Source organism: Mesorhizobium sp. M2E.F.Ca.ET.219.01.1.1, from assembly GCF_004016445.2.
Lineage (GTDB): Bacteria > Pseudomonadota > Alphaproteobacteria > Rhizobiales > Rhizobiaceae > Mesorhizobium.
This window is the reverse complement of sequence record NZ_SADT02000006.1, coordinates 398,731-455,820: the sequence shown is the minus strand read 5'-3', so window position 1 is coordinate 455,820 and position 57,090 is coordinate 398,731. Positions and strand designations below refer to the sequence as shown.

The window sequence follows — 57,090 nt, the reverse complement described above, 5'->3', positions numbered from 1 at the left end:
GCGACCAGCACCTGACCGCCATGCGCGTCGATCTGATGCGCAAATTCCGCGAGGAATTGAAACCGATCCCGGGCGTCAAGGAGGTGCTGCCGAAGCTCGGCTTGCCTTGCTGCGTCGCCTCGTCCGGCACGCTGGAGCGCATCCGCTACGCGCTTGACGTCACCGGCCTGTTGCCGCTGCTGGAGCCGCATATCTTCAGCGCCACCATGGTCAAGCGCGGCAAGCCGGCGCCCGACCTTTTCCTCCATGCCGCTGCCTCCCTGCGGGCGCATCCGCGCAATTGCCTGGTCGTCGAGGACAGCCCGGCCGGTGTTGCCGCGGCGCGCGCGGCGGGCATGCGGGTCTTCGCCTTCACCGGCGGCTCGCATGCCGGAAATCCCGGCTTGAAAGCCCGGCTTGCGTCGACCGAACCGGACTCTATATTCGCTGACATGCTGCAATTGCCCGATCTGATTGCAGGCCTGGGAGCGAGAGAAAAAGCATCTTGACGAAGAGTTTCGTTTGCGCGGTCGATGTCGGCACCGGGAGCGCTCGCGCGGGCATTCTCGACGCGCGCGGCAACCTGCTCGCCCGCGCCGATCATCCGATCGCCATGCACCAGCCCAAGCCCGATCATGCCGAGCATGATTCGGAAGACATCTGGTCGGCGGTCTGCAAATCCGTGCGGTCCGCCCTTGAGAAATCCGGCGTTGCAGCCGCGGATATCGCCGGCATCTCTTTCGACGCGACCTGCTCGCTGGTGGCGCGCGACAGGCAGGGCGGCCAGATCAGCGTCTCGGTCACCGGCGAGAAGCGCTGGGACACGATGGTCTGGCTCGATCATCGCGCCATCGCCGAGGCCGATGAATGCACGGCGAGCGGCCACGCCGTGCTCGGTTACATAGGCGGTGTGATGTCGCCGGAAATGGAAACGCCGAAGCTGATGTGGCTGAAGCGTCATCTGCCGAAGACATGGAATGAAGCCGGCTATCTGTTCGACCTTGCCGATTTCCTGACCTGGAAGGCGTCAGGCTCGCTCGCCCGCTCGCAATGCACGCTGACGGCCAAATGGACCTATCTCGCGCATGAGGAAGAAAGCTGGCGGCGCGACTTCTTCGAGCTCGTCGGCCTCGGCGACCTGTTCGAGCACGGCAATCTGCCGGAAAAGGCGAGCCCAGTCGGCACGGATATCGGTCCGCTGACGGCGAAGGCCGCCGCCGAGCTCGGCCTGACTGAAAAATGCCGGGTTGGCGCCGGCGTCATCGACGCCTATGCCGGCGCGCTGGGTGTCCTGGGCGGCTTTGCCGGCGACGAGGAGAACATCAGCCGGCACCTGGCGCTGATTGCCGGCACATCGTCCTGCGTCATGGCGATGTCGCATGACCCGCAGCCTTTCGCCGGCGTCTGGGGTCCCTATTTCGGCGCGGCCCTGCCGACGCTGTGGCTGTCGGAAGGCGGCCAGTCGGCCACCGGCGCGCTGCTCGACCACATCATCCGCTGGCATGGCGCCGGCGGCGAGCCGGACGCGGCCATGCACATGAAGATCGCCCGGCGCGTCGCCGAGCTGCGCGCCGAGGACGGCTACGCGCTGGCCGCAAGGCTGCATGTGCTGCCGGATTTCCACGGCAACCGTTCGCCGCTCGCCGACCCGCACGCGGTCGGCGTCATCAGCGGCCTGACGCTCGATTCCTCTTTCGACAGCCTGTGCAAGCTCTACTGGCGCACCGCCGTCGGCATCGCGCTCGGCGTGCGCCATGTGCTCGAGGCGCTGAACGAGAACGGCTACCTGATCGACACGCTGCACGTCACCGGCGGCCACACCAAGAACCCGCTCTTGATGGAACTCTATGCCGACGCCACCGGCTGCACGGTGGTCGAGCCGCTGGCCGACGAGGCGGTGCTGCTCGGCACCGGCATGGTGGCGGCGACCGCCGCCGGGCTCTACCCCGACCTCAACGCGGCCTGCGTCGCCATGCAGCAGGGCGGCAGGACGCGCGCGCCCAACAAGGAAGCCGGCGCCCGCTTCGACCGCGACTACCGCATCTTCCTCGAAATGCACCGCCAGCGGCAGATGCTCGACGCGATCAGCTGATCTACTGCTTGCGCAGCGACTTGCCGGTCTCCGCGTCGAACAGATGGATGCTCTCTTCATCAAAGCTGTAGCGCACGGGCGCTCGCAACTCCGGGCATTCGCGGGCCGGCACCAGCGCGCTGATCTCCTTGCCGCCCGAGCCGAACGTCACCAGCGCGTCATTGCCATGGAATTCGATGAGGTCGGCGGTGCCTTGCAGGATGTTGCCTGCGCCTCCGTTCGCGGTCTTGAGATCCGGGGGCCGGATGCCGAGTACTACCCGATCGCCGTGCTGCAGATGGAAGCCGCCGCCTTCAAGCGATAGCACCGTCCCCGCGCCGGTCAGCGTCCAGCTATCGCCGTTGCGGCCGACCATCGCCTCGATGAAATTCATGTTCGGCGTGCCGATGAAGCCGGCTACGAACTGGTTGCCGGGACGGCGATAGATCTCCGCCGGCGAGCCGATCTGCTCGATCACGCCGTCCTTCAGAAGCACGATGCGGTCGGCCAGCGTCATCGCCTCGAGCTGGTCATGCGTGACATAGACTGTGGTGGTCTTCAGCGACTGGTGCAGCCTGGCGATCTCGACGCGCATATGGTTGCGCAGCTTGGCGTCGAGATTGGAGAGCGGCTCGTCGAACAGGAACACTTTCGGCGTCTTGATCATGGCGCGCGCGATCGCCACGCGCTGCTGCTGGCCGCCGGAAAGCTCGGTCGGCTTTCGGCCGAGATAGGGCTCCAGCCCGAGCGTCTTCGAGACCGCCTCGACCCGCTTCTTGATCTCGGCCGCTGGCACCTTCTGCCGCTTGAGCCCGAAGGCGATGTTGTCGAAGATCGTCATATGCGGATAGAGCGCATAATTCTGGAAGACCATGGCGATGCCGCGGTCGCCCGGCTCGAGATCGTTGACCACCTTGCCGCCGATCGACACCTCGCCGCCGCTGATGTCTTCCAGCCCGGCCAGCATCCTGAGAAGCGTGGACTTGCCGCAGCCGGAAGGCCCCAGGAACACGACGAATTCATGCTCCTCGATCGCGAGGTTGAGATCGCGGATGACGGTCGTGGCGCCATAGGCCTTGTCGACATGGGAGCAAACGATGGCGGACATGCCTTATCCCTTCTCGCCGGTCAGCAGGATCTGCAGCTTGACGTCCTGAGGCCTGCCTTGCGCCGCGCGCTCGAACGCCTTGATGCTCTCGGAGAAATCATAGGTGCCGGTGATCAGCGGCTTGAGGTCGACCTTGCCGGAGGCGATCAGCTGCAAGGCGCGGTCGAAGATGTTGGCATAGCGGAACACGGTCTCGATGCGCACTTCCTTGGAGATCGCCGCCGGCACATTGAGCTCGACCGTCTCCACCGGCAGCCCGACCAGCACCACCGCGCCGCCCGGCCGCACGATGTCGAACAAATTGGCGAAGGCCTTCGGGCTGCCGCTCGCCTCGAATACGATATCGGCGCCCCAATTGTCCGTCGCGCTCCGCACCGCGTCGACCAGCGACTGCTCGCCGACATTGACCGGCACGATGCCCGGATACTGGCCGGCGATCTCCAGCTTCGGCGCGGAGAAGTCCGAGATCAGCACCTTGGAACAGCCGCCCGCCAGCGCGGCGAGCGCGATCATGATGCCGATCGGGCCGCAGCCGACGACCACGGCGACGTCGCCCGGCACGATGCGGGCGCGGGCCGCCGCCTGCATGCCGATGGCGAAGGGCTCGACCATCGCGCCCTCGGCGAAGGAGACATTGTCCGGCAGCTTGTAGGTGAAGGCCGCCGGATGAACGGCGTATGGCGCGAGCACCCCGTGCACCGGCGGCGTCGCCCAGAAGCGGACATCCGGATCGACATTATAGATGCCGAGCTTCGTCGCGCGCGATGAAAGGTTGGGCAGGCCCGGCTCCATGCAGACGCGGTCGCCGACCTTCAGGCTCGTGACATTGGCGCCGACTTCGACGATCGTTCCCGAGGCCTCATGGCCGAGCACCATCGGCTGGCGCACGATATAGCTGCCGATGGCGCCATGCGTGTAGTAATGCACGTCGCTGCCGCAGACGCCGACCGTGTGGATAGCGATCCGAACATCGTCCGGTCCGACATCCAGCGGAAGCGCGATCTCGCGCAGCGACAGTTCGCCTTTTTTCTCAAGCACCAGTGCCCGCATCGGGTATCCTCACTTCAACTTTTCTTTTGCCGGAAAACGGAATTCAGGAAGCCGCTGAGCACGCCCAGGAAGAGCAACGGCGGCAGCGACAGGAGCACGACCGAGGCGTTGAGGATGCCCCACGGCACGTTCATGCCTTGCTGCGACAGCTCGGACGCCACGATAGGCAGCGTCTTGGCGTTGGAACTCGACAGCATCAGCGCGATCAGGAACTCGTTCCAGACCAGCACGAAGCTAAAGGCGATGGCGCCGATCAGCGAGCGCGCCGCCACGGGAAGCGCGATCCGCCAGAACACCGAATAGGCACCGTAGCCGTCGACGAAAGCCGCCTCCTCGATCTCCTTCGGCACACCCTGGAAGGCGGGGATGGCGAGCCACATGATGACCGAGATGGTGAGCAGCGAATAGGTGACGATCAGCGCCGGCAAAGTGTCGTAGAGGCCGATCTGCAGCCAGATCACCATCAGCGGGATGGCCACCGCCACCGGCGGCAGGAAGCGCAGCGAGAGCACGAAGAACTGGATGTCGCCGGCAAAACGGTTGGGATAGCGCGCCACCGCATAGGCTGCCGGCAGGCCGAGCACGATGCCGATCAGCACCGCCGCGCCGCAGGCGACCGCGGAGTTGTAGAGCCCGGTCAGCACGCTGTCGCGGCCGAGGATGTAGCTGATGTTGGCGAGCGTCGGCGTGAAGACCACCTTCGGCACGCGCGTGATGATGTCGACATTGTTCTTCAGCGCATTGAGCGCCGTCCAGACCAATGGGAACACGGCGAGGAACCCGGCCAGCGCCAGGACGGCCTTGGCGATCAGGCGGCCCGGTCTTATCGGCTTCATGCCTGCACCCGCTTCCACAGCATGGTGAAGGTAATGACGGTCGCGATCATCATCAGCACCGCCATGGCCGAAGCATAGGAGACCTTGCCGGACTCGATGAAGCCCTGCGAGAAGGCGTACATGTCGAGCGTCTCGGTCGCGACGCCCGGCCCACCGCGCGTCATCACATAGATCAGGTCGAAAGAGCGCAGCGACTCGATCATCTTGACGAACATCAGGCTGATCAGCGGCGCCTTCAGCATCGGCAAGGTCACATAGGCATGGATCTGCCAGCGCTTGGCGTGGTCGAGCCTTGCCGCCTCGATCGGCTGCGGCGGCAAGGTTTCGAGCAGCTTCAGCACGATGACGGCGAAGAACAGCCCCCATTGCCAGACATCGACCAATGCGACGGCGAAGAGCGCGGTGCCCGGCTTGGACAGCGGATCGAAGATCAGCCCGCCGGTGACGAGCCGATAGGGGTATGTGGCAATGCCGTAGAGCGGGTGATAGGCGAACTTCCAGACGAAGGCGGCCGAGACGCGCGGCAAAAGCACCGGGATGATGAACAGCAGGCAGTAGAAATTGCGCAGGCGCGGGCCGGCGACCTCGAACATCAGCACGCCAAGCCCGATCGCCACCACCATCGTCGCCACCACGGTGACGATCTCCCATTTCACCGACACCCAGACCGCGTTGAGGAAACGTCGGTCGCTGAAGAGATCGGCGAAGTTCGAAAACCACACCCAGGAATAGCCCGGCGCGCTCAGCTCACGGTTCTGCAGCGCGATGACGATGGCATAGAGCGTCGGCACCATCGACAGCACCAGCAGGATGGCGAGCGTCGGCATGAGAAAGGTGACGGGCAGGGAAGAGCGGCGGCGCATTGCCTATCCTCTGGGTGTATCGGGATGCCAGGGCAGGAAACCCGCGGCGCCGGTCCCGGCATTCCTTCGAATGCCGTGGACCGTACGCCGCGGGCGGGAGGATTACTTCTTCTTCACCAGCTCGTTGGCATAGGCCTCGAGCTCGTTGAGGCCGCCCTTGATATCGGTGCGCGTGCCGGTGACCAGCTCCTCCAGGATGATGCCCCAGCGGTCGCCGAGGTCGGGCCAGCGCGGATCCTGCCAGAAGTTCACCGCCGTCACCTTGCCGGTTTCGGCCAGCGCCTGGCCGAGATCGGCGCCGTAGATGTCTGCGAATTCCTTGCTGGAGAGCACGCTGGTGCGGTTCAGCTCGCCGAACTGATGCGCGTCGAGACGGCGCTTCTCATTCTCCTTCGACGTCGCCCAGGCAATGAACAGGCCGGCGCATTTCTTAGCCGCGTCATCCGCATTGGCCTTGGTGCCGATGGCAAGCCCATGGCCGTAGCCGCCGCCCGGCAGCGGCGAGGGCGGCGGCAGGAAGCCGACCTTGCCGACGACCTGCGAGGTCTTCGGGTCCACCGCCATGCCCGACAGCGGCGTCGATTCGACGAGGATAGCGACCTGGCCGGACAGGAAGGCGCCGGTCGATTCATCCCAGCTGCCGGTCTGCGTGCCGGGTGCCGAGTCCTTGAACAGCTTCAGATAGGTCTCGGTCGCCTTCACAGCCGCGTCCGAATTGAAAGCCGGCTTGTCGCCGTCGAACCACTTGCCGCCATAGGCCTTGAAGAACGGCATCCAGCGCCAGACATTGGCGCCCGAGCCGCGCGCGCCGCGCAGCGCGATGCCGTATATGCCCTTGTCGGGATCGTTCAACTTCGCCACGTCGGCGATCAACTCGTCCAGCGTCTTCGGCGGCTGGACGCCGGCGGCCTCCAGCACGTCCTTGCGATAGACCATCAGGTCGCCGCCGCCGGTCAGCGGCGCGAACCAGACCTTGCCGTCATAGGTGGCGACCTTCTGGCGGCCCGGATCGAAATCGGCGAAGTCGTATTCAGCCGGGTAATAATCGGTCAGCGGCGCGATCCAGCCCGAGGAAGCGAACAGCGCCACATTGGCCTCGTCGACATAGTAGACGTTGTAATTGCCGACGGTGGAAGCATCGGCGCGCGACTTGGCGCGGCGGTCGTTCTCGTTGAGGTAGTCGATCTGGAAGGTAGCGCCGGAGAGTTTCTTGAACTCGTCCTTGGAGTCCTCCAGAAGCGTCAGGCCGTCGCGCGGCTGCGCCAGCACCTTGATCGGCGCCGAGCACACCGGCGCCTGGGCAAGTGCTGCGGTTGATACGGAAGCGGTAAGCACGAACGCTGCGCCGAGGCTGGCAGCGAGCCGATGTGAATTCATTGATTTTTCTCCTCCAGGAACACTCGCGGCAGCGGAGGTCATCTGACTAGGCGACCCTCGCCGTCGCCCGTCTGACCTGCCACCCATCGCCAAAATGAGCAATTGGAGGAGGCGAGACTAGAAGCCCCTTTGCAGCAGACCTGTACTTTTATGCATTGTGCGGCGCAAAAAAAGTCACGGACAGAGTCTGCTCGTCACACGAGTATCAGTGCAATCGGAAGTGGGCGGATATCGGCTGTGTCACGCCCTTAGCGTCAGCCGTTGCCGTGACAGCTTGCGATAGGAGGACGGCGTCATCTTGTGCTTGCGCAGGAAGGCGCGGTTGAAGTTGGAGATGTTCATGTAGCCGACCTGGAAGCAGATATCGGTGATCGGGATCTCGGTATCGGCGAGCAGCTTGCAGGCCTGCCAGAGCCTCAGCTTGGCGACATGGTCGCTGAAGGAGTTGCCGGTGTTTTTCTGGAAGAAGCGCGAAAACGTGCTCTCACTCATTCCCGCCAAGGCTGCCACGTCGGGCAGCTTCAGATCCTCGGCGAAATGCTGGAACAGATAGATCAGCGAGCGCTGGATGATGTCGAGCGATTCAGCGTCGAGCAGCGGCGAGAAATCCGGCGACGACAAGAGCTCGTATTCGTCGGTGGTGGCCAGAAGCTCGAGCAACTCGAGGAACATGCGGAACCTTGCCAGCCCATGCACCTCGCCCATCCGTTCCATAAGTTCGGCGCCGTCGAGCGCCGTCTGGCCGTGGAAAACCATGCCGCGCAGCGAGCGTTCCAGAAACGGCTCCAGTTCGCGCAGTTCCGGCAGCAGCCCGGACGAGCCGCGCAGCCGCTCGGCGTCGAACTGCAGCACGATATCGCGGCCCTCGATCAGCTCGCCCGGCTGCACCGCCGTCACCCAGTCATGCGGCAGCCCGCCGCCGACGATGGTCAGGTAGCCTGGCCCGAACTCGCCGATATGGTCGCCGACCAGCACCACGCCGGACGATTTCCTGAGCAGATGGATCTCGTATTCCGGGTGGAAATTCCAGACATTGCGCTCCCACGGATAATCGTCCAGCCGCCACAGGAAACTCTCGCTCGCCTCCGTCACGATGTGCTCGAAGGCGGGCGCCGTGCGCGGAATCGCGGCCGTGTTCTTTCTGCGCCTGAACGGCATCCATTCCTCCCGGCATGGCGCGCCGGCTGCGCATGCCCGGGGGCATCCGTAGCAGCCCAAGGCCGGCAAATGAAAGAGGCGTCGCGGAATCCGGGCTCCGCCTGGATCAATCGCTAACCCGGCCTCCTCCCTTGCCAACATGTCGCTTTTCATCCACAAGGCGACGCAAATGGCGCCATTTTGCGCCGTTGTGTACGGCTTCCGGCCTTTTTGCCGACGCGCCGTGTTCTGAAAGAGCGGAACAATGTCTGCGATCGAAACCGGCGCCCTCGCGCCGGAAAACCTTTGGCGTCAGGAAATCAGGGCGACGATCGCGCTCGCCTGGCCGATGGTGCTGACAAATCTCGGCCAGACCGCCATGACCGCGACCGATGTCATGATGATGGGCCGGCTGGGGCCGGATACGCTCGCCGCCGGCGCGCTCGGCTCCAACCTCTATTTCATGCCGCTGATCTTTGGCTTGGGACTGATGCTGGCGACCTCGCCGATGATGGCGACCGAGCTCGGCCGCCGCCGCCATTCGGTGCGCGACCTGCGCCGCACCGTGCGCCAGGGCCTATGGCTGGCGATCCTGATCTCTCTCCCGATCTGGATTTTTCTCTCGCATGGCGAAGAGGTGCTTCTGGCCATGGGCCAGAAGCCGCAGCTCGCGCATGAGGCCGGCATCTACCTGCATTGGCTGCAATGGGCGGTGCTGCCCTTCTATGGCTATATCGTGCTGCGCTCCTTCATCTCGGCGCTGGAGCGGCCGGGCTGGGCACTGGTCATCGTTTTCGTCGCGGTCGCCTGCAACGCCTTCTTCAACTGGGTGTTCATGTTCGGCAATCTCGGCGTCAAGTCGATGGGCATCGCCGGCTCCGGCCTCGCCACCACTTTGTCCAGCACGCTGATGTTCATCGGCCTGGCGGCGGTGGTGATGCTCGAGAAGAAATTCCGCCGCTACCGGCTGTTCGGCCGCTTCTGGCGCTCCGACTGGCCGCGCTTCCGCGGCCTGCTCAGGCTCGGCCTGCCGATCGCCGGCATCCTCGCCTTCGAGGTGACGATCTTCAATGCGGCGGCCCTGCTCATGGGCCTGATCGATGCGGATTCGCTGGCCGCCCACGCCATCGCCATCCAGATCGCCTCGATCTCCTTCATGGTGCCGCTTGGGCTCAACCAGGCGGTCACCGTGCGCGTCGGCCTGGCGCATGGCGCCGGCAATCCCGAAGGCGTGTCGCGCGCCGGCTGGACCGCCTTCGTCATCGGCGTCTCCTTCATGGCGCTGATGGGCCTGGTGATGATTCTGTGGCCGCATGCGCTGATCAGCGCCTTTATCGATCTCGCCGATCCGGCCAATGCTAGGGTGATCACGCTTGCCGTGTCGTTTCTGGTGTTTGCGGCGCTGTTCCAGATTTTCGACGGCGCCCAGGCGGTGGCTGCCGGCATGCTGCGCGGCCTGCACGACACCAAGGTGCCGATGATCTATGCCGCGATCGGCTACTGGGGCGTCGGCCTGCCCCTCGGCGTGCTGCTCGCCTTCCATTGCGGCCTGAACGGCGTCGGCATCTGGATCGGCCTGGCGTCAGGGTTGGCTGTGGTGGCGGCGCTGCTGCTGGCGCGCTGGCTCCGGCGCGATCGCATCGCGCCGGCGCTGTCGTTCGGGCATTGAGGCAAATGGCTATCGGTCTTGAGGTAGCAGTGTCTGCATAGGGTCGACGTTAACTTGGCCTACCACAGACACTCACTCGCCGTGTCGTGCAGCGCTCGGCTGCAGGCGACTGTATGCTTCCATCAAGCCCGGCGCCGAGGATTGAAGCAAACGGAGCACCGACGCCTGACGCTTGCAAGGGGTAGTTTGAGCATTAATCTCGGAAATTCGAGCCGTCAGGCCGTAGTATTCCAGTAGGATATCGAGTTCGTCTTTCGACAAGAAATTCACTGCCTTGTCCATTTCCCGAGCCATCCTGATGGACATCGCGATCAAGCTCGATATGTCTTTCAGTGTTGGATGACCGATCTCGAAATCATTCAGCAATCGATCGACGGAGAGCCCTGCAAAGCTTGAATCAATCTCGGCTGACGCTGATCGCAGATTTCTCATCTGTTGGGGTGTCAGCGATGCGCGAGAACGCGGATGAACCGCGCGATTTCGCCAGTGAACGAGCAGCGCGGCACCAGCTACCAAATGGTTCCCCGAGCCGAGCAATTCAGCGGCCACATCGGCGAGCTTGTCTGCACGAGTTGTGTTACTGTCCCACCTGCTTCGGACAGAGCTGAAGCGAGGTAGCTGCGCCGTTGCTGTCACAAATTCAGAGAGGGCTTCTGCAACGCGGACGAGGACGGCCTCGAGCACGAATCTTCTCGATTTGCGAGCTGCGGCCACGCGGTCTTGAGGGTTCCAGGAAATATTCAATGTCTCCGGCTTCTCGTGGCCCCTTTCAACGGCATCAAGCCCAACAACAGTGGTATTGAGGTTAGCCACTGCTTCGCCTACGGCGACGAGGAGCTCTCTTAGCGGCTGGATTGGGCGAGCGCCGGGACTGGTGGCGCCGTTGGGATTCGAACCCACACTACCTGCTTTCAAAACACATTCCTCTAATCGGCAGGTGTGCTACCATTACACTACGGCACCGTCTGGATTTGTAACTGCCGCAAATTCGAATGTCACGGGGCGTCGGTGCGCCGGGACTTCCTTAGCACGCAGTTCCATAATTCGCAGGCATCTTCGATTTTAGTCAACGTACATGAATCGGCTCAACGCGCAGCCGCGCCGCTCCAGCCGCCGCGCATATTGCGTCAGCGGAAAACACATGACGAAGAAGATCAGCGCCACCAGCCCGTAGACCTTGAACGGCTCGAAGGTGGCGTTGTTGATGGCGTTGGAGGTCCTGACCAGTTCCTCGAAGCCGATGATCGAGGTCAGCGCCGTCGATTTGATCAGCTGCACCAGGAAGCCGACGGTCGGCGCGCGGGTGATGGCGAAGGCCTGCGGCAGGATGATCAGCCTGAGCTCCTGCAGATAGTGCAGCCCGAGGCTGGCGCCGGCGTCCCATTGTCCGCGCGGCAGAGCGTCGACGCCGCCGCGCCAGATCTCGGCGAGGTAAGCGCTGGCGAAGAAGGTGAGCCCGAGCACCGCCGCCGTCCACGGTTCGATGCGCAACCCCAGCATCGGCAGGCCGAAAAACATCAGGAAGAGCTGCATCAAAAGCGGCGTGCCCTGGAACAGCGCGATATAGCCCGAGGCGATCCGCTTGACCCATTTGTTTTTGGCGATGCGGAAGAACAGCACCACAAGCCCGACCAGCGCGCCGCCGATAAAGGCGGCGAGCGACAACAGCACCGTCCAGCGGGCCGCGAGCAAAAGGTTGCGCACGATGTCCCAGAAGGTGAACTCGATCATGACACGCCTGCTCCGAGCGCCCGGCGTCCGCCGCTGACCAGCAGCCGGCGCAGCCCCATCGACAGGCCGAGATAGACCATCGTCACGACGAAATAGGTCTCGAAAGCGCGGAAGGTGCGGGCCTGCAGCATGTCGGCCTCGTAGGTCAGCTCGCGCACCGCGATCTGCGACACCACGGCCGATTCCAGCATCATGATGACGATCTGGCTGGTCAGCGCCGGGTAGATCACTTTCAGCGCCTGCGGCAACACGATCTTGACGAACACCTGGCGTGGCCTCAGCCCCAGCGCGAGCGCCGCCTCGGTCTGTCCGCGCGGCACGGCGTCGAGCCCGGCGCCGACGATCTCGATCGTATAGGCTGCCATGTTGAGCGTCATCGCCAGCATCGCGGCCAGGATCGGGTCGAGCCTGATGCCGAGGCTGGGCAGGCCGAAGAAGATGAAGAACAGCTGCACCAGGAACGGCGTGTTGCGCATCACCTCGACATAGATGCCGATCGCGAGTTGAAGCGGCTTGGGGCCGTTTCTCTTTCCTGCCGCGCCGAGGATGCTGAGGAAGGTGCCGGCGAGCGTGGTGACGGCGATCAGAAGCAGCGTCATCGCCGCGCCGCGTGCGATCACGCCCGCCGCACCCGCAAGCCAGCCGAAGTCGAGGCTGTAGCCCATGGCGATTGACCTTGTTGGAGCAGGCGGAACGGCTCAGCCCTCATTGCAGGCTGAACCGCGCCGGAGATCAATCCTTGAGGTTGGCGGGATTGAGCGGCGTCTTCAGCCAGGCCTTGGAGCTTTCGTCCAGCTTGCCGTCGGCGAGCATCTTGGCGACGGCGTCGTTCACCGTCTTCTTCAGCCGGTCCTCGTTCTTGTTGAGGCCGATATGCGAGGGCGAGGTCAAGAGCTGGAACTTCTGCTCCGGCTGCAGCGCGTCCTGTTTGGCCAGCACCTGGGCGCCGACATCGTTGCCGACCACCATCAGCTGCGTCTGGCCGGAGATGAAGGCCTGGATGACGGAATTGTAGTTGTCGAAGCGGCGGATATCGGCGGAAGCCGGCGCGGCTTCGGTCAGCGACGTATCCTCCAGCGTGCCGCGATTGACGGCGATCGACTTGTCGGCGAGGTCTTCCTTGCCTTTGACCGCGAGCGCTTTCGGCCCGATGACGGCGATGTAATAGGGCGCGTAGGCGGCGGCGAAATCGATCACCTGCTCGCGTTCCTTGGAGTAGCCGACGCTCATCAGGATATCGACGCGCTTGTCGGTGAGATACGGAATGCGGTTCTGGCCGGTGACGCTGACCAGGTTGAGCTTCACCTTGAGCGAGTCGGCGATCGCCTGCGCCACGTCGATATCATAGCCCTTGATGCTCATGTCGGCGCTGGCCGAGGAGAAGGGCGGGAAGTCCGAGAAGATGCCGACATTGATGGCGCCGGCCTTGGTGATGTCGTCGACGGCGTCGGCCTTGGCCTGCGTGGCCAGGCCTGCGGCGCCGAGCATCATGGCCGCCGCGATGGCGGATTTCAGTGCATTGCGAAGAGTCATGGTTATTCCCCTGCTGGAAGCTTGTTGTTGAAACCGGCCGCCGGCTCCAGCGCGGCGGCCGTATTGGTCAGTTGGTTTCAGCCTTTCTTGATCGCCGGGCTGAACACCATCAGGCTGAGAATCTCGAACAGGACCTGGGCGCCGACATGGGCGGTGTTGGTGGTCGAGTCATATTGCGGCGCCACCTCGACGACGTCGCCGCCGACGATGTTTAGGCCCTTCAGCCCGCGCAGCAGCTCCAGCACCTCGCGCGCCGTAAGCCCGCCGACTTCCGGCGTGCCGGTGCCCGGCGCGAAGGCCGGATCGATGCTGTCGACGTCGAAGGAGATGTAGGTCGGACCGTCGCCGACAATCTTGCGCGCCTTCTCGATGATCGCCGGGATGCCGAGGCCGGTCACTTCCTCGGCATGCACGACGGTCATGCCGGATTCGTAGGTGAACTCCCACAGATATTCGGCCGAGCCGCGGATGCCGATCTGGATCGTGCGCGACGGGTCGAGCACGCCGTCCAGCACCGCGTTGCGGAACGGCCCGCCATGGTGGAACTTGGTCATGTCGAACAGCCCGCTGGTGTCGCAATGGGCGTCGATATGGATCATGCCGACCGGCGCTTTTTTGCCGACCGCCTTCAGGATTGGATGGCTGATCGAATGGTCGCCGCCAACCGAGAGCGGCAGCAAGCCGGCATCGACGATCTGGTTGGTGCGCTTTTCGATGTCCTCGTGGCTGATCTCCAGCCGGTAGCGGCTGCGGAACGGCGTGTCGCCAATGTCAGCGACGCGAAGCTCATGCGTCGGCGCGCATTCCAGCACATGGTTGTAAGGGCCGATGCGTTCGATGGCGCGCAGCGCCCGCGGCCCGAAGCGCGAGCCGGGACGGTTGGTGACGCCGAGATCCATCGGCACGCCGATCATCGCCACCTGCAGGTCGCCGAAGTCCGGGTTCTCGGCGGCAATTTCCCGATAGGGCGCGGCGAGGAAGGTCGGGACGCCGGAATAGGGGGCGAGCCGCGTGCCCGACTTGTTGAAGATCTTGTCGGCCACCTTGCGGAATTTCGGGTCGAACATCTCGCCGCCATGGCTCTCGCCATATTTGCGGCGCAACGCTTCGAGCTTGCCGCGATCGTAACCCATGTCCGGTTCTCCTCTGCTTGCTGCCCGCACGGACGGTTTGCCAAGCCGGCCGGTTGCCCGGCTGGATCGTTGCCCGCCGGCTGTGCTGCGGATTTCCCGTCTCTTGAAGCTGTTCCGGGCAAAAGTGTCGAGCAGCCGCATTGAAAAATCAATTGATATTGTTAGGGTCTTTGTTGTGAGAAAATCTCACAAAGTAGGAGCTCCTATGGCCAAGCGCCTGCCGCCTCTGAACCCGCTGCGCGCCTTCGAGGCGACGGCGCGGCACGCCTCGCTGACCAAGGCGGCGGGTGAGCTTAACGTCACGCATGGCGCCGTCAGCCATCAGATCAAGGCGCTCGAGCAATCGCTCGGCGTGAAGCTCTTCGAACGCAGCGGCCAGCGCGTGAAGCTGACGCCGCACGGCGCCGAATTCCTGCCGGCGGTCTCAGCCGCCTTTGAAGGCATCGCCGCCGCCACGCAGCGCATGACGCGGCCGGCGAGTGCCGGCACGCTGTCGGTGTCCTGCGTGCCGGCGCTGCTCTTGCTTTGGATGACGCCACGGCTCGGCTCCTTCACCGCGCAATATCCCGACATACAGCTCACCCTGATCCCATCCAACGACGCCCGCGATATTCGCGCGCCGGAGATCGATGTCTGCGTGCACTATGGCGACGGTAGCTGGACCGATTGCTGGATGCGCAAATGGTCCGGGCTGGAACTCTTCCCCGTGGTCAGCCCGACGCTGATCAACAATCGGCCGATCCGCGGCGTGCGCGACCTTGCCGACCACGTCTTCCTGCATGGCGACGACGGCCGCGAATGGCACACCTGGCTCGCCGCAGCCGACGCGCTGGACCTCGCGCGCGGCCGCCGCCACCATCTGGGCGACGCGCGCATGGCGACGGAGGCCGCCGTGCATGGCCATGGCGTCGCGCTCGGCGATTCCGTAACGGCGCGCGCCCTGCTCGCCAGGGGCATGCTCGTCGCGCCCTTCACCCTGTCGGTGCCGGCGGTCGACGATTTCTACGTCGTCTGCCGCAACGAGATGCGCTCGGCGCCGATCGTCCAGCTCTTCATCGATTGGCTGTTCGCCGAGAAAGAGCAGGATGAGGGCCGCGCCGACGCGCCGGTGGCCGGCCGTGTGCCCAGCCGCAGGAAACGCCCGGCCCTCAAGGTCATAGGCGCCAGAGCAATTCCAGGAAAAGTGTGAAGCGTTTAGGCTCGGCGACTTCGCCGTAGCCTCCGTCTGGAATTGCGTCAAAACAAGAAAGCTGGAGCATTTCGCCGTTTGCGTGAAACGGCGAAATGCTCCAGGACCGCGTCCTGACGGCTGGACTTGCATAGCTGCTTTTTGTCGGGCCAGCTTGCAAAGCGGGGAGCGCGTTCGAAAATACAGTGCTAAGAGGCGAGTTGGCTGAGACAATTCCAGGAAAGCCGCGCGACGGTCTTCCATCTGGGATTGCTCGAACAAGGACTTGAAGCATGGCGCCTGCGTTTGAGTGCGTCGTGCTCCATGGGTGAGGAAGCATGGCAAAGACCGATATAGCGAGGCGCGTCTACAACCACACCTGGAAGCTGGACCCGATCGTCCGCAGCCTGCTGGACACCGATTTCTACAAGCTTCTGATGCTGCAGATGATCTGGGGCATGTATCCCAAGGTCGACGCCACCTTCACTTTGATCAACCGCACCACCTCGGTCCGCCTCGCCGACGAGATCGACGAAAGAGAATTGCGCGAGCAGCTCGACCATGCCCGCACCTTGCGTTTCTCCAAGAAGGAGATGATCTGGCTGGGCGGCAACACTTTTTACGGCCGCAAGCAGATTTTCGAACCGGAGTTCCTGGCATGGCTCGAGGATTTCCGCTTGCCGGACTACGAGCTTTCCAGGCGCGACGGCCAGTACGTGCTCTCCTTCCCCGGCCCCTGGATGTACACGACGCTCTGGGAAATCCCGGCTTTGGCCATCATCAACGAGCTGCGCTCGCGAGCCGCGATGCGCTCCTTCGGTCCTTTCGCGCTCGATGTGCTCTATGCTCGTGCCAAGGCCAAGATGTGGGCGAAGACCGAGCGGCTGAAGGCGCTGCCCGGCATCCGCATTTCCGACTTCGGCACAAGGCGCCGCCACTCTTTCCTCTGGCAGCGCTGGTGCGTCGAAGCGCTGAAGGAAGGCATCGGCGATGCCTTCACCGGCACCTCCAACGTGCTTCTGGCCATGGACAACGATCTCGAGGCTTTGGGCACCAACGCGCATGAATTGCCAATGGTCTTCGCGGCGCTCGCCAATTCCGAGGAGGAGCTGCGGCAGTCGCCCTATAAGGTGCTGCAGGACTGGCAGCGCTATTATGGCGGCAACCTCCTGATCGTGCTGCCCGACGCCTTCGGCACCGACTCCTTCCTGCGCGATGCGCCGGACTGGGTCGCCGACTGGACCGGCTTCCGCCCAGACAGCGCGCCACCGATCGAGGGCGGCGAGAAAATAATCGACTGGTGGCGCAAGAAGGGCAAGGACCCCAAGCAGAAGCTGCTGATCTTCTCCGACGGGCTGGAAGTCGATACCATCGAGGAGACCTACAGGCATTTCCGCGGCAAGGTGCGCATGTCCTTCGGCTGGGGCACCAACCTCACCAATGATTTCGAAGGCTGCGCCCCGACCGAAACCGACAGCCTCGATGCGATCTCGCTGGTCTGCAAGGTGACCGAAGCCAATGGGCGGCCGGCGGTGAAGCTGTCGGACAATCCCGCCAAGGCGACGGGGGATGAGAAGGAGATCAAGCGGTATCTGCGGATATTCGGCGAGAAGGGAAGGGTGGAGCAGCTGGTGAAGGTGTGAGGAATCTGACTCGCCCGAGCTAGCTTTAGATGGAATTCGGATAAGTTGAGTTCCCGCCCACCCCCCTCTGTCCTGCCGGACATCTCCCCCGCAAGGGGGGAGATTGGCAGCTTCGGGCACCCCGCATCTTTCTGCACCGTTGAAAATTGGCGAAAGCTGGGGCGACATCCGATCTCCCCCCTTGCGAGGGAGATGTCCGGCAGGACAGAGGGGGGTGTGAAGGATCGCGACGCTGGAGTTAATCTCCTTGGGGTAATCGCAGCTGCATTTGCCTCGCTTCTCCCCACCCCCGCCTTCGCCCACGCCTCCGACCGCGGCCACGTCCTGCTGCTGCCAACCGGCTACTACATCGCCGGCGGCGCGCTTGCCGTGGCCGCCAGCTTCCTCGTTCTGGCGCTGCTGCCACCCGCCGCGCTCGACAATTTCTGGCGCAAGCGCCTGTCGCTCTTCACCCTCGGTGACCGCCCACGCACCATCCTCAGCCTGATTTCCTTTGCCGGCTTCATACTTCTCGTCGCCGCCGGCTTTCTCGGCAGCCGCGACCCGCTCTCCAACCCGCTGCCGCTGGTGATCTGGACACTGCTCTGGGCCGGCTTCACTCTGCTGCAGGGCGTGCTCGGTGATATCTGGTCGTGGCTCAATCCGTGGTACGGACCGTGGCGTGTCGCCTCTCGCGTCTTCGGCCTCGATGCCGGTGCGGCAAAGCCACGCCTGCCCAACTGGCTCGGCTATTGGCCGGCCGTCATCCTGTTCCTCGCCTTCGCCTGGTTCGAGCTGATCGATCCCGCGCCTGACGATCCGGCCCGCCTCGCCCTTGCCGCCGGTCTCTACTGGCTGGCGAGCTTTGTCGCCATGCTTGTCGTCGGCTACGACGCCTGGAGCAAGCGCGGCGAATTCCTGACGGTTTTCTTCTCGATGGTCGCCCGCTTCGCGCCTGTCGAGCGCCTTGAAGGCCGGCTCTCGCTCTGCTGGCCCGGGGCAAAGCTGCTCGCCGCCGAGCCGCTGCCGCTGAGCGGCATGGCTTTCCTGTTGCTGGCGCTGTCGTCAGTGTCCTTCGACGGCCTGTCGAAAACCTTCTTCTGGCTTGGCCTGTTCGGCGTCAATCCGCTGGAATATCCCGGCCGCACCGCTCTGATCGGCATCGGCAGCTTCGGCCTCGTGCTCACCTTCGTCTTGCTGGCGGCGGTGTTCGCGCTGGCCGTCTTGCTCGGCCAGCGTCTCGCCGGCGATAAACATTCTTTCGGCGAGGCGGCCGGCCTGCTGGTCTGGTCGATCGTGCCGATCGCGCTTGCCTATCACATCGCGCATTACCTCACCGTGCTTCTGGTCGACGGCCAATACGCGCTGGTCGCTCTTTCCGATCCCTTCGCGCTCGGCTGGAACCTCTTCGGCACCGCCAATAGGATGGTCGAAGCGGGGGTAGTCGCCGGCGCACAGTCGGCCTGGTGGCTGTGGAACGTGCAGGCCGGCGTCATCATCGCCGGCCATGTGCTGGCGGTGCTTGTCGCCCATGGCCTTGCCTGGCGTCTCCACAAACAGCCGTCGCGCGCAACGCTCAGTCAGTTGCCGCTTACATTGCTTATGATCGCCTACACGATCTTCGGCCTTTGGTTGCTTGCCACGCCGACCGCCGGATGACACAAGAGGTGCCAATAATGCCGTCGGGTAAAGCTCGCTTGCCAGGCCAAAGCTTTGGTGATTTAGTTTGTACACATGCAATTTTTCCATCCTTCGGAACGGCATGGATTGGCCGCCTTATCGCTGGTCAAGACTGAAAAAACAGGGGAACGGACATGGCTGACAAGAACGGATTTTTCGACCTCTCCAAGACGACGCTTTCGCGCCGCACCGCGCTGAAGGGCATTGCCGCCGGGGCGGGCCTGGCGCTGGCGCCCGGCTTCGTCCGCTACAGCCAGGCGCAGAGCTCGGCGCCGATCAGAATAGGTTTCCAGTCCCACCGCACCGGCATCGGCGCCGCCTATGGCCGCTGGTACGAGAAGACGAGCGCCGCCGCCGTCAAGGCGATCAACGACGCTGGCGGCATCGGCGGCCGCAAGGTCGAATTGGTCATCGAGGACGACGGCACCGATCCGGCGCGCGGCGCCGAGGTTGTCAACAAATTCGCCAAGCAGCACAAGACCGACATCGTCTTCGGCACCTTGTTCTCGCATGTCGTGATCGGCTCGGCGCCGGCCGCCGGCGAGAACAAGATCCCTTATTTCGTGGTCAGCGAAGGCCATCACGTCGCCTCCACCAAACTCAACCGCTACGTCTTCCAGCCCGGCATCACCGACGTGAAGAGCCAGATCCAGTCGATGGCGCCGTGGATCGCGGCGAACGCCGGCAAGAAGGTGACGCAGATCTTCCCCGACTTCGCCTTCGGCTACGACCACCGCGACTACCTGCCGCCGGCGCTGAAGGCGCAGGGCGCCGACGTCATCGCCCAGATCGCCATCCCGCCGACGGAATCGTCCTTCACAAAATACTTCCCGCAGATCCCGGCCGAGACCGAGGTGATCTACCACGTCATGGTCGGCCCTGCCGTGCTCACCTTCGTCAAGGAGCTCGGCGAGTTCTACGGTTCGCAGCGGCCACAGCTCTTCGGCTTCATGGATTCGCTTGAGGCTACCGACATCAACAGCCCGGGCCTCGAATTCCTCGACGGCAGCCATTTCTGGGAGGGTTCGCCGCGCTACGCGCAGCCCGACGATTCCGCCGCGCAAAAAGCCTACCGCGCCGCCGTCGGCATCGATGACAACGGCGCCGCCGTCGGCGATCCCAAGGACGTCTCCACCGCCTCGCATATGTTCGGCTGCTGGGAAACGCTCTATGTCGTCAAGAAGGCGATGGAAGATGCCGGCTACAAGGGACCCGAAGACCGCGCCAAGCTGGTCGAGGCGACCGAGGCGCTGAAGGAATTCGCCGAAGGGCCGGAACATCCGCAGGGTCCGAAGACCTTCAACGGCAAGATCCACCAGTGTTTCGGCATCCAGAACATCTCCAAGGTCGAAGGCGGCAAGCTCAAGGTCGTCCACAAGACGAAGATCGAAGACGGCCTCTACGAGCCGGAAGGGGATTATACGAAGCAGGCGCTGTAGGCGCCTTACCCTCCCCCTTTGTGGGGAGGGTCGGCGAACTGGCTTCGCATTTCGCGAAGCCAGTGAGACGGGGAGGGCTGCGATGGCCCTTGCCCCACCCCCCCACCCGACCGCTACGCGGTCACCCTCCCCACGAAGGGGAGGGTAAGGGCGCCCTGATGCACTTCGGCCCGCACCTCCTCCTCGCCGCCCTCGAAGGCCTGGTCACCTCCGCCGTGCTGGCGCTGACGGCGCTCGGCCTGTCGCTGGTGTTCGGCGTCATGCGCATCGTCAATGTCGCCCATGGCGAATTCTTCATGCTGGGCGCGGTGCTCGCCTGGGCGATCTCGACGGCGATTTCCGGCCACCCGGCCATCGGCTTTGTGGCAGCACTTGTGATCGCGCCCTTGTTCGTCGGGCTGGTCGCGTTTCTCGCCGAATGGCTGGTGCTGCGGCGGCTGAACTACAACCCCGAAAGCACCATCGTCGCCACCATCGGCATGCTCTACATCATCCAGCAACTGGCGCTCACATTCTACGGGCCGGAGGCACGCCCGGTTGAGCCGCCCTTCAGCTACCGCATCCTTCTGCCGTGGTTCGGTTATTCCGGCTACAAGCTGTCGGTGGTCGCCGCTTCGGCCATTTTGCTGGTCATTACATGGCTTGTGCTGACCCGCACGAAGATCGGCCTGATCATGCGCGCCACGCAATATGATCGCGAGACGGCGCAGGCTTTCGGCATTCCGGTCGAGCGCGTCTATGCCGGCGTCTTCGCCGTCGGCGCCATGCTGGCGGCGATCGCCGCGGTGCTGATCGTGCCGATCAGCCAGGCGCATTATTTGATGGGGCAGGACCCGCTGCTGCTGTCCTTCATCGTCGTCATCATCGGCGGCTTGGGCTCGCTGCGCGGAACCGTGGTCGCGGCGGTCCTGATCGGCCTCTCCGACGGCATCATCTCGATGTTCTTCTCGCCGACGCTCGCCAAGATCATCGCCACGCTGGTGGTCGCCATGGTGCTGGTGTTCCGCCCGCAAGGCCTGTTCGGAACCGCGCCGCGATGAGGGATGCTTCGCCGGCAAAGACCTACGCCCTGCATATCGGCGTCATCGCGCTCCTGTTCGCGCTGAACTTCGTCCTGCCGGATTACCATCAGGGCTTGTTTGCCCGCATCATGGCGCTGGCGGTCTTCGCCATGGGCTACAACCTGCTCTTCGGCTATGTCGGCCTGCTCAGCCTCGGCCACGCCATGTTCTTCTCGGCCGGCCTTTATGGCGCGGGCCTGACCGTCTACCATCTCGGCTGGGGTGTGCCGGAAGCCTTCGTCGCCGGTGTCGCCTGCGGCGCGCTGCTCGCTTTGGTCATCGGCCTGCTGGCGCTGCGCACCTCGGGCGTGGCGTTCATGATCGTCACGATGATGTTCGCCCAGGTCTTCTATCTGCTCGTCCTCTATTTCGCCGCCTGGACCGGCGGCGACCAGGGCCTCGTCATCCAGCAGGCGTCGCGGGTGGTTTCGATCGGCGGCGCATCCTTCGACCTGACCGATCCGACCGTGCGCTACATGAGCGCGCTGGCGCTGTTCGCGATCGTGCTGCTCGTCACTTTGGCCATCGTCCGCTCGCGCTTCGGCCGCGTGCTGGTCGCCATTCGCGAGAACGAGGAACGGACAAAGATGCTCGGCTATGACACGGTCGCCAACAAGCTTGCCGCCGTCGTCGCGTCCGGCGCCATCTGCGCGGCCTCCGGTGCGGCCTATGCCTTGCTGTTCGGCTATGTCGGCTCGAATTTCGCGTCGATCCAATATTCCATACTGCCGCTGCTCTGGGTGCTGCTCGGGGGTGCTGCGACCACGCTCGGGCCGCTCATCGGCACGCTGTTCATGTATTATGTCACCGACATCACCAGCGGCTTCACCTCCGCCTATCTGCTGATCGTCGGCGTGGCGCTCATCCTGCTCGTCCTGTTTGCCCCGAAAGGCATTATGGGCAGCATCCGCGAGCGCTGGCTGGGGTGGCTGCCATGACGCCGCTGCTCACCACCAAGGGCCTGTCGCGCAACTTCGGCGGCCTGCGCGCCGTCGACGGCGTCGACTTCGCGCTGATGCCGGGCGAGATCCGCGCCGTCATCGGCCCGAACGGCGCCGGCAAGACGACTTTCGTCAGCCTGCTCAGCGGCCGCATCCGGCCATCATCAGGTGTCGTTGTCTTCGACGGCGTCGAGATCACCGCCATGCCGGCCTACCAGCGGGTCAGGCTCGGCGTCGCCTACACCTTCCAGATCACCAGCGTCTTTGCCAACCTCACGGTCTTCGACAATGTCGCGCTGCCGGTGCAACGCACGCTGACGGACGGCCGCACCAAGGGGCAGGTCAGGACCGGCGTCATGGCCGCGCTGGAGCGCACCGGTCTTGCCGACCGCGCCGGCACGCTGGCCGCGCATCTTTCCTACGGCCACCAGCGTCTGCTCGAAGTGGCGATGGGCCTGGCGCTGAAGCCGCGCCTGCTGATCCTCGATGAACCGACACAGGGCCTGGCCGACAGCGAGATCGACAATTTCATCACGCTGGTGCGCGGGATCGCCAAGGACGCGACGGTTCTTCTGATCGAGCACAACATGCCGGTCGTCATGCAGCTTGCCGACCGCATCACCGTCTTCAATTCGGGGAAGATCCTCGCCGAAGGCACGCCGGGTGAGATTCGCGCCAACCGCCAAGTCCAGGACGCCTATCTCGGAGCGACCCATGGCTGACTCCGTTGGAACCAGTGGCGGATTGCTCACCATTGCCGGCCTCGACTGCTTCTACGGTGAGGTGCAGGTGCTCTACGGCCTCGACCTCGTCCTCAACAAGGGCGAGGTGCTGTGCCTGTTCGGCCGCAACGGCGCCGGTAAGACGACAACGCTGAAGGCGATCATGGGCCTGGTCCCGGCAGCAAGCGGCTCGATCAAATTGGATGGCAAGGAACTGACCGGGCTCGCCGCGCATGACGTGCCGAAGGCCGGCGTCGCCTATGTGCCGCAGGGCAGACGCCTGTTCGCCGACATGACGGTGGCGGAAAACATCGAGATCGGCCTGATGGCACGCGGCAAGGGCAAGCAAACGGGCGAAAACGTCCTTGACCTTTTCCCGTTGCTCAGGGAGCGGCTGAAGCAGCGCTCCGGCACGCTCTCCGGCGGCGAGCAGCAGATGCTGGCCATGGCGCGCGCGCTCTGCCTCGAACCGCAGGTGCTCTTGCTCGATGAGCCGACCGAAGGCCTTATGCCGTCGATGATCGCGAAAATCCGCGAGACCGTGGCCAAGCTGCGTGAGCTCGGCGTCTCGACCATCCTGGTCGAGCAGCGTGTCGACGCCGTGCTCTCGGTCGCCGACCGCGTCTCGTTCATCGAGAACGGCCGCAACCGCGAGACGGTCGATGTCGAGGCCTTGCGCGCCGACCCGTCGGCGGTTCGGCGCTACGTCGGGGTAGGCTGACTTGGGAAACTAGACATCCAGTGCTCCGACCGCTTTCGCGCGTGCAAATGCCAGGCCCGCCAGCGCGAGATCGCCAACCGCCATGCCGCGGAACGCGAAAGTCGTTCGCTCGCTTTCGCTCTGACGACCCGGCACATCGCCGCTGACCAAACCCGTCAAGTCGCCGGCAACGAGCTCGGGCCTCACCATCGGCTTGCTCATCGTCGCCTCCTGCACCAGGTCGTCTATGACGATGCGATCGAAGATAGCCATGGTTTCAGCCTGCCAGGGCAGGGCCAGATCGGTCGTGGTCAGGAAGGCCCCGGCCTTCAGCCAATGCGCATCCAAAAACGGAGCGGGCTGAGGCACCAAAGTGACTGTCGTCACCACGATGTCGGCGGGCTCGATCGCCTCCTTGGCGGTATCGCAGGGTATTGCGGTCAGGCCGCGCATCTCGGCCAGTCGACACAATGCGTCACGATTGCCTTTGCCCCGGCCGAAGGCGCGGATCTCCCGCAACGGAAAAAGATCGGCCAGGACCTCGAGATGACCGCGCGCCTGCACGCCGCATCCGATGAACGCGACGCACGCCGAGTCGGCGCGAGCCAGACGCCTGGCCGCCACGGCGCTGAGGCCGGCCGTGCGCTTCGCTGTGACCCAATTGCCGTCGACCACGGCAAGCGGCAGACCCGTCTCGGCGTCGAGAAGGGTGACCAGCGAGTTCAGGGTTGGAAGTCCGCGTTCGGCGTTGCGGGGATTGACCACCAGCGACTTGGTCGCCAGCACCCGAGGCTCGGTCGCGACACCGAGGGTCGCCATGATGTAGCGGTTGTCGCCGGGCAGAACCACCGCCTTCGGCGCGCACCATACCTCGCCCCTCCTCTGGCCGACGATCTGCCGCTCGATTTCGTCGACCATGTCGGACGTGGAAATCGTCAGGCTGTCCAGGAATTCGCCTGACAGATAGGGCAGGCTCCCGGCTTGGATGGTCATTGTCGCCCCAACAAGCTTCGATACGCATTCTCGGTTCAGCGTTCGATCGTTCCCGCCTCTTCCACTCATAGCAGAAATTGCCGGCCAGGCCTACGCAAGCGCCATCGCCTCCGTGCCGAGGCTGACCGCTCCCGGCTCACCCGAAAAACAGAAAACCGGCAATCAAAAAAGTCGGGATCAGCACCAGGCCCGACCATGCCATGTAGCCGAAGAAGCCCGGCATCTTGAAGCCGCGATGCCTGGCGATGGCAAAGACCATGAAGTTCGGCGCGTTGCCGATATAGGTGTTGGCGCCCATGAACACGGCGCCGGCCGAGACCGCCGCAAGCGTCGAGGCGGCCTCGGTCATCAGGTGCCTGGCATCGCCGCCGGCGAGCTCGAAGAACACCAGATAGGTCGGCGCATTGTCGAGGAAGGAAGACAGCGCCCCGGTCAGCCAGAAATAGGCGAGGTCGTTGGGCTGGCCGTCGGCGGAGGCTACAAGCGCCACCAGCGGCGCCAGCGCGCCGTCATGACCGGCGCGCAAAATGGCGATCACCGGCACGATGCAGACAAAAATGCCGGCAAACAACTTCGCCACTTCGGCGATCGGTCCCCAGGTGAAGCCGTTGGCTTGCCTGTGGCTCTTGTACGAGACTTTCAGGGACAGGAAGGCCAGCGCCAGGATGATGGCGTCGCGCACCAGGTTCTGCAGTTCGAGGCCGACACCCAGCACGGAAACGCCGATGCCCGGCTTCCAGCTCGCCGAAAGCAGGATCGCGCCGATCACGCCGGCGAGCAGCGGCAGGTTGGCCAGCCCGCGCAGGCGCACCTTTGTATCGGGCGTCGGATCCTTGATCTTGGGCATGCCGGCCTCGCGACGGTGCAGGATGATGTCGATCGCGAGAAAGACAGCCAGCACCAGGCCGCCGACGAAGAGCGTGTCGGGCAGGATGTGGATCGTCGTCCAGAAGAAATCGACGCCGCGCAGGAAGCCGACGAAGAGAGGCGGGTCGCCGAGCGGCGTCAGCGAGCCGCCGATGTTGGACACCAGGAAGATGAAGAAGATCACCACATGGGCGTTGAACGGCCGGTTGTCATTGGCGCGCAGCATCGGCCGGATCAGGATCATCGAGGCACCGGTCGTGCCGATGACCGAGGCAAGCAGCGCGCCGATCAAAAGCAGGCCGGCATTGACGAGTGGGGTGCCGTGGATGTTGCCGGCAAGCAGGATGCCGCCCGAGATGGTGTAGAGCGCGAACAGCAGGATGATGAAGGACATGTATTCGGTGAGCAGCGTGTGCAGCACCGCCTCGCCTGCCGTCGGAATGCCGAAGGCGGCGGCCAGCGGGACAACCGCCAGCGCCGCCCAGCCGGCAGCGATCTTGCCGTAATGATGTTCCCACACGCGATGAAAGAGCAGCGGTCCGGTCGCGATCGACAGCAGCAGGCCGGCAAAGGGCAGCGCCCACCACAGCGACATGGCGGCGCCGGGCAGTTCGTGCATTTCGGCGGCCAGTGCTTGTGCTGGGAATAGTAGCGCGATGGCTAGTGCGGCAAATGCGAGACGCCCCCTCATCCGGCCGCTTCGCGGCCACCTTCTCCCCGGTGGGGAGAAGAGGCTGGCGCCAGCGCCGGCGACCTCTCCCCGAGGGGAGAGGTCGGATTGCCCCGAATTGCATTTCGCAATTCGGTCGGCAATCCGGGTGAGGGGGAGCTTCCCCACAGTCCGATCAATCCGCTGAGTGATCTTCGAGCGTCACGCCGGCATCCCGCATCCGCGTCAGCATCGCCTCGACCGAGCCGTTGAGGTCGATGCCGCGGCAGGCGTCGAGCCGCACCGTCGTCCTGAAACCCTGCTTCACCGCGTCGAGCGCCGAGAAGGCCACGCAGAAATCGGTGGCGAGCCCAACCAGCGTGATCGTGTCGATGCCGCGTTCCTTCAGGTAGCCGCCAAGGCCGGTCGGCGTCGTGTGGTCGTTCTCGAAGAAGGCGGAATAACTATCGATGGCGGTGCGGAACCCCTTGCGTATCACCAGCTCTGCCTTGGTCCAGGCGAGCCCGGAATGGAAGTCGGAACCGAGGCTGCCCTGGATGCAATGGTCCGGCCACAGCGTCTGCGGCCCATAAGGCATCTCGATGGTCTCGAACGGCTGTTTGCCCGGATGGCTGGAGGCAAAGCTCGAATGTCCGGCCGGGTGCCAGTCCTGCGTCAGGATCACATGGTCGGTCCGCCGGATCAGGTCGTTGACCAAAGGCACGATCTCGTCGCCGCCGGCCACCGCCAGCGCGCCGCCGGGGCAAAAATCGTTCTGCAGGTCGATGACGATCAGCGCTTCGTCGGCCATGCGGTTCCCTCTCGTTTGGGCCCCCGGGTATCGGCTTGAGGCTCCAGTCCAAAAGCCGCTGACGCGACCGGACACGGAACCTTGACCAGATGGCCGGCGCCGTCAACCTCCAAGGCGATAACAAATGCGTTCAGCCTGCCGTGCCGCCGCGGCGGCACGAACTCTTGCTTTGACAATTCCAGTGCGCCTGATATCATTTGCATACGAATGAATTTGACCGGTGTGAAACCGGCAGAAAGCCCGAAGCCAGGTGCTTTGGGAGGGCCAAGTGGGAATGGTCCGTTTCTGGGAAGGTTCTGGAAGGCAGAGCGTGATCCGTTACGCGAAACCCACCACGGTCGACGAGGCGCTCGCTTTGCTTGGCGAGGATCGCTGGCGCATTCTCGCCGGTGGGACGGATTTCTACCCCGCCCAGGGCGCGAAACCTTTTCGCGACAACATCCTCGACATCAACGGTCTTGCCATGTTGCGCGGCATCGAAGAGACGGACGAGTATTGGTGGATCGGCGCCCGCACCACCTGGACCGATATTGTCCGTCACCCACTCCCGCCCGCCTTCGATGCGCTGAAATCGGCCGCACGCGAGGTGGGTTCCGTACAGATCCAGAATGTCGCCTCGGTCGCCGGCAATCTCTGCAACGCCTCGCCCGCCGCCGACGGCGTGCCGGCGCTCCTTGCGCTCGACGCCGATGTCGAATTGCGCTCGGTGAAAGCCGTTCGCCATCTGCCGCTCGACGCGTTCATTCTCGGCAATCGCCGCACGGCGTTGCAGCCGGGCGAGATGGTCACTGCCATCCGCGTCCCGAAGCGCTCCGCCGTCGGCAGCTCGGCCTTCGTCAAGCTCGGCGCCCGGCGCTATCTCGTCATCTCGATCGCCATGGCGGCGGCGCGGCTCGTGGTCGAGGGTGGCATGATTGCCGATGCGGCGATCGCGGTGGGCTCCTGCTCGGCGGTCGCCCGCCGCCTCGCCGGCGTCGAGACAGCCCTGCGCGGGCGTCCGATCGATGAGGCGCTTGCCGACGCGGTGCTGTCGGCGCCGTTCGATGAATTGTCGCCGATCGCCGATGTGCGCGGCAGCGCCGAGTACCGGCAGGACGCGGCGCGCGAGATCGTCGTCCGCGCCGTGCGCTCTGCAACTGGCCTCGACCAAGGCAAGGTGGCCGCATGAACATGGCCCAATCCGGCATGACCCAGTCCGGCATGGAACGCGCCGACATTGCCTTCGAGGTCAACGGCGCGGCCGTCAGCGTCTCGGTTCCGCCGGTCCGGCGGCTGTCGCAGGTTCTGCGCGACGAGTTGCGGCTCACCGGCACCAAGGTCGGCTGCGATGCCGGCGATTGCGGCGCCTGCACGGTGCTGGTCGACGGCAATCCGGTCTGCGCCTGTCTTGTGCCGGCGGCGTCCGTCACCGGCGCTTCCGTGACCACCGTCGAAGGCCTTGCCAATGGCAGGCTTTCGGCCCTGCAGGCCTCCTTCCTCGAACATGGCGCCGCGCAATGCGGCATCTGCACGCCCGGCCTGCTGGTCGCGGCCACCGCGCTTTTGGAGCGCAACCCGACACCAAGCGAGGCCGAGACGCAGGATGCGCTGGGCGGCGTGCTCTGCCGCTGCACCGGCTACAGGAAAATCGTCGCGGCGGTGATGGGCGCCTCGCGGCAAATGAACGGCATAGACCTTCGCCTGCCGGAAGTGGGCCACGCGGTCGGGGCTTCGCCGATCCGGCTCGACGGCGTGCCGAAGGTCGATGGCACCGAGAAATTCGGCGGCGATTCCTTCCCGGCTGACGCCTTGTCGGTGCTGGTGGTCCGCTCGCCGCATTATCATGCCGGCTTCAGCTTCGGCGATCTTGAGGCCTGGACAAGCGCGCATCCCGGAATTGTCGGCGTCTTCACCGCCGCCGACATTCCCGGCAGGAATTGCTTCGGCGTCATCGGTCCCTTTGCCGACCAGCCGGCGCTGGCCGAAGGCTTTGTCCGCCTGCGCGGCGAGGCGGTGGCGCTGGTGGCGGGCGAGCGCGAGGCGATCCTCGATCTCGACCTGACGGATTTTCCGATCGCCTGGACCGAGCTGCCGCATATGCTGCAGCCCGGCGAGGCGAAGGCTGAAGGTGCCGAGCTGATCCACAGCCACCGCCCGGCGAACGTGCTCACCTCCGGCTATGTCGAACGCGGCGATCCCGACGGCGCGCTCGCGGGTGCCGCGGTCACGGTGTCGGGCGCCGTCGAAACCTCCTTTGTCGAGCATGCCTATATCGAGCCGGAAGCCGGCTACGCCTATATGGACGGCGACACGCTGGTCGTCGTCGCCTGCACCCAGGCGCCCTATATGGATCGCGACGACACCGCCAAGGTGCTCGGCCTTCCCGTCGACAAAGTCCGCATCGTGCCGACCGCCACCGGCGGCGGCTTCGGCTCGAAGCTTGATGTCTCACTGCAGCCGCTCATTGGCCTTGTGGCGATGAAGACGGGCCGCCCAGCAGCGCTCGCCTACACGCGCAATGAATCGATGATGTCGACCACCAAGCGCCATCCGGCCGAGATGAAGGCGACCATCGGCGCCGATGCCGAAGGCCGCATCACCGGCATGGTCTTCGAGGGCGACTTCAACACCGGCGCCTATGCCAGCTGGGGGCCGACGGTGGCCAATCGCGTGCCGGTGCACGCCTCCGGCCCCTATGCCACGCCGAACTACCGTGCCACCGGATACGCCATCCACACCAACGGCCCGATCGCTGGCGCCTTCCGCGGCTTCGGCGTGCCGCAGGCCACCATCATGCAGGAGACGCTCTATGACGAGCTCGCCGGCAAGCTCGGCATCGACCGGCTCGATTTCCGGCTGAAGAACTGCCTGCGCGACGGCTGCGAGACGGTCACCGGGCAGCGGCTGGAATCGGGCGTCGGTATCGGCGAATGCCTGGAGCAGCTTCAGCCGCATTGGGCGCGAGCGCTGGCCGAAGCGGAAGTCTTCAACGCGACGCATGCGGCAAGCAAGCGCGGCGTCGGGGTGGCGTCCTGCTGGTATGGCTGTGGCAACACCTCGCTGCCCAATCCCTCGACAATCAAGGTGGGCATCTCGCAAACCGGCGATGTCGTGCTGCACCAGGGCGCCGTCGATATCGGCCAAGGCTCCAACACCGTCATCACTCAGATTTGCGCTGATGCGCTTGGCCTGCCGCTGGAAAAATTCCGGCTGAAGAGCGCCGACACCGCCATCACCCCCGACGCCGGCAAAACATCCGCCTCTCGGCAGACATTCGTCACCGGCAAGGCGGCGGAGAAGGCAGGTCGCGCCTTGCGCGAAAAAATCTTGCGCTTCGCCAACGTCTCGGGGGAAGCGACGATCGCGCTCGACGGCGCGAACCTGTCCATCCGCGAGGGCGATGCTGCGCGGCGCATCGATTTGTCCGAGCTGGAAGCCAATGCCGACGGCGTCGTCTTTGTCGCCGAGGAAACCTACGACCCGCCAACGCTGCCGCTCGACGCCAAGGGCCAGGGCAAGCCCTATGCGGTCTATGGCTATGGCGCCCAGATCGCCGAGCTCGAAGTCGATCTCAAGCTCGGCACCGTCAAGCTGGTCAAGATCACCGCAGCGCACGACGTCGGCAAGGCGATCAACCCGGTGCTGGTCGAAGGCCAGATCGAGGGCGGCATCGCGCAGGGCATCGGCATGGCGCTGATGGAGGAATACATCCCCGGCCGAACCGAGAATCTGCACGACTATCTCATCCCGACCATCGGCGATGTGCCGCCGGTCGAGCATATTCTGGTCGAGGTTCCGGATCCGGAAGGACCCTTCGGCGCCAAGGGCCTCGGCGAGCATGTGCTGATCCCCACCGCGCCGGCGATCCTCAACGCCATACGCCACGCCACTGGCGTCCTTGTCACCAAGGTGCCGGCGACGCCGAGCCGCATCCTGGCGGCGATCCGTGAGAAGGAGGCGCGCCGATGAGCGAGCTTGCCGAACGTTTCGAAACCCATGATCCCGGCGAGAAGCAGGTGGCGGAAAAGATCCGCTGCGATGCCTGTCCGGTCATGTGCTACATCGCCGACGGCCGCACCGGCGCCTGCGACCGCTACGGCAATGTCGGCGGCCGTATCGTGCGCATGGACCCGCTGACCATCCTTGACCACGCCGCCGAGACCGGGGGCGCGGTGGTGCCTTTCGTCGCCGAGGGCGAGGCCTGGAACGGCGAACTGGTCAACACTGGCCGCCGCTTCGTCACCGCGATCGGCGCCGGCACCACCTATCCCGATTATAAGCCGGCACCCTTCATCGTCAGCCAGGAGGTCGAGGGCGTCGATCTCGTCACCGTCCTCACCGAGGGCATCTTCTCCTATTGCGGCGTCAAGGTGAAGATCGACACCGACCGCCATATCGGCGACGAGACGGCGACGGTGCGGTCGCAAGGCGAGGCGATCGGCCATGTCACGACCGGCGAATACGGCTCGCAGATGCTGTCGCTCGGCGGCGTCCATCACCTCACCGGCGGCTCCAAGCAGGAAGGCCGCGCCACCTGCGATGCGCTGCTCAACCTCTGCAATCGCAAGCCGGTCGAGCTCACCATCGATGGCGGCGCGACGGTAATCGTCGAAGCCGGCAAACCGCCAGTCATCGACGGCAAGGTCGAGCATCGCATGCGCGTCGGCTGCGGCTCGGCCACCATCGGCATGTTCGCCACGCAATGGCGCGGTCTCGTCGACGAAGTCGTTGTGGTCGACGACCACATCACCGGCGTCGTCTCCGAGCACCAGGCCGGCAAAGTGCTGGGTTGGGAAGACACCGGGATAAAGATCATCGGCCGCCGTTCGACGCCCGGCCGCTACTTCAAGGTGTCGGAGCCCGGCCTCGGTTGGGGCGGCACGACGATCTCCGATCCGTTGTCGATCCTCGGCGACTGGAACGCCAAGAAGGGTGCGCGTCCCGGCCTGTCGCTGCTGATGGTGTCGACCACCGGCGAGCAGTTCGCCTACTACGAGCTGGACGACGAGTTGAAGCCGGTTCAGAAGCCATTTCCCGAACGGCTGCAAAAGTCCGTCGGCCTGATCGAGGACAATTGCGAGCCGGCGCTCTGCACCGTTCTCTTCATCGGCGGCGCAGGCGGCTCGCTGCGCGCCGGCGTCACCGAAAACCCCGTGAACCTCACCCGTTCGGTTCAAGGCCTGAGGACATATGTCACCGTCGGCGGCGCGCCGGTCTATGTCTGGCCGGGCGGCGGCATCACGCTGATGGTCGACGTCACCCGCGTGCCGGAAGGCGCATTCGGCTATGTGCCGACGCCGGCGCTGGTCGCGCCGATCGAATTCACCATGCGCCGCGACGACTATGTCCGGCTGGGCGGCTATGAAAACGAGATCCGCAGCGTCGAGGACATCCTCGCCAAGGGCGGCGAGTATCTCAACCCGCGCCGCGGCACCGGCGCGCCGGCCAACAATCCCTGGCCGCCGCTGGCGCAGCTGCGGCGCGCCGCCGCGAATGGTGCCGGGTGATGAACGGCCCGCAGGCGCATTGGCTGGCCGATGGCCGGCGGCTCCATCTCAACCATGGGCCGATCGACCTCATCGTCGAGGCCTTCGGCTCTGACGACGAGCGTCGCGCCGCTTACGAGCAGGTGGTCGCGCGCTTCCAGACGATCCTGATCGAGCTGGTCGAGGAGCTTCCGGAATTGCGCCTCCCTGCATTCTTCCTGGCGCCGCGTGATTTCGCCGGCCCGACGGCGCGCCGCATGGAAGCAGCCGTCATGCCCTTGGCCGAATGCTTCATCACACCGATGGCTGCCGTCGCCGGGTCGGTAGCCGACGAAATTCTTGGCGCGATGCTCTCCGGCCGCCGACTCGACCGCGCTTACGTCAACAATGGCGGCGATTGCGCCATCTATCTCGGCAGGGACCAGTCGATGACGGTGGCGATTGCCGGCACCGGCAATGGCGTGGCAGATCGCGTCGGCATCCGCGCCGAGGATGGCGTGCGCGGTGTTGCCACCAGCGGTTGGCGCGGCCGGTCGTTTTCTCTGGGCATTGCCGATGCCGTCACCGTTCTCGCGCCGACCGGCGCCGAGGCCGATGCGGCGGCAACGCTGATTGCCAACGCCGTCGACCTGCCCGGTCACCCTGCCATCGCGCGCGTTCCGGCGCGCGACCTGGCGCCCGACAGCGATCTCGGAGAGCAACTGGTGACGCAGAGCGTCGGCGCGCTTTCGCCGGGCGACATTGCCCGGGCGCTGGACAAGGGCCTCGCCGTCGCCGAAGATTTTCGCCGGCGCGGCCTGGTCGCGGCCTCGGCGCTGTTTCTGGCGGGCGAGACCCGCATCAGCGGCGCAATAGCGCTCGCCGCGCCCAACAAGCATGCGCAGGAGGAATTTGCCGATGCCTGAGTTTCCGATCCGCAAGGTCGCGGTGCTGACCGAGGAGATTTTCCACGACGGCGGCCCCGTCGCGAAAGAGCCCCGCCTTCGCGCGGCGGCTCTCGCCGTGGTCAAGAACCCTTTCGCCGGCCGTTATGTGGAAGAGCTGCAGGGCGCGATGGAGGACTTGAAGCCGCTGGGCCTCCTGCTCTCCGACAGGTTGATTGCGGCGCTCGGCGGCGACGTGAAGAAGATCGACGGCTACGGCAAGGGCGCCATCGTCGGTTCGGCCGGCGAATTGGAGCACGGCGCGCTTTGGCATGTGCCGGGCGGCTATGCCATGCGCGAGCGGCTGGGCGACGCCAAGGCGATCGTTCCGTCGGCCAAGAAGGTCGGCGCTTTCGGTTCAAGGCTTGACGTGCCGCTCGGCCACATCAACGCCGCCTATGTGCGCAGCCATTTCGACGCCATGGAGGTCGGCATCAGCGACGGCCCGCGTCCCGACGAGATCCTGTTCTGCCTCGCCATGACCTGCGGCCCGCGCGTCCACAACCGCATGGGCGGCCTTGCGGCTGAGGACATCAAGGCATGGGATGGCCTGAGATGAGCGGCGAGGACAATCTGCTGCGGCTGGTCGAGGTCGAGGACGGCGACGAGAACAACTACCATCTGCAGGATCAGGTCGGCTTCATCCTGCGCAAGGCGCATCAGCGCCATGTCTCGATCTTCGCCTCGCATATCGGCGACCTGACGCCGCCGCAATTCGCGGCCTTGGCCAAGCTCTACGATATCGGCGAGACCTCGCAGAACCAGTTGGGGACGCTGATCGCGATGGACGCGGCCACGGTGAAGGGCGTCATCGACCGGCTGAAGGCGCGCGGCCTTGTCGAGGTCTCCAAGCACGAGGTCGACAAGCGGCGGCTGCTGGTCAACCTGACGCCGGAAGGCCGCGAAGCGATCGAACGGCTGATCCCGCTCGCCCGCGCCATCACCGAGGAAACGCTGGCGCCGCTGACGGCCAAGGAAGCCGCGACGTTTCTCAGGTTGTTGGCGAAATTGGCGTAGCGGATCGCATTCTTTGCTCTTCGGCGCTGGTGGGACAGCACCCCCCTCTGGCCTGCCGGCCATCTCCCCCGCAAGGGGGGGAGATCAAATGTCGCAGCCGCTTTCGCCAACCGCCAACGACGGAAGAGATGCGCCGGCGCCGGAACTGCCAATCTCCCCCCTTGCGGGGGAGATGCCCGGCAGGGCAGAGGGGGGCCGACGGGAACTCGACGTGGACTTGAACATATCGGCTCCACCTTCGGCCGATCATCAGTCGTCCGGCTACAAATCCACCCCAAACATCTCCTTGGCCTGCTCGGCCGTATAGTAACCCAGCCGGACATCCTCGGCGACCTGCTTCGGGTCCCGCTCACGCGGATCGCCATAGCCGCCGCCGCCCGGCGTGCCGACGCGCACGCGGTCGCCGGCCTTGAGCGCTATGTCCTGCTCCTTGGAAAGATGCGGTGGCACATGCGCTTCGCCGCCCCGAAAGACGGTCACGCTGTTCGGCGCGCCGTCCTCGCCGCCGAGCGCACCCTGCGGCCCGAAACGGCCGTGATCCATGACGAAGGACGCGCGCGCCTCACCGCGCAATATCTCGACCTCATAGGCGAGCCCGAAGCCGCCGCGATGTTTTCCCGCGCCGCCGGATCCCTCGCGCAGCGCGTAATGCCGGTAGAGCACCGGAAAGGCCTGCTCCATGATCTCGACCGGCGGCGATTTCGAAATGCCGATGGTCGAGCAGCCATTGCTCAAGCCGTCATGGCCGGCATTGCCGCCATAGCCGCCGCCCGAGATCTGGTACATGACATAGTCGCGTCCGCGCGCCGGATCGTTGCCGCCGAGCGCGAAATTGCCGCTGGAGCCGGCGGGTGCGGCCGTCACCTTCTCGGGCAGCGCCTGCACCATCGCCGCGAACACGGCTTCCGCGATGCGCTGCGAAACCTCCGCCGCGCAGCCCGACACGGGACGCGGATATTTCGCATCGAGGAAGGTGCCTTCCGGCCGCTTGACGTTCAGGGGCTCGAAAGCGCCGGCGCTGATCGGCACCTCCGGAAAAATATGCCGCATGGCGAGGTAGACAGACGACAAGGTCGTCGCCAGCACGCTGTTCATCGGCCCGGCGCAGGGTTTTGACGAGCCGGCAAAGTCGAAGGTCAGCGTTTCGCCCTTTTTCTCGACGGCGAGATTGATGGTGAGCGGCTCGTTCACCACGCCGTCGGAATCGACGAAGGCCTGCGAGCGGTAGACGCCGTCCGGTATGACGGCGATCGACGCGCGCATCTGCTCGGCGGCGCGGCGGCGCAGTTCCGCGATCGCCTCGACGACGGATTCGTCACCGTAACGATCCAGGATTTCATTGAGCCTGTCCTGGCCGATCAAGAGAGCCGCCGCCTGCGCGCGGATATCGCCGATGCGCTGGTCGGCGACCCGGATGTTCGAGCAGATGATGGCGTAGATCTCCGTATCGAGCACGCCCTTCTTGAACAGTTTCACTGGCGGCAGCCGCAAGCCTTCCTGCTCGACGGCGGTGGCCGACGCCGAAAAACCGCCCGGGACCGAGCCGCCGATATCCGGCCAATGGCCGGTGTTGGACAGCCAGCAAAAGATCTTGCCGCCGCGATAGACAGGCATGACGAAGCGCACATCCATCAAATGCGTGCCGCCGAGATAGGGGTCGTTGACGATGTAGATGTCGCCCGGCTCCGGCGCCAGGCAGCGGCCGTCGGCGATCATCTCGATCACCGTCTTCGTCGAATATTGCATGACGCCGACGAACACCGGCAGGCCCTGGCTGCCTTGCGCGATCAGCGAGCCGTCCACGGCCGAGTAGATGCCGTCCGAGCGGTCATTGGCCTCGGCGATGACCGGCGAGAAGGCCGCGCGGGAAAACGTCAAATCCATTTCATCGCAGACTTGCTGCAGCGCCGCCTGCAGCACCGAAAGCGTGATCGTGTCGAGCTTTGCCATCTCAAGCCTCGCCGATGTCGATGATGATGTTGCCGTCGGCATCCGAGCGCGCCCGGTCGCCAGGTTCGAGCACGGTGGTGGCGTCCATTTGTTCCAGGATCGCCGGCCCTTCGATCACGGCATCGAGCGGCAGCTTTTCGCGGGCATAGACCGGCGTGTCATGCCAGGTGCCGTGATACCAGACCGGCCGGATCTCGCGCCGCGCCTCCTCGAGCGTTGCCGCGCGGCCAGCAGGGTCGATCAGCCGCGACAGGTCGATCTGCGGCCGCACGCCGGTGACCGACGTGTTGAGGTTGACGAGGTTGGCGCGGATTTCCGGCAGCTCGACCTTGAAGCGGGCGAAATAGGCTTTCTCGAACAGAAGCTGCAGTGTTTCTCGTGAAACCGAGGACGACGGCAGCGGTACGTTGATGATGTGCGTCTGGCCGACGAACTGCATGTCGGCGGAATGGGTGACGCGGATCGCATCCGGCTTCACCGGTTCCTTGGCGATCAGCGCCTCGCCTTCGTTACGGTGCCGTTCCAATACCTCGTGAAGCGAAGCTTCATCGAGCAGCCTCACGGGCTGGTTGATCGTGTTGACGAAGTCGTGCCGCAGATCGGCGACGACGCAGCCGAGGGCATTGGTGATGCCCGGCCGCGCCGGCACCAGCACGCGCGGCAGGCCGAGCTCGCGGGCAAGCGCCGTCGCGTGCAGCGGCCCGGCGCCGCCAAAGGCGAACAGCGCGAAATCGCGCGGGTCATGGCCGCGCGAGACCGAAACCATGCGGATGGCGCCCGCCATCTTCATGTTGCCGAGCCTGAGCACCGCGCCCGCGGCCTCGACGCCGGAAAGGCCCGTCCTCTTGCCGATCTTGTCCTCGAAAATGCCGGTGACGCGTTCGACGGTGACCGGATTGTCGACCGCGAGCAGCTTCTTTGGCGCCAGGCGGCCGAGTACCAGATTGGCGTCGGTGATGGTCGGTTCCGCGCCGCCGCGCCCGTAGCAGATCGGGCCGGGATTGGCGCCGGCGCTTTCCGGGCCGATCTGGATCAGTCCGGCCGCGTCGACGCGTGCGATCGAACCGCCGCCGGCCCCCACGGTGTGCACCGCCACCATCGGCACATGGATCGGCATCGCATATTCGATCTCGATCTCGTTCGACACGGCGGGTTCGGCATTGCGGATCAGCGCCACGTCGGTCGAGGTGCCACCCATGTCATAGGTGACGAGATTGCCGAAGCCGGCGCGTTTTCCGGTATAGGCAGCCGCGATCACGCCCGAGGCCGGGCCGGACATAACCGTCTTGGCCGATTCCAGCGTGACGAAACGGGCCGAGATCATGCCGCCATTGCCGTTCATGATCAAGAAGTCGCGGGCGTAGCCCTTCGCCGCCAGCTCCTTGCGCAGCCGCTCGACATAGCGTTCGAGGATCGGCTGCACGGAGGCGTTGACCGCCGCCGTCACGCCGCGTTCGAACTCGCGCGCTTCCGAAAGCAGCGCATGTCCGGTGGTGATGTGCCCGTTCGGCCAGCTCTCCGCCGCGATCTCCGCGGCGCGCCGCTCGTGCGCGGGGTTGGCGTAGGAGTGCAGGAAATGGATGACGAGCGACTCGCAGCCGGCGTCGAGCAGCTTTTTCACCGCGTCGCGCATCTCGGCTTCATCGAGCGGAATGCGCACGGCGCCCGAAGCCTCGACCCGTTCCGACACTTCGAGCCGAAGGTCGCGCGGAATGACCGGCACGAAGGTTCCCGTCATCCCATAGGCCTGCGGTCGCGTGCGCCGCCCAAGCTCGATCACGTCGCGAAAGCCGCGCGTGGTGATCATGCCGGTCCGCGCCAACCGCCGCTCCAGCACGGCGTTGGTCGTGGTCGTCGTGCCATGCACGATGAGGTCGATGCCGTCGACCGGGAAGCCGGTCGCGCCGAGCGCCGAAACCACGCCAAAGGCCTGATTTTCCACCGTGGTCGGCGTCTTGGCGATATGCACCTTGCCGCCTGCCTTGCCGTCGATCAAAAGCAGATCGGTGAACGTTCCGCCCACATCGATACCGGCAACAACACTTCCCGCCGACGCGGAAAATTTCTCATCCATTGTCGAAACCCGAAATGCCAGAACTACGGATATGCCTCGGTTTGGAAAGGCGTTTTACGTCACCATCTTGACGTCGAGATCATTTGTATACTAATAAATTCTGGACACAAGAGCTTACCGCTTGGCAGTGTGCAGAAGGCGCCGGAACCTGATCGTTCGGGCGCGCAGGAGAAAGTTTGGCGCCAGCGCGTTTGTCTGGGCCGGAAAGTTGGGTTGATGAACACGACATCCGCGTTGAACACCGCCGGCGCAAGGCCGCTGCAGTTCCCGATCCCGGCCAATGTCTATGCCGAGACCGTGGTGTCGGTGAAGCATTACACCGACCGGCTGTTCTCCTTCCGCATCACCCGCCCGCAGTCGCTGCGCTTCCGCTCCGGCGAGTTCGTCATGATCGGCCTGCCCAATGCCGAGAAGCCGATCTTCCGTGCCTATTCGGTCGCCAGCCCCGCCTGGGACGACGAGCTGGAATTCTTCTCGATCAAGGTGCCGGACGGCCCGCTGACTTCCGAGCTGCAGAAGATCCAGGTCGGCGACACCGTCATCATGCGCCAGAAGGCGACCGGCACGCTGGTGCTCGACGCGCTGACGCCCGCTAAGCGCGTGTTCATGATCTCGACCGGCACCGGCATCGCGCCCTTCGCCAGCCTGCTGCGCGATCCCGACACCTATGAGAAGTTCGACCAGGTGATCCTCACACACACCTGCCGTGACATTGCCGAGCTCACTTACGGCCAGGAGCTGGTGGCGGCGCTCGAAAGCGATCCGCTGATCGGCGAGCTGACCGCCGGCCGCGTCACGCTCTACAATTCGACCACCCGCGAGGAATCGGCGCGCATGGGCCGCATTACCGCGCTGATCGGCTCCGGCAAGTTCTATTCCGACCTCGGCATCGACAAGCTCAACGCTGAAACCGACCGCATCATGATCTGCGGCTCGATGCACATGCTGACGGACGTCAAGGAACTCGCCGAAAGCCTCGGCTTCCAGGAAGGTTCCTTGAGCCGTCCGGCCAGCTTCGTCGTCGAGCGCGCCTTCGTCGGCTGAGCGTATCGTAGTCCGCCAGCTCTGTTGGAAGCCACTGAGATTTACCGGCGACATCCGTGCTTCGTCATTCTAGGGCGGAGCAAGGAGCGGAGCGACGCGCGCAGACCCTAGAATCCATGCCGTTACGCTAAAGCGTTGCAGCGGTTACAGAATTCTGCACCGTTGCACTCCACGCGGAAGGTCACGGCATGGATACTCGGGTCAAGCCCGAGTATGACGACGAGATGGGGCGTTTCGGCCAATCTCCAACGCCGGGAGCGTCTACTCAGGATGGCGTTTTGACCATGCGGTCAAAAATCTGCTGCCTGAGCCGCCTTTTTCCGCTATGAGCCTTTGAAGGACTCGTGAAGCATTGCTTCGCGGGTTATCTTCGTGCCTGTCGTCCAACGATGCGCATGAAGATATGAAGCGCAACCGCGCCGAAACGAAAGGGCAGGAGATGAGCAGCACGATCCGCGAGGCAGGCGCTGGCGCGCCCAAAATCATGCCGCTGCCGGCGCGCGCCGCCGCCAACACGCCGCTGCCGCTGGAACACGGCATTGCCCGCAACCCCGGCATGAAGCTCGATCTCGGCTTTCTGGAATCGGTGCGCAGCGTCAACCGCTCGGCGCTGGAGCGCCGTGTCGCCACGCTGACCAAGCGGCGCTCGATCAAGGCCGACAACCAGGCCGCCTGGCTCTTGCGCGCCATCGCCTGCATGGACCTCACAACGCTCAATTCCAACGATACTGACGAGCGCGTGCGCCGGCTCTGCGCCAAGGCGATCAACCCGCTGCGCAAGGATATCGTCGAGGGCCTCGGCATCTCGGGCGAAACCATCCGTCCGGCCGCGGTCTGCGTCTACCATCCCTTCGTCGCCACCGCGGTCGACGCGCTGCGCGGCACCGGCATCCATGTCGCCGCGGTCTCCACCGCATTCCCGCATGGACTTGCGCCACTCTCGACCCGCCTGCAGGAGATCGAGGCCTCGGTGAAGGACGGCGCCGACGAGATCGACGTCGTCATCCCGCGCGGGCTGGTCTACGGCGCCAAATGGCGCGAACTGTTCAACGAGATCGTCGCCATGCGCGCCGCCTGCGGCGAGGCGCATCTCAAGGTCATCCTCGGCACTGGCGACCTCGCCACTTTGCGCAACGTCATGCTCGCCTCGATGGTGGCGATGATGGCGGGGGCGGACTTCATCAAGACCTCGACCGGCAAGGAAAGCGTCAACGCCACGCTTCCCGTCGGCCTCGCCATGCTGCGCGCCATCCGCGCATATTTCGAGGAAACCGGCTACCTGATCGGCTTCAAGCCGGCGGGCGGCATTTCGACGGCGAAAGTCTCGCTCGACTGGCTGGTGCTGATGAAGGAAGAGCTCGGCCGGCCATGGCTCGAGCCGGAGCTGTTCCGCTTCGGCGCCTCCAGCCTGCTCACCGACATCGAACGCCAGCTCGAACATCATTTGACCGGTCACTACTCGGCCAACCATCGCCACGCGATGGCGTAGGGCGAGTGAAAGGCCTTGAACGCCGAGTTCCTTCGCGCCCCCCTCTGTCCTGCCGGACATCTCCCCCACAAGGGGGGAGATCAGCTTGCGCCTTTTTCCGCTCCAGTCCTGCAACGCTGGCGATTGGCGAAATCGCCGATGACGGCCAATCTCCCCACAAGTGGGGGAGATGTCCGGCAGGACAGAGGGGGGCGCCGTAGAGCACCTACTTATCCAGAAATCTCCTCCGGAAGGAGCACCCCATGAACATCCTCGAACGCTATCACGCCATGGAATACGGCCCGGCGCCGGAAGCCCGCAACGAGGCGGATGCCTGGCTCGCCGCACGCGATTTCTCCAAGTCTTTGTTCATCGATGGCGCCTGGAAGGCGGCGGCCGGCGGCAAGACTTTCGAGACTAGCGAGCCGTCCTCCGGCAAGCTTCTGGCCAAGATCTCGGATGCCGGCGCCGCCGACATCGATGCCGCGGTCCAGGCAGCCGCCAAGGCGCTGCCGAAATGGTCGGCCTCCTCCGGCTACGCCCGCGCGAAGGTGCTCTACGCCATCGGCCGCGCCATGCAGCGCCACCAGCGCCTGTTCGCGGTGCTGGAATCGATCGACAACGGCAAGCCGATCCGCGAAAGCCGCGACATCGACGTGCCGCTGGCGATCCGCCATTTCATCCATCACGCCGGCTGGGCGCAGACGCTCGAGAACGATTTTCCCGACCACAAGCCGGTCGGCGTCGTCGGCCAGGTCATACCGTGGAATTTCCCGCTGCTGATGCTGGCGTGGAAGATCGCGCCGGCACTCGCCGCCGGCTGCACGGTGGTGCTGAAGCCTGCCGAATTCACCCCGCTCACCGCCATCCTGTTCGCCGAGATCTGCGAGCGGGCAGGCGTGCCGAAGGGCGTCGTCAACATCGTCCAGGGCGGGCCCGAGGCGGGCGCTGCCATCGTCAACCATCCCGGCATCCAGAAGATCGCCTTCACCGGCTCGTCCGAAGTCGGCAAGATCATCCGCAAGGCGACCGCCGGATCGGGCAAGAAGCTTTCGCTGGAACTCGGCGGCAAGTCGGCCTTCATCGTCTTCGAGGACGCCGATCTCGACAGCGCCGTCGAAGGCCTGGTCGATGGCATCTGGTTCAACCAGGGCCAGGTCTGCTGCGCGGGCTCGCGCCTCCTGGTGCAGGAAGGCGTCGCCGAGGCCTTCATCGCCAAGGTCAAGGTCAGGATGAGCCGGCTGCGCGTCGGCAGCCCGCTCGACAAGAACACCGATATCGGCCCGCTCGTCGACCGCACCCAGCTCGACCGCGTCAAGGGTCTGATCGCCGAGGGCGCCAAGCAGGGCGCCGTCTGCTGGCAGCCGGACGCCGCTTTGCCGTCCTCCGGCTACTATCACCTGCCGACACTGGCGACGGGTGTTTCGCCGGCTAACATTCTCGCGCAAGAAGAAGTGTTCGGCCCGGTGCTGGCGACCATGACCTTCCGCAACACCGAGGAAGCGATCGAGCTTGCCAACAACACGCGATACGGCCTCGCCGCTTCCGTGTGGAGCGAGAACGTCAATCTGGCCCTGCATGTCGCGCCGCAATTGAAGGCCGGCGTGGTGTGGGTCAACGGCACCAACATGTTCGACGCCGCCTGCGGCTTTGGCGGCTACCGCGAAAGCGGCTTTGGCCGTGAAGGCGGCCGCGAGGGCATGTTCGAATATCTGGCGGCAAAGCTGCCCGTAGGCCCGGCCATCAAGCCGGCTGCGACCGGCTCGGCCCAGCCGGTCGAGCAGGTCGACGGCACGGCCATCGACCGCACGGCAAAATTGTTCATCGGCGGCAAGCAGGCACGGCCGGACGGCAACTACTCGCTCTCCGTCGCCTCTGCCAGGGGCAAGCTTGCCGGTGAAGTCGGCCTCGGCAACAGGAAGGACATCCGCGACGCCGTCGCCGCCGCCCGCGCCTGCAAGCCATGGCCGGACGCGACCGCCTACAACCGCAGCCAGGTGCTCTACTATTTCGCCGAGAACCTGTCGGGCCGTGCCGACGAATTCGCCGCGCGGCTTGTCCAGCTGACCGGCGTCACCGCCAAGGCCGCGCGCGAGGAGGTCGAGCAGTCGATCGAGCGGCTGTTCCTCTATGCCGGCCTCGCCGACAAGTTCGAGGGTCGTGTTCACCAGCCGCCGGCCCGCGTCGTGACACTGGCGCTGCATGAGCCCGTCGGCGTCGTCGGCATCGTCGCGCCGGACAACCAGCCTTTGCTCAACTTCATCTCACTGGTGGCGCCGGCGCTCGCCATGGGCAACACCGTGGTCGCGGTTCCGTCGGAGCGGCACCCGCTTTTGGCCACCGACCTCTATCAGGTGATCGAATATTCCGACTTGCCTGCCGGCGCGATCAACATCGTCACCGGCCGCAGCGCCGAGCTCGCCGGCGTGCTGGCCAAGCATGACGATGTCGACGGGCTCTGGCTGTTCGCCGATGCCGACACCTGCGCCAAGGCGGAGGCAGACTCCATCGGCAACCTCAAGCGGGTCTGGACCGGCAATGGCCGCACGCTCGACTGGGGGTCAGGCGAGGCCGCCGGCGATGCGTTCCTGCGCCGCGCCATCGAGGTCAAGAACGTCTGGGTGCCCTACGGCGACTGATTGCTTCCAAAGGGCGGTGTGCCTGAATGGTCCAGGCTGGTGAGACTTGTTGCCCGGTTGTCGTACAAGTACTTGCGCTACGGCAGGCTATATGCATTAAAGCAGCTGTCGCGAAGGTGAACGCGTTCGGGCTTGACGCTCGCGCGCGTGCTCTTTAACGAGAAAAAACATCTTTATCTGTGAAGCGAAAGCCTGACCGCACGATGCCGGCTGTCTGGCACACGACACCGGGGCCGGCCATCGATTAGAGGCGGACGCTCCAGGCAGGCGAGGAGAAGAAACATGGCGGATCTGGCGGGTAAGGTGGTTGTCGTCACCGCGGCGGCGCAAGGTATCGGCCGGGCGAGCGCGCTGGCTTTCGCCAAGGCGGGCGCGACCGTTCACGCCACCGACATCAACGAGCCGCTGCTGGCCGAACTGGGCAAGACGCCCGGCATCCAGACCCGCAAGCTCGATGTGCTGAACGAGGCGGCCGTCGCTTCCGCCTTCGCCGAGATCGGCCGGGTCGACGTCCTGTTCAACTGCGCCGGTTTCGTCCATGGCGGCTCCATTCTGGAGATGAAGGACGAGGACCTCGACTTCGCGCTCAACCTCAATGTCCGCTCGATGATCCGCACCATCCGCGCCGTGCTGCCCGGCATGCTGGAACGCGGCGACGGCTCGATCATCAACATGGCGTCGCTGGCAAGCTCGCAAAAGGGCGTGCCGAACCGCTTCGTCTACGGTCTGACCAAGGCGGCCGTGGTCGGCCTGACCAAGGCGGTCGCCGCCGACTATGTCGCCAAGGGCATCCGCTGCAACGCCATCTGCCCGGGCACGGTCGAAAGCCCGTCGCTGCAGGATCGCATGCATGCGCAGGGCGACTATGAGGCAGCACGCGCGGCCTTCATCGCCCGCCAGCCGATGGGCCGGCTTGGCACGCCGGAGGAGATCGCCGATCTCGCCGTCTACCTTGCCGGCGCAACCTACACGTCGGGGCAGGCCTACAACATCGACGGCGGCTGGTCGATCTGACGAAAGGCGCGGATGTCGGCGGGGCTATCGGATCGAAACGTCTGAAAATCCCGACGATTTGGTCGGCATCGCAGCAGGCTCGCTTGCCGCCGGTTTGGTCGGCGACTACGGTCGGCTGGCTTTGATGGGAATTTGCAAAACCGGCCCTTGGCCGCAAGGTGGAGAACATTGAGATGAAGTTGTTGCGCTATGGCGAAGCTGGCAGCGAGAAGCCCGGCCTGCTTGATGCGGATGGGAATATCCGCGACCTTTCCGCTCATGTCGCCGATATCGCCGGCACGGCGCTTCATCCGGCCTCGCTGGAGATGCTCTCCAAGCTCGATCCGAAGTCGCTGCCGGTGGTCTCCGGCAAGCCGCGCATGGGAGCCTGCGTCGCCGGTACAGGCAAGTTCATCTGCATCGGCCTCAACTATTCCGATCACGCCGCCGAGACCGGCGCCACCGTGCCGCCAGAGCCGATCATCTTCATGAAGGCAAGCTCGGCGATCGTCGGGCCCGATGACGACGTGCTGATCCCGCGCGGCTCAGTCAAGACCGACTGGGAAGTCGAGCTCGCCGTCATCATCGGCAAGACGGCGAAATATGTCTCGGAAGACGACGCGCTGGATTATGTCGCCGGCTACGCCGTCGCGCATGACGTGTCGGAGCGCGCTTTCCAGGCCGAGCGCCAGGGGCAGTGGACCAAGGGCAAGTCCTGCGACACCTTCGGCCCGACCGGTCCGTGGCTGGTGACCAAGGACGAGGTGGCCGACCCGCAGAACCTGAAGATGTGGCTGACCGTCAACGGCAAGACCATGCAGAACGGCTCGACCAAGACCATGGTCTATGGCGTGAAGTATCTTGTCTCCTATCTCAGTCAGTTCATGTCGCTGCATCCCGGCGACATCATCTCCACCGGCACCCCGCCCGGCGTCGGGCTGGGCATGAAGCCGCCGGTGTTTTTGAAGGCCGGCGACGTGGTGGAGCTCGGCATCGAAGGGCTCGGCCAGCAGAAGCAGACGTTCAAGGCGGACGAGTAAGCACAGACTTACCCTTCTCCCCTTGTGGGGTGAGAAGCGGTCCGCGGCAGCGCCAATTGCTTGGCTTTTCGAGCTTCGAACGCCCTGAGCCTGCGAAGGGCCGGGGCGGTGGCCGCGAAGCGGCCGGATGAGGGGTGTTGGAAGGATCTCGGCGAAGCAGGATAGGCGCCGGGAATCCTTCTATCTTGAGGGCGCACTCCGCTGGAGCACCCCTCATTCCGTCTCGGCGCTGCGCGCCGATCCACCTTCTCCCACACAAGGGGAGAAGGGGAGGTTGGCGCCCTACCTCAACACCTTCCCATCCGCGCCGAACCGATACGTCTTCGCCGCATCCGGCGTCGCATAGAGCGTCGCGCCCGGCTCGGCATTGTAGACGCCGAAAATGCGCACGGTGATCAGCCCCGCCTTTTCGCAGTCGAGATAGAGGTTGGTGTCTGCGCCGAGATGCTCGGCATGCACCACCGTGCCTTTCCAGGCGCCGGAATTCGCGTCGACGGTAAGATGCTCCGGCCGCACGCCGATGGTCTTCGCCGTTTCGCCGAGCCGCGCGCCGTCGATGAAATTCATCTTCGGCGAGCCGATGAAGCCGGCGACGAATTCGTTGGCCGGCGCATTATAGAGCTCCATCGGGCTGCCGATCTGCTCGATCCGGCCGGCATTGAGCACGACGATCTTGTCGGCCAGCGTCATCGCCTCGACCTGATCGTGGGTGACATAGATCATCGTCGCCTTCAGCCGCCGGTGCAGCTGCGCGATCTCAAGCCTTGTGTTGACGCGCAGCGCCGCGTCGAGGTTCGACAGCGGCTCGTCGAACAGGAACAGTTTCGGCTCGCGCACCACGGCGCGGCCGATGGCGACGCGCTGGCGCTGGCCGCCCGACAGTTCCGCCGGCCGGCGCTCGAGATAGGGCTCGAGCGACAGCATGGCGGAAGCGATCTTGATGCGTCGCTCGATCTCGGCCGCCGGCGTGCCGGCCTGCTTGAGGCCCAGCGCCATGTTGTTCTTCACCGTCAGATGCGGGTAGAGCGCATAGGTCTGGAACACCATGGCGATGCCGCGTTTCGCCGGCGGCGTGACCGAGACATCCGCGCCGTCGATCAGCACGCGGCCGGAGGTCGAATCCTCCAGCCCGGCGATGACGCGCAGCAGGGTCGATTTTCCGCAGCCGGACGGGCCGACGAAGACGACGAATTCGCCGTCATTGACCTGAAGGTCGATGCCCTTTAGCACCTCGACCGGCCCGAAAGCCTTCTTCACATTCTCGATCTTCAGCGAGCCCACGGCTTCGTTCCTGTTTCTAGAGTTTGACGGCGTTGCCGCTGCGCACGCTCTCGTCGGCGGCAAGGCAGACGGCGAGCGATTTCACGGCATCGTCCATGTGGCGGGTGAGGTCGATATTTTCGCGGATGGCCTTGAGCAGGAAGGCCTGCTCCAGGTCGCAGAGTTCCTGGTGGCCCGGCTCGCCTTCCATCGACAGCAACTGGTCTTCCTTGGCGAACCTGCCGTCGGGTCCGGTCGCCGCACTATGCAGGCGGATGGTCGAGGTTTTGGTATGGGTGTCGATATCGTCGGACTTCACACCCTCTTTCATCACGATCGACACGCAGCCCTTGGGCGACATCACGTCCTTCACGAAGAAGGCGGTCTCGGAGATCATCGGCCCCCAGCCGGCTTCGTACCAGCCGACCGAACCGTCCTCGAACAGCACCTGCAGGTGGCCGTAATTGTACATCGAGGGCGCCACCTCGTCGCTGAGCCGCACGCCCATGCCGCGCACCTCGATCGGCCTCGCATCGGTGATCTGCAGCATCACGTCGAGATAGTGCACGCCGCAGTCGACGATCGGCGAGGTCGTCTGCATCAGCTGCTTGTGCGTGCCCCAGGTATGGCCGGAGGACTGCTGGTTCAGGTTCATGCGAAAGACATACGGGCCGCCGAGCTTGCGCGCCTCGGCGATCAGCCGGATCCAGGACGGATGGTGGCGCAATATATAGCCGATCACCAGTTTCTTGCCGTTGGCCTTGGCGGCATCGACGACGCGTTGGGCGTCGGCAACCGTCGTTGCCAGCGGCTTCTCGACGAAGACATGGCAACCGGCCTCGAAGGCCCGCACCGCATAGTCGGCATGGCTGTCGGAATAGGTCGCGATAGCGGCCACGTCCGGCTTCTCGTCGCGCAACACGTCCTCGAAGGAGCGGCGGATGCCGTAGCCGCCTAGCCCGTCCGGCAGCGGCACGTCGGAGCGGTTGACCAGCGCGACGATCTCGAAGCCGGGATTGGTGTGATAGGCCAGCGCATGGCTGCGGCCCATATTGCCGAGGCCGGCGACGACGACGCGAAGGGGTTTATCGCTCACAGACTGCTCCACTTTCTCTTGAGAGGATGAGGCGCTGACCTAGTAGGAATTGCAGCCCCTCGCTCACTTCACCGCTCCCGAGGTGATGCCGCGGATCAGCTGCCGCGAGAAGATGACGTAGAGGATCAGCACCGGCAGGATCGCCAGCGACAGCGCCGCCAGGATCGCGTTCCAGTTGGTGACGAACTGGCCGAGGAAGAGTTGCGCGCCAAGCGTCACCGTCTTGGTCTCTTCAGACGGCGCCAGGATCAGCGGGAACCACAGATCGTTCCAGATCGGGATCATGGTGAAGACGGCGACCGTCGCCATCGCTGGGCGCACCAGCGGCAGCACCAGCCTGAAGAAGATCGTGTATTCGGAAAGCCCGTCTATGCGGCCGGCATTCTTCAGATCGTTGGACACCTGCTTCATGAATTCCGACAGGATGAAGATCGCGAGCGGCAGGCCTTGCGCGGTGTAGACCAGGATCAGCGCCGTCAGCGTGTTGACCAGCCCGCTCGCCACCATCAATTGCAGGATGGCGACGGTGCCGAGGCGGATCGGGATCATGATGCCGAGCGCCAGGTAAAGGCCCATCAGCGTGTTGCCGCGGAAGCGGTATTCCGACAGCGCGAAGGCCGCCATGGCGCCGAACAAAAGCACGAAGAACAGCGAGGCGACGGTGACGACGAGGCTGTTCTGGAAATAGTGGAAGAAATCACCCTGGCCGAACACGGTGGCGTAGCCGATCAGGTCGAAGGTCTTCGGCGTCGGCGGCGTCAGCGGCGCGCCGAAGATGCCCGCGCGGGATTTGAAAGAGTTCATGACGACCAGGATCACCGGGAACAGCGCGATCACCGTGTAGGTGATAAGGATCGCGTGGGCGCCGATCGTGCGGGGAAGCGAACGGGTGGCTGTGCTCATGGCGCGCCTCAGAACTGGTAGCGACGCAGGCGCGTCTGCACGAGGAACAGGTAGACGCAGACGCCGGCGAGGATGATCAGGAACATGATCGTGGCGATCGCGGCGCCCATGTTCGGATCGCCGACCTGCAGCTGGAAGCCGAAGAAGGCGCGGTAGAGGAAGGTGCCGAGGATGTCGGTCGAATAGTTCGGCCCGGCGAGCGCCCCTTGCGCGGTGTAGATCAGGTCAAAGGCGTTGAAATTGCCGACGAAGGTCAGGATCGAGATGATGCCGATCGAGGGCAGGATCAGCGGCAGCTTGATCTTCCAGAACTGCGCCATGCCGGTGACGCCGTCGCATTCAGCCGCCTCGATCACCTCGTCGGGGATCGACAGAAGTGCGGCGTAGATCAGCATCATCGGGATGCCGACGAACTGCCAGACCGAGACCAGGCTGAGCGCGGTCAGCGCATATTGCTCCTTGCCGAGCCAGGGCGTGAAAAAGCTCTTCAAGCCGACGAAATCCATCAGATGCGGCGCCACGCCCCAGATCGGCGACAGGATCAGCTTCCAGGCGAAGCCGACAATGACGAAGGACAGGATGGTCGGCACGAAGATCGCCGTGCGGTAGAAGGCGGTGAAGCGCAGTTTTGGGCTGGAAAGCAGCGCGGCCAGCAGGATGCCGATCGGGTTCTGCACCAGCATGTGGATGATGAAGAACCAGACATTGTTCCTGAGCGCATTCCAGAAATTCACCGACCAGTTCGGATCGCCGAACAGCGTGCGGAAATTGCTGAAGCCGACGAAGACCTGTGACTGTTCGATGTTGCGGAACAAGGACAATTGGAGGGTGCCGAACAGCGGCAGGATCATGAAAGCGGTGTAGACCAGCACCGCCGGCGCCAGGAAGACGCCGACATGCCAGCGGATCGGTCTTTTCGCTCGCGTTTCTGCAGCCATGGTTTCGGTGTCCATGAGTTCGGGTTCCCCGCCGTCTCTGGGTTCCAGTTCGGTGATGCTAGCTGATGCCTCGATGCACGGCCTGGCTGTCCCCTCTGGGGTAAGACAAGGCCAGCGACAGATCGGCTCCGTCTTCCCCGCGAGATCGAGGGTAAGACCGGGAGGCGGCGCCGACAATCGCTATCTGGACCTGTTTGAACGCCGGCCGGGCAGGAGCCCGGCCGGCATCGCAATCAATGCTGTTACTTCGCCGGCTTGTACCAGCTGTCGAGACCGTCCTGCAGCTTCTTGGCCGCGGCTTCCGGGGTGTCGGTGCCGTTGATCACATTGGCCGATTCAACCCAGGTCTCGTTCTCGAGGTTCGGCGTGCCGCGCGACAGGATCTGGTAGGTCGAGCGGATGGTCGACTTGCACTTGCCGCGCCAGGAGACGAATTCCTGCGCCAGCGGGTCTTCCATCTTCACCGGCGTCGAGTTCAGGCTGAAGAAGCCCGGCAGCGCATTGGCATAGATGGTGGCGAAGTCCGGCGAAGCGACCCACGACAGGAACTTCTTGGCCTCTTCCGGATGCTTCGATGCCGCGTTCAGGCCCATGCCGATATCGGTATGGTCGGAGATGTAGCAGGTGTCGCCGGCCTTCTGCACCGGCGGCGGGAAGGCGCCCATCTGGAACTGCGCCTGGGTGTTGAACAGGCCGATCTCCCACGAGCCGGCCGGGTAAATCGCGGCGCGGCCGAGCGTGAACAGGTTCTGGCTGTCGGGATAGGTCTGCGCCTCGAAGCCGTCGCCGAGATAAGGCTTCCACTTGGCCAGTTCCTTGAATGGCTCGACCCACTGCGGATCGGTCAGCTTCTGCTCGCCCTTGATCAGCGCGGCGCGGCCTTCCTCGCCCTTCCAGTAATTCGGACCGATATTCTGGTAGCCCATGGTCGCGGCCTCCCAGAGATCCTTGGTGCCCATCGCCATCGGAATGTAGGTGCCGTCCGCCTTGATCTTGTCGAGCACGGCGTAGAACTCTTCGACCGTGGTCGGCACCTTGAGGCCGAGCTTGTCGAAGGCGTCCTTGTTGTAGATGAAGCCGTGGATGACCGAAGCCATCGGTACGCAGAAGCTCGACTTGCCGTCATCGGTCTGCCAGGCGGCCTTGGCGACCGGCGAGAAGTTGTCCATGCCGGGCAGCGAGGAGATGTCGGCAAGGTTGCCCTTCTTGAACAGCTCCAGCGACTTGTCGAAGGGGCGGCAGGTGATCAGGTCGCCGGCCGAGCCGGCGGCGAGCTTGGCGCCCAGTGCTGCGTCATACTCGGTCGGCGCCGAGGGCGCGAACACCACCTTGATGCCGGGGTTCTTGGCCTCGAAGGCCGGGATCAGCTTGTCCTTCCAGATGGTCAGGTCGTCGCCGCGCCAGCTTTCGATGTTGAGCGTCACGTCCTCGGCCAGGGCCATCCCGGTGGTGCCGAGAATGCTTGTGCCGAGCAGAAGGGCCGTCAGTAGTTTGGTCTTCATCTTCAGTCTCCCTGTTGACCTTTTTCAGGTTCGGTTTTGATGAGAACAGAGGCTCAGCGCCCCTTGCTCCCCTCGATCTCGGAAAGCGCCGGCCGCAGCTTTTGGCCGGTTCCTTCCAGTATCTTCTCGGCCGCATCGGCGTTTGCCGCGCCCGCGGCGAGCAGAATGGCGGTCTTGACCACGCCGCCGCTCTCCTCGAGCAGGCGGATGGCGTCGTCGCGGCTCTTGCCGCTGATGGCGGCGACCATGCGCACGGCGCGGTCGCGCAGCTTGATGTTGTCGGCGGTGAGATTGACCATGTAGCCGTCATGGACATGGCCGAGATGGATGGCGGTCAGCGTCGACAGCATGTTGAGCGCGATCTTCTGCGCGGTGCCCGCGCCCATGCGCGTCGAGCCGGCGATCAGCTCCGGCGGTGTTTCGAGCAGGATGGCCACGTCGGCCTGTTTGAACAGCGCGGCGCCCCGGTTGTTGGCAATGGCGATGGTCGTCGCGCCGCGACTGCGTGCGTCCTGCAGCGCCTGGACCGCATAGGGGGTCGAGCCGCTGGCGGAGATGGCGATCAGGCAGTCGCCCTTGCCGATAGCGGCCGCGGCAACAGCCGACGAAGCTTCCCCGGTGTCGTCCTCCGGTCCGCCGGCCAGCGTGCGGAAGGCGTCGTCGCCGCCGGCAATCAGGATGGCAATGCGGTCGCGCGCAATGCCGAAGGTGCCGGGCAGTTCCAGCGCGTCGGCCACGGCCATCAGACCGGAGCTGCCCGCCGCCGAATAGGCAAGCTTGCCGCCGCTCTTCAACTGCTTGGCGATGAGTTCGGCGGCAACGACGATCGCCGGAATGGCTCCGTGCACGGCCTTGGCGGCCTCGATCTGGGCGTTGGCCAGGAACGCCAGAATGGCCTCCGGGGCCTGGACATCCAGCCCCTCGGCATTCTGGTGGAGCGCTTCCGTGCGCGTCTCGGCCATCCATTTTCCTCCGACCTGAACGAACAATACCAAAAAAATACCACTTGTCCACACGCATTAACGAATTTCAGGCATCGGAACTCACTTGCCGGCAAATTAACGTGGTTTTTCAATAAAATACGGCTCAATCTTTTTTGAACCGAAATTAACGCTTGGCTATTGGTATTTTATTGGTATTATCCGCAGCGAGGAGAAAATCACGTGAAATTCGTGCTTGGCATCGATGGCGGCGGCACCAGCTGCAGGGCGGCCCTGGCGACTGTCGACGGCGCCGTCGTCGGCCGCGCCAAGAGCGGCGCCGCCAACATCCGCACCGATCTGACCGGCGCCCGCGCCAATATCGTCGAGGCGGCCAGGCAGGCTTTCCTCGCGGCCGGCGCGGACCCGGAGCTGATCCCGCACACGCCTGCCATTCTCGGCCTCGCCGGCGCCAATGTCGGCACCTACCGGCAGCAGCTCGAGGCGATCCTGCCGTTCAGCCTCAGCCGCGTCGAGACCGATGCCGAGATCGCGCTCGAGGGCGCGGTCGGCTCCGGTGACGGCGCCATGGCCATCCTGGGCACCGGCACCGCCTATATGGCGCGCAAGGGCGGAAAATCGCGCGCCATCGGCGGCTGGGGTTTCCAGGTCGGCGACCAGGGCAGCGGCGCCCGCATCGGCCGCGACCTGCTCGAGCAGACGCTGCTCGCCTATGACGGCATCCGTCCGGGCTCGCCCTTGACCGACACCATGCTTGCGGTCTTCCGCAACAATCCCGAAGACGTGGTCGAATTCACCACCAACGCCAAGCCCGGTGATTTCGGCGGCTTCGCGCCAAAAGTCTTCGAGCATGCCGAAAAGAGCGACCTCGTCGCCAACTTCATCCTCGACAAGGCGGTGGCCGATGTCGAGGCCTCGCTCGGCGCGCTCGATCTTGCCGACGACGCCCCGCTCTGCCTGCTCGGCGGCCTGGCGCCGCTCTACGCGCCGCGCCTGTCGGCGCGCTACCAGGCGCTGCTCAAAGCGCCGCTCGACGATGCGCTGGGCGGCGCCGTGCAGATGGCCATGCGTCTGTTTGCGAGTGGTTCGGAGGCGCTGCGATGAGCGCCGCCGACCAGATCTTCGCCATGTTGAAAGAATCCTCGCAGAGCGGCGCGCCGCTTTACCTGCAGCTGAGGAGAAGCATCGAGGAAGCGGTCAATCGCGGCCTGATCGGCCCGGGCGACGCGCTGCCGTCCGAGCGCGACATCGCCAGCAAGGCCGATATCTCGCGCGTCACCGTGCGCAAGGCCGTGCAGGACCTGGTCAAGGGCGGCATCCTCGTCCAGCGCCATGGCTCGGGCACTTTCGTCGCGCCGCGCATGGAGCGCGTCGAGCAGTCGCTGTCGCGGCTCACTTCCTTCACCGAGGACATGGCGCGCCGCGGCATGAGCGTGCGATCGGTCTGGCTCGACCGCGGCCTCTATGCGCCCTCGCCGGAGGAGATGATGGTGCTTGGCCTGTCCTCGACCGAGCTGGTGGCGCGCGTCGCGCGCCTGCGCATTGCCAACGACACGCCACTGGCAATCGAGCGCGCGGCGCTCTCGGCCAGCGTCTTGCCCGATCCCGAAGCGATCGGTTCCTCGCTCTATGCGGCGCTGGGCACGACCGGCAATCGCCCGGTGCGCGCCGTGCAGCGCATCTCGGCCACCAATCTCGGCGACGCCGATGCGCGCCTGCTGGAAGTGCCGCCGGGGGTTGCCGGACTGCAGATCGAGCGCATTTCCTATCTGGCGAGCGGCAAGGTGATCGAGTTCACCCGCTCGGTCTACAGGGGCGACGCTTATGATTTCGTCGCGGAACTCCGGCTGACCGGGCCGGGAGAGGAGATCCGGCCATGAGCGCCAACACCACCCATATGCGGCGCGAGATCGACGAGATCCCGGAAGCCGCCGCCCGCCTTCTCGACGGCTCGGCTTCGGCTTTGGCCGAGGCCGGTCGCGGCCTGCGCGAGCGCGACCCGCATTTCGTCGTCACCGTGGCGCGCGGTTCGTCCGATCACGCCGCGACCTTCATGAAATACGCCGTCGAGCTGACGGCCGGCCTTGCGGTCGCTTCCGTCGGGCCGTCGATTGCTTCCATCTACGGCGCGAAGCTCCGGCTGCGCGGCTCGGCCTGCCTGGCGGTCTCGCAGTCCGGCAAGAGTCCGGACATCGTCGCCATGGCCGAAACCGCGCGGGCGGGCGGCGCGCTCACCGTCGCCATCACCAACACCGCCGACTCGCCGCTCGCGCGCGCCTCCGATTACGCCATCGATATTCTCGCCGGGCCAGAACGCTCCGTCGCGGCCACCAAAACCTTCGTCAACTCGGCGGTCGCGGGCCTGGCGCTGATGGCGCATGCCACCGATGACCAGCCACTGCTCAAGGCGCTCGCCGGCCTGCCGGCCCATTTCGAGAAGGCGATCGCCTGCGACTGGATGGCGCTCGCCGGCGCTTTGGAGAACCCGCAGTCGCTCTTCATCCTCGGCCGTGGCCCCTCCTTCGCGATCGCCAGCGAGGCGGCGCTGAAATTCAAGGAAACCTGCGCCATGCACGCCGAGGCCTACAGCGCCGCCGAGGTGATGCATGGCCCGCTGGCGCTGGTCGGACCGGGCTTTCCGGTGCTGGCGCTTGCCGCTCGCGATGCATCCGAACCCTCGGTCGCCGAGGCGGCTGACGGCCTGACGGCCAAGGGCGCCGCCGCCTTCATCACCTCCGACAAGGCCAAGGCCGCGAGGCTTCTTCCCCATGTCGCCACCGGCCACCCGCTGACCGATCCGCTGCCGCTGATCGTGTCCTTCTACGGCTTCGTCGAGGCCTTCGCCCGCCATCGCGGCCTCGACCCCGATACGCCGCGCAATCTGCGCAAGGTGACGGAAACCGTATGAGCGACCGTTTCGCACTCACCGGCGCCCGCATCTTCGACGGCGCCGACTGGCATGACAACGCCGCCCTTGTCGTCAAGGGCGACGTGGTCGAGGCCATCCTGCCCGCCGGCGCCATTCCGTCCGGCGTTCCGGCGGTCGAAACCGGCGGCGGCCTGCTGGTGCCCGGATTCGTCGACATCCAGGTCAATGGCGGCGGCGGCGTCATGCTCAACGACCATCCCGACCTCGCCTCGATCGAGACAATCTGCCGGGCGCATGCGCCTTTCGGCACCACGGCCCTGCTGGTGACGCTGATCACCGACACGCCGGCGATCACCGCCGCCGCGGTCGCCGCCGGCGCCGAGGCGGCCCGGGAAAAAGTGCCGGCCTTCCTCGGCCTGCATCTGGAGGGGCCGCATCTGTCGATCGCCCGCAAGGGCGCGCATGATCCGGCGCTGATCCGGGCGATGACGGACGCCGATCAGGCGGCGCTGATCGCTGCGCGCCAGGACCTGCCGGTGCTGCTCACCACCATCGCGCCGGAATCTGTCCAGCCGGATCGCGTCGCGGCGCTGGCCAAGGCCGGTGTCGTCGTCAGCCTCGGCCATAGCGACACCGACTACGCTACCGCCAGCGCCTACGCCGCCGCCGGCGCCACGGTGGTTACGCATCTGTTCAATGCCATGAGCCAGATCGGCAACCGCGAGCCGGGCCTGGCGGGCGCGGCGATCGACACTGGCGGCCTATACGCCGGCATCATCGCCGACGGCATCCATGTCCATCCGGCAACGATGATGCTGGCGCTGCGCGGCAAGCAGGGACCGGGCAAGATCGTTCTGGTCACCGACGCCATGGCGACGATCGGTACCGACATGACATCCTTCACGCTGAACGGCCGCACCATCTACCGCAAGGACGGCAGCCTTAGGCTCGCCGACGGCACGCTGGCCGGCGCCGACCTCGACATGATTTCGGCCGTCCGCTACGTCCATCGCGCCATCGGGCTCGATCTCGACGAAGCCCTGCGCATGGCCTCGCTCTATCCGGCCGAAGCGATCGGCCAGGCGCACCGGCTCGGGAGATTCGCCAACGGGACAGCGGCCGACATTGTTGGCCTGTCGGAGGGGTTGGATGTGAAGGACGTCTGGATCGGCGGCGAGAAGGTTTTTGGCAGCTGAGTCCCAGCGCGGCAGCGGTGGGGAAGCTTTGAGACGTCGGCGGGACAGCACCCCCCTCTGTCCTGCCGGACATCTCCCCCGCAAGGGGGAGATCGGACGTCACCGCGGCTTTCGCCAATCACCAACGTCGCGGAATAGAGCGGGGCGCGGAAGCTGCCAATCTCCCCCCTTGCGGGGGAGATGGCCGGCAGGCCAGAGGGGGGTGCGAAGGATCGCGACCGATCTCACCCTTGCATCGCCTTCGTCGCCGAAATGGCGTTCAGCGTTAGCCGGCTTTGGCGTAGATATCCTTATACGCCTCACGCAAAACATTCTTCTGCACCTTGCCCATCGTGTTGCGCGGCAACTCTTCGACGAACACCACCTGCTTCGGATGCTTGTACTTGGCCAGCCGCCCAGCAATGGCGCCGGCAATGTCGGCGGCGCTGATCGCCGATCCCGGTTTGCGCACCACCACCGCCGTCACGCCCTCGCCGAAATCGGGATGCGCGACGCCGATCACCGCGCTTTCGGCCACGCCGTCGAGCGCGTCGATCTCGCTCTCGATCTCCTTCGGATAGACATTGTAGCCGCCCGAGATGATCAGGTCCTTGCCGCGGCCGACGATGTGGACATAGCCGTCGGCGTCGATC

General features: G+C 64.8%; 49 protein-coding genes and 1 tRNA gene (2 of these 50 cut by a window edge). 26 read left to right on the top strand and 24 right to left on the bottom strand.

All coding sequences use genetic code 11. The features are described from left to right. Both EN862_RS28040 and EN862_RS28035 read left to right on the top strand, forming a co-directional pair. On the top strand, positions 1–488 hold the 3' portion of the coding sequence (locus EN862_RS28040) for an HAD family hydrolase (RefSeq protein ID WP_127866720.1). It extends 196 nt beyond the left edge of the window; the window shows 488 of its 684 coding nt (coding positions 197–684); the start codon falls outside the window, past its left edge; it ends in the stop codon at positions 486–488. Continuing rightward, positions 485–2,071 carry an FGGY-family carbohydrate kinase gene (locus EN862_RS28035; RefSeq protein WP_127866719.1) on the top strand — a complete coding sequence of 529 codons (1,587 nt, stop codon included), beginning with the start codon at positions 485–487 and terminating at the stop codon, positions 2,069–2,071. Before EN862_RS28040 ends, EN862_RS28035 begins: the two co-directional genes overlap by 4 nt. A gap of 1 nt (position 2,072) precedes the next feature. Here EN862_RS28035 and ugpC read toward each other — a convergent pair whose 3' ends face one another. From ugpC to EN862_RS28005, 6 genes are all read right to left on the bottom strand, one after another. Next, positions 2,073–3,158 carry a sn-glycerol-3-phosphate ABC transporter ATP-binding protein UgpC gene (ugpC, locus tag EN862_RS28030; RefSeq protein ID WP_127866718.1) on the bottom strand — a complete coding sequence of 362 codons (1,086 nt, stop codon included), beginning with the start codon at positions 3,156–3,158 and terminating at the stop codon, positions 2,073–2,075. Between the two features lie 3 nt (positions 3,159–3,161). Further along, positions 3,162–4,208 carry an NAD(P)-dependent alcohol dehydrogenase gene (locus EN862_RS28025; protein WP_127866717.1) on the bottom strand — a complete coding sequence of 349 codons (1,047 nt, stop codon included), beginning with the start codon at positions 4,206–4,208 and terminating at the stop codon, positions 3,162–3,164. A gap of 14 nt (positions 4,209–4,222) precedes the next feature. After that, positions 4,223–5,044 carry a carbohydrate ABC transporter permease gene (locus tag EN862_RS28020; protein ID WP_193771581.1) on the bottom strand — a complete coding sequence of 274 codons (822 nt, stop codon included), beginning with the start codon at positions 5,042–5,044 and terminating at the stop codon, positions 4,223–4,225. After that, a complete protein-coding gene (locus EN862_RS28015; protein ID WP_127866715.1) occupies positions 5,041–5,907 on the bottom strand; it encodes a sugar ABC transporter permease in 867 nt (288 codons plus the stop codon). Before EN862_RS28015 ends, EN862_RS28020 begins: the two co-directional genes overlap by 4 nt. Positions 5,908–6,009: 102 nt before the next feature. Then, positions 6,010–7,284: a sugar ABC transporter substrate-binding protein gene (locus EN862_RS28010; protein WP_127866714.1), complete on the bottom strand. Its 1,275-nt coding sequence runs from the start codon at positions 7,282–7,284 to the stop codon at positions 6,010–6,012. A gap of 240 nt (positions 7,285–7,524) precedes the next feature. Beyond that, positions 7,525–8,442, bottom strand: a complete 918-nt coding sequence (locus tag EN862_RS28005; protein WP_127866713.1) for an AraC family transcriptional regulator — start codon at positions 8,440–8,442, stop codon at positions 7,525–7,527. Between the two features lie 244 nt (positions 8,443–8,686). Here EN862_RS28005 and EN862_RS28000 point away from each other — a divergent pair, with 244 nt between their 5' ends. Then, positions 8,687–10,090, top strand: a complete 1,404-nt coding sequence (locus tag EN862_RS28000; protein WP_127866712.1) for an MATE family efflux transporter — start codon at positions 8,687–8,689, stop codon at positions 10,088–10,090. A gap of 72 nt (positions 10,091–10,162) precedes the next feature. Here EN862_RS28000 and EN862_RS27995 read toward each other — a convergent pair whose 3' ends face one another. From EN862_RS27995 to speB, 6 genes are all read right to left on the bottom strand, one after another. Next, a complete protein-coding gene (locus tag EN862_RS27995; protein ID WP_127866711.1) occupies positions 10,163–11,005 on the bottom strand; it encodes a hypothetical protein in 843 nt (280 codons plus the stop codon). After that, a tRNA-OTHER gene (locus EN862_RS27990) sits at positions 10,963–11,053 on the bottom strand. The genes EN862_RS27995 and EN862_RS27990 overlap by 43 nt, the downstream gene beginning before the upstream one ends. A gap of 99 nt (positions 11,054–11,152) precedes the next feature. Continuing rightward, on the bottom strand, positions 11,153–11,821 hold the full coding sequence (locus tag EN862_RS27985) for an amino acid ABC transporter permease (RefSeq protein ID WP_127866710.1): 669 nt from the start codon (positions 11,819–11,821) through the stop codon (positions 11,153–11,155). After that, positions 11,818–12,486, bottom strand: a complete 669-nt coding sequence (locus EN862_RS27980; protein WP_127866709.1) for an amino acid ABC transporter permease — start codon at positions 12,484–12,486, stop codon at positions 11,818–11,820. Before EN862_RS27980 ends, EN862_RS27985 begins: the two co-directional genes overlap by 4 nt. Before the next feature lie 67 nt (positions 12,487–12,553). Then, positions 12,554–13,354: a transporter substrate-binding domain-containing protein gene (locus tag EN862_RS27975; RefSeq protein WP_127866708.1), complete on the bottom strand. Its 801-nt coding sequence runs from the start codon at positions 13,352–13,354 to the stop codon at positions 12,554–12,556. A 77-nt stretch (positions 13,355–13,431) separates the two neighbouring features. Further along, the gene (gene speB, locus EN862_RS27970; RefSeq protein WP_127866707.1) at positions 13,432–14,487 is read right to left on the bottom strand and encodes an agmatinase; all 1,056 of its coding nucleotides are present in this window, start codon (positions 14,485–14,487) and stop codon (positions 13,432–13,434) included. A 205-nt stretch (positions 14,488–14,692) separates the two neighbouring features. Here speB and gcvA point away from each other — a divergent pair, with 205 nt between their 5' ends. The 8 genes from gcvA (at position 14,693) to EN862_RS27925 (ending at position 23,841) form a co-directional block, all read left to right on the top strand. Continuing rightward, complete coding sequence (gene gcvA, locus EN862_RS27965) at positions 14,693–15,676, top strand: transcriptional regulator GcvA (protein ID WP_127866706.1); 984 nt, start codon at positions 14,693–14,695, stop codon at positions 15,674–15,676. Between the two features lie 317 nt (positions 15,677–15,993). Then, a complete protein-coding gene (gene pncB / locus EN862_RS27960) occupies positions 15,994–17,298 on the top strand; it encodes a nicotinate phosphoribosyltransferase (RefSeq protein WP_127866705.1) in 1,305 nt (434 codons plus the stop codon). A gap of 192 nt (positions 17,299–17,490) precedes the next feature. Continuing rightward, entirely contained in the window at positions 17,491–18,936 is a 1,446-nt protein-coding gene (locus EN862_RS27950) for a hypothetical protein (protein ID WP_127866704.1), read from the top strand. 155 nt (positions 18,937–19,091) lie between these two features. Next, the gene (locus EN862_RS27945; RefSeq protein ID WP_127866703.1) at positions 19,092–20,396 is read left to right on the top strand and encodes an ABC transporter substrate-binding protein; all 1,305 of its coding nucleotides are present in this window, start codon (positions 19,092–19,094) and stop codon (positions 20,394–20,396) included. 158 nt (positions 20,397–20,554) lie between these two features. Further along, on the top strand, positions 20,555–21,436 hold the full coding sequence (locus EN862_RS27940) for a branched-chain amino acid ABC transporter permease (RefSeq protein ID WP_127866702.1): 882 nt from the start codon (positions 20,555–20,557) through the stop codon (positions 21,434–21,436). After that, entirely contained in the window at positions 21,433–22,395 is a 963-nt protein-coding gene (locus EN862_RS27935) for a branched-chain amino acid ABC transporter permease (protein WP_127866701.1), read from the top strand. The genes EN862_RS27940 and EN862_RS27935 overlap by 4 nt, the downstream gene beginning before the upstream one ends. Further along, positions 22,392–23,120 (top strand): ABC transporter ATP-binding protein, encoded by a 729-nt coding sequence (locus EN862_RS27930; RefSeq protein ID WP_127866700.1) that lies wholly within the window; start codon positions 22,392–22,394, stop codon positions 23,118–23,120. The genes EN862_RS27935 and EN862_RS27930 overlap by 4 nt, the downstream gene beginning before the upstream one ends. Next, the gene (locus EN862_RS27925; RefSeq protein WP_127866699.1) at positions 23,113–23,841 is read left to right on the top strand and encodes an ABC transporter ATP-binding protein; all 729 of its coding nucleotides are present in this window, start codon (positions 23,113–23,115) and stop codon (positions 23,839–23,841) included. The genes EN862_RS27930 and EN862_RS27925 overlap by 8 nt, the downstream gene beginning before the upstream one ends. A 9-nt stretch (positions 23,842–23,850) precedes the next feature. Here EN862_RS27925 and EN862_RS27920 read toward each other — a convergent pair whose 3' ends face one another. The 3 genes from EN862_RS27920 to pncA form a co-directional block, all read right to left on the bottom strand. Next, positions 23,851–24,813 (bottom strand): ornithine cyclodeaminase family protein, encoded by a 963-nt coding sequence (locus tag EN862_RS27920; RefSeq protein WP_127866698.1) that lies wholly within the window; start codon positions 24,811–24,813, stop codon positions 23,851–23,853. Between the two features lie 136 nt (positions 24,814–24,949). Continuing rightward, positions 24,950–26,371, bottom strand: a complete 1,422-nt coding sequence (locus EN862_RS27915; protein ID WP_127866697.1) for a sodium:proton antiporter — start codon at positions 26,369–26,371, stop codon at positions 24,950–24,952. Between the two features lie 154 nt (positions 26,372–26,525). Beyond that, positions 26,526–27,140: a bifunctional nicotinamidase/pyrazinamidase gene (gene pncA / locus EN862_RS27910; protein WP_127866696.1), complete on the bottom strand. Its 615-nt coding sequence runs from the start codon at positions 27,138–27,140 to the stop codon at positions 26,526–26,528. Between the two features lie 310 nt (positions 27,141–27,450). Here pncA and EN862_RS27905 point away from each other — a divergent pair, with 310 nt between their 5' ends. From EN862_RS27905 to EN862_RS27880, 6 genes are read left to right on the top strand one after another with little or no spacing between them, the layout of a single operon-like run. After that, the gene (locus EN862_RS27905; RefSeq protein ID WP_127866695.1) at positions 27,451–28,308 is read left to right on the top strand and encodes a xanthine dehydrogenase family protein subunit M; all 858 of its coding nucleotides are present in this window, start codon (positions 27,451–27,453) and stop codon (positions 28,306–28,308) included. Further along, on the top strand, positions 28,305–31,088 hold the full coding sequence (locus EN862_RS27900; RefSeq protein ID WP_127866694.1) for a molybdopterin-dependent oxidoreductase: 2,784 nt from the start codon (positions 28,305–28,307) through the stop codon (positions 31,086–31,088). The genes EN862_RS27905 and EN862_RS27900 overlap by 4 nt, the downstream gene beginning before the upstream one ends. Then, entirely contained in the window at positions 31,085–32,626 is a 1,542-nt protein-coding gene (locus EN862_RS27895) for a 6-hydroxynicotinate reductase (protein ID WP_127866693.1), read from the top strand. The genes EN862_RS27900 and EN862_RS27895 overlap by 4 nt, the downstream gene beginning before the upstream one ends. After that, entirely contained in the window at positions 32,626–33,510 is an 885-nt protein-coding gene (locus EN862_RS27890; RefSeq protein ID WP_127866692.1) for a UPF0280 family protein, read from the top strand. The genes EN862_RS27895 and EN862_RS27890 overlap by 1 nt, the downstream gene beginning before the upstream one ends. Next, positions 33,503–34,087, top strand: coding sequence for an amino acid synthesis family protein (locus EN862_RS27885; protein WP_127866691.1), 585 nt, complete (start codon positions 33,503–33,505; stop codon positions 34,085–34,087). Before EN862_RS27890 ends, EN862_RS27885 begins: the two co-directional genes overlap by 8 nt. After that, entirely contained in the window at positions 34,084–34,545 is a 462-nt protein-coding gene (locus tag EN862_RS27880) for a MarR family transcriptional regulator (protein ID WP_127866838.1), read from the top strand. Before EN862_RS27885 ends, EN862_RS27880 begins: the two co-directional genes overlap by 4 nt. A 261-nt stretch (positions 34,546–34,806) precedes the next feature. Here EN862_RS27880 and EN862_RS27870 read toward each other — a convergent pair whose 3' ends face one another. After that, the gene (locus EN862_RS27870; RefSeq protein ID WP_127866690.1) at positions 34,807–36,495 is read right to left on the bottom strand and encodes a hydantoinase B/oxoprolinase family protein; all 1,689 of its coding nucleotides are present in this window, start codon (positions 36,493–36,495) and stop codon (positions 34,807–34,809) included. A 1-nt stretch (position 36,496) separates the two neighbouring features. Beyond that, on the bottom strand, positions 36,497–38,569 hold the full coding sequence (locus EN862_RS27865; RefSeq protein WP_127866689.1) for a hydantoinase/oxoprolinase family protein: 2,073 nt from the start codon (positions 38,567–38,569) through the stop codon (positions 36,497–36,499). Between the two features lie 216 nt (positions 38,570–38,785). Here EN862_RS27865 and EN862_RS27860 point away from each other — a divergent pair, with 216 nt between their 5' ends. From EN862_RS27860 to EN862_RS27840, 5 genes are all read left to right on the top strand, one after another. Continuing rightward, a complete protein-coding gene (locus EN862_RS27860; protein ID WP_127866688.1) occupies positions 38,786–39,613 on the top strand; it encodes a ferredoxin--NADP reductase in 828 nt (275 codons plus the stop codon). Positions 39,614–40,052: 439 nt separating this feature from the next. Further along, entirely contained in the window at positions 40,053–41,102 is a 1,050-nt protein-coding gene (gene deoC / locus EN862_RS27855; RefSeq protein ID WP_127866687.1) for a deoxyribose-phosphate aldolase, read from the top strand. 242 nt (positions 41,103–41,344) lie between these two features. Next, on the top strand, positions 41,345–43,720 hold the full coding sequence (locus tag EN862_RS27850; RefSeq protein WP_127866686.1) for an aldehyde dehydrogenase family protein: 2,376 nt from the start codon (positions 41,345–41,347) through the stop codon (positions 43,718–43,720). 282 nt (positions 43,721–44,002) lie between these two features. Further along, positions 44,003–44,734, top strand: a complete 732-nt coding sequence (locus tag EN862_RS27845) for an SDR family oxidoreductase (RefSeq protein WP_127866685.1) — start codon at positions 44,003–44,005, stop codon at positions 44,732–44,734. Positions 44,735–44,907: 173 nt separating this feature from the next. Next, positions 44,908–45,753, top strand: coding sequence for a fumarylacetoacetate hydrolase family protein (locus tag EN862_RS27840; RefSeq protein WP_127866684.1), 846 nt, complete (start codon positions 44,908–44,910; stop codon positions 45,751–45,753). A 282-nt stretch (positions 45,754–46,035) separates the two neighbouring features. On the opposite strand, the gene EN862_RS27835 is transcribed toward EN862_RS27840, so the two are convergent. The 6 genes from EN862_RS27835 to EN862_RS27810 all read right to left on the bottom strand — a co-directional run bounded on the left by EN862_RS27835 (position 46,036) and on the right by EN862_RS27810 (position 52,414). Beyond that, positions 46,036–47,034: an ABC transporter ATP-binding protein gene (locus tag EN862_RS27835; RefSeq protein ID WP_127866683.1), complete on the bottom strand. Its 999-nt coding sequence runs from the start codon at positions 47,032–47,034 to the stop codon at positions 46,036–46,038. A 16-nt stretch (positions 47,035–47,050) separates the two neighbouring features. Beyond that, positions 47,051–48,064 carry a Gfo/Idh/MocA family oxidoreductase gene (locus tag EN862_RS27830; RefSeq protein ID WP_245519715.1) on the bottom strand — a complete coding sequence of 338 codons (1,014 nt, stop codon included), beginning with the start codon at positions 48,062–48,064 and terminating at the stop codon, positions 47,051–47,053. Between the two features lie 108 nt (positions 48,065–48,172). Beyond that, positions 48,173–49,012, bottom strand: coding sequence for a carbohydrate ABC transporter permease (locus EN862_RS27825; protein ID WP_127866681.1), 840 nt, complete (start codon positions 49,010–49,012; stop codon positions 48,173–48,175). 8 nt (positions 49,013–49,020) lie between these two features. Continuing rightward, the gene (locus EN862_RS27820) at positions 49,021–49,950 is read right to left on the bottom strand and encodes a sugar ABC transporter permease (protein ID WP_127866837.1); all 930 of its coding nucleotides are present in this window, start codon (positions 49,948–49,950) and stop codon (positions 49,021–49,023) included. Positions 49,951–50,192: 242 nt separating this feature from the next. Beyond that, positions 50,193–51,452, bottom strand: a complete 1,260-nt coding sequence (locus EN862_RS27815; protein WP_127866680.1) for an ABC transporter substrate-binding protein — start codon at positions 51,450–51,452, stop codon at positions 50,193–50,195. A gap of 53 nt (positions 51,453–51,505) precedes the next feature. Then, positions 51,506–52,414: an N-acetylmuramic acid 6-phosphate etherase gene (locus EN862_RS27810; RefSeq protein ID WP_127866679.1), complete on the bottom strand. Its 909-nt coding sequence runs from the start codon at positions 52,412–52,414 to the stop codon at positions 51,506–51,508. A 201-nt stretch (positions 52,415–52,615) separates the two neighbouring features. Here EN862_RS27810 and EN862_RS27805 point away from each other — a divergent pair, with 201 nt between their 5' ends. The 4 genes from EN862_RS27805 to nagA are packed head-to-tail and all read left to right on the top strand — an operon-like array spanning position 52,616 to position 56,458. Further along, positions 52,616–53,497: an N-acetylglucosamine kinase gene (locus EN862_RS27805; protein WP_127866678.1), complete on the top strand. Its 882-nt coding sequence runs from the start codon at positions 52,616–52,618 to the stop codon at positions 53,495–53,497. Beyond that, a complete protein-coding gene (locus tag EN862_RS27800; protein ID WP_127866677.1) occupies positions 53,494–54,273 on the top strand; it encodes a GntR family transcriptional regulator in 780 nt (259 codons plus the stop codon). Before EN862_RS27805 ends, EN862_RS27800 begins: the two co-directional genes overlap by 4 nt. Next, complete coding sequence (locus EN862_RS27795) at positions 54,270–55,301, top strand: SIS domain-containing protein (protein ID WP_127866676.1); 1,032 nt, start codon at positions 54,270–54,272, stop codon at positions 55,299–55,301. Before EN862_RS27800 ends, EN862_RS27795 begins: the two co-directional genes overlap by 4 nt. Then, positions 55,298–56,458, top strand: coding sequence for an N-acetylglucosamine-6-phosphate deacetylase (gene nagA, locus EN862_RS27790; RefSeq protein ID WP_127866675.1), 1,161 nt, complete (start codon positions 55,298–55,300; stop codon positions 56,456–56,458). Before EN862_RS27795 ends, nagA begins: the two co-directional genes overlap by 4 nt. Before the next feature lie 265 nt (positions 56,459–56,723). Here nagA and EN862_RS27785 read toward each other — a convergent pair whose 3' ends face one another. After that, positions 56,724–57,090: the final stretch of a malonyl-CoA synthase gene (locus EN862_RS27785; protein WP_127866674.1), read on the bottom strand. It continues 1,154 nt past the right edge of the window; the window shows 367 of its 1,521 coding nt (coding positions 1,155–1,521); its start codon lies off the right edge, out of view; its stop codon occupies positions 56,724–56,726.

What these genes read in the sequence shown, in the direction of transcription:
- ugpC (WP_127866718.1), bottom strand. Translation starts at nt 3,158, where the DNA reads ATGTCCGCCATCGTTTGCTCCCATGTCGACAAGGCCTATGGCGCCACG.
- EN862_RS28025 (WP_127866717.1), bottom strand. Translation starts at nt 4,208, where the DNA reads ATGCGGGCACTGGTGCTTGAGAAAAAAGGCGAACTGTCGCTGCGCGAG.
- EN862_RS28020 (WP_193771581.1), bottom strand. Translation starts at nt 5,044, where the DNA reads ATGAAGCCGATAAGACCGGGCCGCCTGATCGCCAAGGCCGTCCTGGCG.
- EN862_RS28015 (WP_127866715.1), bottom strand. Translation starts at nt 5,907, where the DNA reads ATGCGCCGCCGCTCTTCCCTGCCCGTCACCTTTCTCATGCCGACGCTC.
- EN862_RS28010 (WP_127866714.1), bottom strand. Translation starts at nt 7,284, where the DNA reads ATGAATTCACATCGGCTCGCTGCCAGCCTCGGCGCAGCGTTCGTGCTT.
- EN862_RS28005 (WP_127866713.1), bottom strand. Translation starts at nt 8,442, where the DNA reads ATGCCGTTCAGGCGCAGAAAGAACACGGCCGCGATTCCGCGCACGGCG.
- EN862_RS28000 (WP_127866712.1), top strand. Translation starts at nt 8,687, where the DNA reads ATGTCTGCGATCGAAACCGGCGCCCTCGCGCCGGAAAACCTTTGGCGT.
- EN862_RS27985 (WP_127866710.1), bottom strand. Translation starts at nt 11,821, where the DNA reads ATGATCGAGTTCACCTTCTGGGACATCGTGCGCAACCTTTTGCTCGCG.
- EN862_RS27980 (WP_127866709.1), bottom strand. Translation starts at nt 12,486, where the DNA reads ATGGGCTACAGCCTCGACTTCGGCTGGCTTGCGGGTGCGGCGGGCGTG.
- EN862_RS27975 (WP_127866708.1), bottom strand. Translation starts at nt 13,354, where the DNA reads ATGACTCTTCGCAATGCACTGAAATCCGCCATCGCGGCGGCCATGATG.
- speB (WP_127866707.1), bottom strand. Translation starts at nt 14,487, where the DNA reads ATGGGTTACGATCGCGGCAAGCTCGAAGCGTTGCGCCGCAAATATGGC.
- gcvA (WP_127866706.1), top strand. Translation starts at nt 14,693, where the DNA reads ATGGCCAAGCGCCTGCCGCCTCTGAACCCGCTGCGCGCCTTCGAGGCG.
- pncB (WP_127866705.1), top strand. Translation starts at nt 15,994, where the DNA reads ATGGCAAAGACCGATATAGCGAGGCGCGTCTACAACCACACCTGGAAG.
- EN862_RS27950 (WP_127866704.1), top strand. Translation starts at nt 17,491, where the DNA reads ATGTCCGGCAGGACAGAGGGGGGTGTGAAGGATCGCGACGCTGGAGTT.
- EN862_RS27945 (WP_127866703.1), top strand. Translation starts at nt 19,092, where the DNA reads ATGGCTGACAAGAACGGATTTTTCGACCTCTCCAAGACGACGCTTTCG.
- EN862_RS27940 (WP_127866702.1), top strand. Translation starts at nt 20,555, where the DNA reads ATGCACTTCGGCCCGCACCTCCTCCTCGCCGCCCTCGAAGGCCTGGTC.
- EN862_RS27935 (WP_127866701.1), top strand. Translation starts at nt 21,433, where the DNA reads ATGAGGGATGCTTCGCCGGCAAAGACCTACGCCCTGCATATCGGCGTC.
- EN862_RS27930 (WP_127866700.1), top strand. Translation starts at nt 22,392, where the DNA reads ATGACGCCGCTGCTCACCACCAAGGGCCTGTCGCGCAACTTCGGCGGC.
- EN862_RS27925 (WP_127866699.1), top strand. Translation starts at nt 23,113, where the DNA reads ATGGCTGACTCCGTTGGAACCAGTGGCGGATTGCTCACCATTGCCGGC.
- EN862_RS27920 (WP_127866698.1), bottom strand. Translation starts at nt 24,813, where the DNA reads ATGACCATCCAAGCCGGGAGCCTGCCCTATCTGTCAGGCGAATTCCTG.
- EN862_RS27915 (WP_127866697.1), bottom strand. Translation starts at nt 26,371, where the DNA reads ATGAGGGGGCGTCTCGCATTTGCCGCACTAGCCATCGCGCTACTATTC.
- pncA (WP_127866696.1), bottom strand. Translation starts at nt 27,140, where the DNA reads ATGGCCGACGAAGCGCTGATCGTCATCGACCTGCAGAACGATTTTTGC.
- EN862_RS27900 (WP_127866694.1), top strand. Translation starts at nt 28,305, where the DNA reads ATGAACATGGCCCAATCCGGCATGACCCAGTCCGGCATGGAACGCGCC.
- EN862_RS27895 (WP_127866693.1), top strand. Translation starts at nt 31,085, where the DNA reads ATGAGCGAGCTTGCCGAACGTTTCGAAACCCATGATCCCGGCGAGAAG.
- EN862_RS27890 (WP_127866692.1), top strand. Translation starts at nt 32,626, where the DNA reads ATGAACGGCCCGCAGGCGCATTGGCTGGCCGATGGCCGGCGGCTCCAT.
- EN862_RS27885 (WP_127866691.1), top strand. Translation starts at nt 33,503, where the DNA reads ATGCCTGAGTTTCCGATCCGCAAGGTCGCGGTGCTGACCGAGGAGATT.
- EN862_RS27880 (WP_127866838.1), top strand. Translation starts at nt 34,084, where the DNA reads ATGAGCGGCGAGGACAATCTGCTGCGGCTGGTCGAGGTCGAGGACGGC.
- EN862_RS27870 (WP_127866690.1), bottom strand. Translation starts at nt 36,495, where the DNA reads ATGGCAAAGCTCGACACGATCACGCTTTCGGTGCTGCAGGCGGCGCTG.
- EN862_RS27865 (WP_127866689.1), bottom strand. Translation starts at nt 38,569, where the DNA reads ATGGATGAGAAATTTTCCGCGTCGGCGGGAAGTGTTGTTGCCGGTATC.
- EN862_RS27860 (WP_127866688.1), top strand. Translation starts at nt 38,786, where the DNA reads ATGAACACGACATCCGCGTTGAACACCGCCGGCGCAAGGCCGCTGCAG.
- deoC (WP_127866687.1), top strand. Translation starts at nt 40,053, where the DNA reads ATGAGCAGCACGATCCGCGAGGCAGGCGCTGGCGCGCCCAAAATCATG.
- EN862_RS27850 (WP_127866686.1), top strand. Translation starts at nt 41,345, where the DNA reads ATGAACATCCTCGAACGCTATCACGCCATGGAATACGGCCCGGCGCCG.
- EN862_RS27845 (WP_127866685.1), top strand. Translation starts at nt 44,003, where the DNA reads ATGGCGGATCTGGCGGGTAAGGTGGTTGTCGTCACCGCGGCGGCGCAA.
- EN862_RS27840 (WP_127866684.1), top strand. Translation starts at nt 44,908, where the DNA reads ATGAAGTTGTTGCGCTATGGCGAAGCTGGCAGCGAGAAGCCCGGCCTG.
- EN862_RS27830 (WP_245519715.1), bottom strand. Translation starts at nt 48,064, where the DNA reads ATGGGCCGCAGCCATGCGCTGGCCTATCACACCAATCCCGGCTTCGAG.
- EN862_RS27825 (WP_127866681.1), bottom strand. Translation starts at nt 49,012, where the DNA reads ATGAGCACAGCCACCCGTTCGCTTCCCCGCACGATCGGCGCCCACGCG.
- EN862_RS27820 (WP_127866837.1), bottom strand. Translation starts at nt 49,950, where the DNA reads ATGGCTGCAGAAACGCGAGCGAAAAGACCGATCCGCTGGCATGTCGGC.
- EN862_RS27815 (WP_127866680.1), bottom strand. Translation starts at nt 51,452, where the DNA reads ATGAAGACCAAACTACTGACGGCCCTTCTGCTCGGCACAAGCATTCTC.
- EN862_RS27810 (WP_127866679.1), bottom strand. Translation starts at nt 52,414, where the DNA reads ATGGCCGAGACGCGCACGGAAGCGCTCCACCAGAATGCCGAGGGGCTG.
- EN862_RS27800 (WP_127866677.1), top strand. Translation starts at nt 53,494, where the DNA reads ATGAGCGCCGCCGACCAGATCTTCGCCATGTTGAAAGAATCCTCGCAG.
- EN862_RS27795 (WP_127866676.1), top strand. Translation starts at nt 54,270, where the DNA reads ATGAGCGCCAACACCACCCATATGCGGCGCGAGATCGACGAGATCCCG.
- nagA (WP_127866675.1), top strand. Translation starts at nt 55,298, where the DNA reads ATGAGCGACCGTTTCGCACTCACCGGCGCCCGCATCTTCGACGGCGCC.